56 protein-coding genes and 1 riboswitch (2 of these 57 cut by a window edge) are annotated in these 57,671 nt (G+C 43.2%); of the genes, 26 read left to right on the top strand and 30 right to left on the bottom strand.

The window, feature by feature from the left end; genetic code table 11:
• Positions 1 to 175: the 3' portion of a glycosyltransferase gene (locus tag L1D22_RS06390; protein WP_239829102.1), read on the top strand. It extends 899 nt beyond the left edge of the window; only the last 175 of its 1,074 coding nucleotides appear in the window; the start codon falls outside the window, past its left edge; it ends in the stop codon at positions 173 to 175.
• Positions 176 to 230: 55 nt separating this feature from the next.
• Here the strand turns inward: L1D22_RS06390 and L1D22_RS06395 are convergent, their stop codons facing one another.
• Positions 231 to 1,427, bottom strand: a complete 1,197-nt coding sequence (locus tag L1D22_RS06395) for a CDP-glycerol glycerophosphotransferase family protein (protein WP_239829103.1) — start codon at positions 1,425 to 1,427, stop codon at positions 231 to 233.
• Positions 1,428 to 1,789: 362 nt separating this feature from the next.
• On the opposite strand from L1D22_RS06395, the gene L1D22_RS06400 reads away from it, so the two are divergent.
• Complete coding sequence (locus tag L1D22_RS06400) at positions 1,790 to 3,658, top strand: nucleoside-diphosphate sugar epimerase/dehydratase (protein WP_239829104.1); 1,869 nt, start codon at positions 1,790 to 1,792, stop codon at positions 3,656 to 3,658.
• A gap of 121 nt (positions 3,659 to 3,779) precedes the next feature.
• On the opposite strand, the gene L1D22_RS06405 is transcribed toward L1D22_RS06400, so the two are convergent.
• Entirely contained in the window at positions 3,780 to 4,175 is a 396-nt protein-coding gene (locus tag L1D22_RS06405; RefSeq protein ID WP_017070570.1) for an adenylyltransferase/cytidyltransferase family protein, read from the bottom strand.
• A gap of 481 nt (positions 4,176 to 4,656) precedes the next feature.
• Between L1D22_RS06405 and L1D22_RS06410 the strand changes: the two genes are divergently transcribed.
• From L1D22_RS06410 to L1D22_RS06430, 5 genes are all read left to right on the top strand, one after another.
• Positions 4,657 to 5,091: a rhodanese-like domain-containing protein gene (locus L1D22_RS06410; protein ID WP_239829105.1), complete on the top strand. Its 435-nt coding sequence runs from the start codon at positions 4,657 to 4,659 to the stop codon at positions 5,089 to 5,091.
• A 99-nt stretch (positions 5,092 to 5,190) separates the two neighbouring features.
• Positions 5,191 to 5,658, top strand: a complete 468-nt coding sequence (gene secB, locus L1D22_RS06415; protein WP_009847959.1) for a protein-export chaperone SecB — start codon at positions 5,191 to 5,193, stop codon at positions 5,656 to 5,658.
• Between the two features lie 216 nt (positions 5,659 to 5,874).
• Positions 5,875 to 6,939 (top strand): NAD(P)H-dependent glycerol-3-phosphate dehydrogenase, encoded by a 1,065-nt coding sequence (gene gpsA, locus L1D22_RS06420; protein WP_239829106.1) that lies wholly within the window; start codon positions 5,875 to 5,877, stop codon positions 6,937 to 6,939.
• 47 nt (positions 6,940 to 6,986) lie between these two features.
• Positions 6,987 to 7,808, top strand: coding sequence for a serine O-acetyltransferase (cysE, locus tag L1D22_RS06425; protein WP_239829107.1), 822 nt, complete (start codon positions 6,987 to 6,989; stop codon positions 7,806 to 7,808).
• A gap of 95 nt (positions 7,809 to 7,903) precedes the next feature.
• Positions 7,904 to 9,055: a peptidoglycan DD-metalloendopeptidase family protein gene (locus tag L1D22_RS06430; RefSeq protein ID WP_239829108.1), complete on the top strand. Its 1,152-nt coding sequence runs from the start codon at positions 7,904 to 7,906 to the stop codon at positions 9,053 to 9,055.
• Positions 9,056 to 9,117: 62 nt separating this feature from the next.
• On the opposite strand, the gene L1D22_RS06435 is transcribed toward L1D22_RS06430, so the two are convergent.
• A complete protein-coding gene (locus L1D22_RS06435) occupies positions 9,118 to 9,756 on the bottom strand; it encodes a TetR/AcrR family transcriptional regulator (protein WP_239829109.1) in 639 nt (212 codons plus the stop codon).
• A 140-nt stretch (positions 9,757 to 9,896) separates the two neighbouring features.
• Positions 9,897 to 11,060: a nucleotide sugar dehydrogenase gene (locus tag L1D22_RS06440; RefSeq protein ID WP_239829110.1), complete on the bottom strand. Its 1,164-nt coding sequence runs from the start codon at positions 11,058 to 11,060 to the stop codon at positions 9,897 to 9,899.
• Between the two features lie 152 nt (positions 11,061 to 11,212).
• Here L1D22_RS06440 and rfaD point away from each other — a divergent pair, with 152 nt between their 5' ends.
• The 5 genes from rfaD to L1D22_RS06465 all read left to right on the top strand — a co-directional run bounded on the left by rfaD (position 11,213) and on the right by L1D22_RS06465 (position 16,306).
• Complete coding sequence (rfaD, locus tag L1D22_RS06445; protein ID WP_239829111.1) at positions 11,213 to 12,154, top strand: ADP-glyceromanno-heptose 6-epimerase; 942 nt, start codon at positions 11,213 to 11,215, stop codon at positions 12,152 to 12,154.
• A 134-nt stretch (positions 12,155 to 12,288) separates the two neighbouring features.
• Positions 12,289 to 13,245, top strand: a complete 957-nt coding sequence (gene lpxM, locus L1D22_RS06450) for a lauroyl-Kdo(2)-lipid IV(A) myristoyltransferase (RefSeq protein WP_239829112.1) — start codon at positions 12,289 to 12,291, stop codon at positions 13,243 to 13,245.
• A gap of 16 nt (positions 13,246 to 13,261) precedes the next feature.
• Positions 13,262 to 14,461, top strand: coding sequence for an O-antigen ligase family protein (locus tag L1D22_RS06455; protein ID WP_239829113.1), 1,200 nt, complete (start codon positions 13,262 to 13,264; stop codon positions 14,459 to 14,461).
• Positions 14,454 to 15,206: a glycosyltransferase family 25 protein gene (locus L1D22_RS06460; RefSeq protein WP_239829114.1), complete on the top strand. Its 753-nt coding sequence runs from the start codon at positions 14,454 to 14,456 to the stop codon at positions 15,204 to 15,206. Before L1D22_RS06455 ends, L1D22_RS06460 begins: the two co-directional genes overlap by 8 nt.
• The gene (locus L1D22_RS06465) at positions 15,203 to 16,306 is read left to right on the top strand and encodes an alpha-2,8-polysialyltransferase family protein (RefSeq protein ID WP_239829115.1); all 1,104 of its coding nucleotides are present in this window, start codon (positions 15,203 to 15,205) and stop codon (positions 16,304 to 16,306) included. The genes L1D22_RS06460 and L1D22_RS06465 overlap by 4 nt, the downstream gene beginning before the upstream one ends.
• On the opposite strand, the gene pseI is transcribed toward L1D22_RS06465, so the two are convergent.
• The 8 genes from pseI to L1D22_RS06505 all read right to left on the bottom strand — a co-directional run bounded on the left by pseI (position 16,307) and on the right by L1D22_RS06505 (position 24,747).
• Complete coding sequence (pseI, locus tag L1D22_RS06470) at positions 16,307 to 17,356, bottom strand: pseudaminic acid synthase (protein ID WP_239829116.1); 1,050 nt, start codon at positions 17,354 to 17,356, stop codon at positions 16,307 to 16,309.
• 10 nt (positions 17,357 to 17,366) lie between these two features.
• Complete coding sequence (gene pseG, locus L1D22_RS06475) at positions 17,367 to 18,866, bottom strand: UDP-2,4-diacetamido-2,4,6-trideoxy-beta-L-altropyranose hydrolase (RefSeq protein ID WP_239829117.1); 1,500 nt, start codon at positions 18,864 to 18,866, stop codon at positions 17,367 to 17,369.
• Between the two features lie 10 nt (positions 18,867 to 18,876).
• The gene (pseF, locus tag L1D22_RS06480; RefSeq protein WP_239829118.1) at positions 18,877 to 19,560 is read right to left on the bottom strand and encodes a pseudaminic acid cytidylyltransferase; all 684 of its coding nucleotides are present in this window, start codon (positions 19,558 to 19,560) and stop codon (positions 18,877 to 18,879) included.
• Positions 19,560 to 20,735, bottom strand: a complete 1,176-nt coding sequence (gene pseC, locus L1D22_RS06485) for a UDP-4-amino-4,6-dideoxy-N-acetyl-beta-L-altrosamine transaminase (RefSeq protein WP_239829119.1) — start codon at positions 20,733 to 20,735, stop codon at positions 19,560 to 19,562. Before pseC ends, pseF begins: the two co-directional genes overlap by 1 nt.
• Positions 20,732 to 21,745, bottom strand: a complete 1,014-nt coding sequence (gene pseB, locus L1D22_RS06490) for a UDP-N-acetylglucosamine 4,6-dehydratase (inverting) (RefSeq protein ID WP_239829120.1) — start codon at positions 21,743 to 21,745, stop codon at positions 20,732 to 20,734. The genes pseC and pseB overlap by 4 nt, the downstream gene beginning before the upstream one ends.
• Before the next feature lie 79 nt (positions 21,746 to 21,824).
• A complete protein-coding gene (locus tag L1D22_RS06495) occupies positions 21,825 to 22,904 on the bottom strand; it encodes a glycosyltransferase family 4 protein (RefSeq protein WP_239829121.1) in 1,080 nt (359 codons plus the stop codon).
• A 19-nt stretch (positions 22,905 to 22,923) separates the two neighbouring features.
• A complete protein-coding gene (locus L1D22_RS06500) occupies positions 22,924 to 23,706 on the bottom strand; it encodes a glycosyltransferase family 2 protein (RefSeq protein ID WP_239829122.1) in 783 nt (260 codons plus the stop codon).
• A 9-nt stretch (positions 23,707 to 23,715) separates the two neighbouring features.
• Positions 23,716 to 24,747 carry a UDP-N-acetylglucosamine 2-epimerase gene (locus tag L1D22_RS06505; protein WP_239829198.1) on the bottom strand — a complete coding sequence of 344 codons (1,032 nt, stop codon included), beginning with the start codon at positions 24,745 to 24,747 and terminating at the stop codon, positions 23,716 to 23,718.
• Positions 24,748 to 24,879: 132 nt separating this feature from the next.
• On the opposite strand from L1D22_RS06505, the gene waaA reads away from it, so the two are divergent.
• The gene (gene waaA, locus L1D22_RS06510; protein WP_239829123.1) at positions 24,880 to 26,142 is read left to right on the top strand and encodes a lipid IV(A) 3-deoxy-D-manno-octulosonic acid transferase; all 1,263 of its coding nucleotides are present in this window, start codon (positions 24,880 to 24,882) and stop codon (positions 26,140 to 26,142) included.
• 22 nt (positions 26,143 to 26,164) lie between these two features.
• On the opposite strand, the gene L1D22_RS06515 is transcribed toward waaA, so the two are convergent.
• Complete coding sequence (locus L1D22_RS06515; protein ID WP_239829124.1) at positions 26,165 to 26,878, bottom strand: 3-deoxy-D-manno-octulosonic acid kinase; 714 nt, start codon at positions 26,876 to 26,878, stop codon at positions 26,165 to 26,167.
• A gap of 96 nt (positions 26,879 to 26,974) precedes the next feature.
• On the opposite strand from L1D22_RS06515, the gene L1D22_RS06520 reads away from it, so the two are divergent.
• Positions 26,975 to 28,057, top strand: a complete 1,083-nt coding sequence (locus tag L1D22_RS06520) for a glycosyltransferase family 9 protein (protein WP_239829125.1) — start codon at positions 26,975 to 26,977, stop codon at positions 28,055 to 28,057.
• Between the two features lies 1 nt (position 28,058).
• A complete protein-coding gene (gene coaD, locus L1D22_RS06525) occupies positions 28,059 to 28,541 on the top strand; it encodes a pantetheine-phosphate adenylyltransferase (RefSeq protein ID WP_239829126.1) in 483 nt (160 codons plus the stop codon).
• Between the two features lie 66 nt (positions 28,542 to 28,607).
• On the opposite strand, the gene L1D22_RS06530 is transcribed toward coaD, so the two are convergent.
• The 6 genes from L1D22_RS06530 to radC form a co-directional block, all read right to left on the bottom strand.
• Complete coding sequence (locus L1D22_RS06530) at positions 28,608 to 29,612, bottom strand: NAD-dependent epimerase (RefSeq protein WP_239829127.1); 1,005 nt, start codon at positions 29,610 to 29,612, stop codon at positions 28,608 to 28,610.
• Positions 29,613 to 29,703: 91 nt separating this feature from the next.
• Positions 29,704 to 30,513 (bottom strand): bifunctional DNA-formamidopyrimidine glycosylase/DNA-(apurinic or apyrimidinic site) lyase, encoded by an 810-nt coding sequence (mutM, locus tag L1D22_RS06535; RefSeq protein ID WP_239829128.1) that lies wholly within the window; start codon positions 30,511 to 30,513, stop codon positions 29,704 to 29,706.
• Positions 30,514 to 30,516: 3 nt separating this feature from the next.
• The gene (locus L1D22_RS06540) at positions 30,517 to 31,053 is read right to left on the bottom strand and encodes a hypothetical protein (RefSeq protein ID WP_239829129.1); all 537 of its coding nucleotides are present in this window, start codon (positions 31,051 to 31,053) and stop codon (positions 30,517 to 30,519) included.
• Positions 31,054 to 31,256: 203 nt separating this feature from the next.
• Positions 31,257 to 31,424, bottom strand: coding sequence for a 50S ribosomal protein L33 (rpmG, locus tag L1D22_RS06545; protein WP_002535344.1), 168 nt, complete (start codon positions 31,422 to 31,424; stop codon positions 31,257 to 31,259).
• A 13-nt stretch (positions 31,425 to 31,437) separates the two neighbouring features.
• Positions 31,438 to 31,674 (bottom strand): 50S ribosomal protein L28, encoded by a 237-nt coding sequence (gene rpmB / locus L1D22_RS06550; protein ID WP_004728407.1) that lies wholly within the window; start codon positions 31,672 to 31,674, stop codon positions 31,438 to 31,440.
• A 291-nt stretch (positions 31,675 to 31,965) separates the two neighbouring features.
• Complete coding sequence (radC, locus tag L1D22_RS06555; protein ID WP_239829130.1) at positions 31,966 to 32,640, bottom strand: DNA repair protein RadC; 675 nt, start codon at positions 32,638 to 32,640, stop codon at positions 31,966 to 31,968.
• Between the two features lie 224 nt (positions 32,641 to 32,864).
• Here radC and coaBC point away from each other — a divergent pair, with 224 nt between their 5' ends.
• The 3 genes from coaBC (at position 32,865) to L1D22_RS06570 (ending at position 35,856) form a co-directional block, all read left to right on the top strand.
• A complete protein-coding gene (gene coaBC, locus L1D22_RS06560) occupies positions 32,865 to 34,106 on the top strand; it encodes a bifunctional phosphopantothenoylcysteine decarboxylase/phosphopantothenate--cysteine ligase CoaBC (protein WP_239829131.1) in 1,242 nt (413 codons plus the stop codon).
• 139 nt (positions 34,107 to 34,245) lie between these two features.
• A complete protein-coding gene (slmA, locus tag L1D22_RS06565; RefSeq protein WP_004741428.1) occupies positions 34,246 to 34,836 on the top strand; it encodes a nucleoid occlusion factor SlmA in 591 nt (196 codons plus the stop codon).
• Positions 34,837 to 34,875: 39 nt separating this feature from the next.
• The gene (locus L1D22_RS06570; RefSeq protein WP_239829132.1) at positions 34,876 to 35,856 is read left to right on the top strand and encodes a Kdo(2)-lipid IV(A) acyltransferase; all 981 of its coding nucleotides are present in this window, start codon (positions 34,876 to 34,878) and stop codon (positions 35,854 to 35,856) included.
• A 174-nt stretch (positions 35,857 to 36,030) separates the two neighbouring features.
• On the opposite strand, the gene pyrE is transcribed toward L1D22_RS06570, so the two are convergent.
• Both pyrE and rph read right to left on the bottom strand, forming a co-directional pair.
• Positions 36,031 to 36,672 carry an orotate phosphoribosyltransferase gene (gene pyrE / locus L1D22_RS06575; protein WP_026084102.1) on the bottom strand — a complete coding sequence of 214 codons (642 nt, stop codon included), beginning with the start codon at positions 36,670 to 36,672 and terminating at the stop codon, positions 36,031 to 36,033.
• 231 nt (positions 36,673 to 36,903) lie between these two features.
• Positions 36,904 to 37,620 carry a ribonuclease PH gene (gene rph, locus L1D22_RS06580; RefSeq protein WP_019826449.1) on the bottom strand — a complete coding sequence of 239 codons (717 nt, stop codon included), beginning with the start codon at positions 37,618 to 37,620 and terminating at the stop codon, positions 36,904 to 36,906.
• Positions 37,621 to 37,868: 248 nt separating this feature from the next.
• On the opposite strand from rph, the gene L1D22_RS06585 reads away from it, so the two are divergent.
• A complete protein-coding gene (locus L1D22_RS06585; RefSeq protein WP_050644489.1) occupies positions 37,869 to 38,735 on the top strand; it encodes a YicC/YloC family endoribonuclease in 867 nt (288 codons plus the stop codon).
• A gap of 329 nt (positions 38,736 to 39,064) precedes the next feature.
• On the opposite strand, the gene L1D22_RS06590 is transcribed toward L1D22_RS06585, so the two are convergent.
• The 3 genes from L1D22_RS06590 to L1D22_RS06600 all read right to left on the bottom strand — a co-directional run bounded on the left by L1D22_RS06590 (position 39,065) and on the right by L1D22_RS06600 (position 41,594).
• Complete coding sequence (locus L1D22_RS06590) at positions 39,065 to 39,277, bottom strand: cold-shock protein (RefSeq protein ID WP_004735656.1); 213 nt, start codon at positions 39,275 to 39,277, stop codon at positions 39,065 to 39,067.
• 312 nt (positions 39,278 to 39,589) lie between these two features.
• Positions 39,590 to 40,015: a phosphate-starvation-inducible PsiE family protein gene (locus L1D22_RS06595; protein ID WP_010433639.1), complete on the bottom strand. Its 426-nt coding sequence runs from the start codon at positions 40,013 to 40,015 to the stop codon at positions 39,590 to 39,592.
• Between the two features lie 208 nt (positions 40,016 to 40,223).
• Complete coding sequence (locus L1D22_RS06600; RefSeq protein WP_239829133.1) at positions 40,224 to 41,594, bottom strand: NCS2 family permease; 1,371 nt, start codon at positions 41,592 to 41,594, stop codon at positions 40,224 to 40,226.
• A 58-nt stretch (positions 41,595 to 41,652) separates the two neighbouring features.
• Positions 41,653 to 41,752, bottom strand: a riboswitch (purine riboswitch).
• Between the two features lie 324 nt (positions 41,753 to 42,076).
• Between L1D22_RS06600 and gmk the strand changes: the two genes are divergently transcribed.
• The 4 genes from gmk (at position 42,077) to recG (ending at position 47,531) form a co-directional block, all read left to right on the top strand.
• Positions 42,077 to 42,700, top strand: coding sequence for a guanylate kinase (gene gmk / locus L1D22_RS06605; RefSeq protein WP_060466931.1), 624 nt, complete (start codon positions 42,077 to 42,079; stop codon positions 42,698 to 42,700).
• A 116-nt stretch (positions 42,701 to 42,816) separates the two neighbouring features.
• Positions 42,817 to 43,089: a DNA-directed RNA polymerase subunit omega gene (gene rpoZ, locus L1D22_RS06610; RefSeq protein ID WP_060466930.1), complete on the top strand. Its 273-nt coding sequence runs from the start codon at positions 42,817 to 42,819 to the stop codon at positions 43,087 to 43,089.
• A gap of 59 nt (positions 43,090 to 43,148) precedes the next feature.
• Positions 43,149 to 45,275 carry a bifunctional GTP diphosphokinase/guanosine-3',5'-bis pyrophosphate 3'-pyrophosphohydrolase gene (spoT, locus tag L1D22_RS06615; protein WP_239829134.1) on the top strand — a complete coding sequence of 709 codons (2,127 nt, stop codon included), beginning with the start codon at positions 43,149 to 43,151 and terminating at the stop codon, positions 45,273 to 45,275.
• A gap of 177 nt (positions 45,276 to 45,452) precedes the next feature.
• Positions 45,453 to 47,531, top strand: a complete 2,079-nt coding sequence (recG, locus tag L1D22_RS06620; RefSeq protein WP_239829135.1) for an ATP-dependent DNA helicase RecG — start codon at positions 45,453 to 45,455, stop codon at positions 47,529 to 47,531.
• A gap of 74 nt (positions 47,532 to 47,605) precedes the next feature.
• Here the strand turns inward: recG and envZ are convergent, their stop codons facing one another.
• The 4 genes from envZ to L1D22_RS06640 form a co-directional block, all read right to left on the bottom strand.
• Positions 47,606 to 48,901 carry a two-component system sensor histidine kinase EnvZ gene (envZ, locus tag L1D22_RS06625; RefSeq protein WP_048661311.1) on the bottom strand — a complete coding sequence of 432 codons (1,296 nt, stop codon included), beginning with the start codon at positions 48,899 to 48,901 and terminating at the stop codon, positions 47,606 to 47,608.
• A 153-nt stretch (positions 48,902 to 49,054) separates the two neighbouring features.
• Positions 49,055 to 49,774 carry a two-component system response regulator OmpR gene (ompR, locus tag L1D22_RS06630; RefSeq protein ID WP_008218409.1) on the bottom strand — a complete coding sequence of 240 codons (720 nt, stop codon included), beginning with the start codon at positions 49,772 to 49,774 and terminating at the stop codon, positions 49,055 to 49,057.
• A gap of 136 nt (positions 49,775 to 49,910) precedes the next feature.
• Positions 49,911 to 51,296, bottom strand: coding sequence for a diguanylate cyclase (locus L1D22_RS06635; RefSeq protein WP_239829136.1), 1,386 nt, complete (start codon positions 51,294 to 51,296; stop codon positions 49,911 to 49,913).
• Positions 51,293 to 52,273, bottom strand: a complete 981-nt coding sequence (locus tag L1D22_RS06640) for an ABC transporter substrate-binding protein (protein WP_239829137.1) — start codon at positions 52,271 to 52,273, stop codon at positions 51,293 to 51,295. Before L1D22_RS06640 ends, L1D22_RS06635 begins: the two co-directional genes overlap by 4 nt.
• Before the next feature lie 250 nt (positions 52,274 to 52,523).
• On the opposite strand from L1D22_RS06640, the gene greB reads away from it, so the two are divergent.
• Together greB and L1D22_RS06650 are read left to right on the top strand one after the other, a co-directional pair.
• Positions 52,524 to 53,006, top strand: coding sequence for a transcription elongation factor GreB (greB, locus tag L1D22_RS06645; RefSeq protein ID WP_239829138.1), 483 nt, complete (start codon positions 52,524 to 52,526; stop codon positions 53,004 to 53,006).
• Between the two features lie 663 nt (positions 53,007 to 53,669).
• Complete coding sequence (locus tag L1D22_RS06650; RefSeq protein WP_239829139.1) at positions 53,670 to 56,000, top strand: Tex family protein; 2,331 nt, start codon at positions 53,670 to 53,672, stop codon at positions 55,998 to 56,000.
• Between the two features lie 123 nt (positions 56,001 to 56,123).
• Here L1D22_RS06650 and L1D22_RS06655 read toward each other — a convergent pair whose 3' ends face one another.
• Positions 56,124 to 56,597, bottom strand: a complete 474-nt coding sequence (locus L1D22_RS06655; protein ID WP_010433611.1) for a hypothetical protein — start codon at positions 56,595 to 56,597, stop codon at positions 56,124 to 56,126.
• 169 nt (positions 56,598 to 56,766) lie between these two features.
• Positions 56,767 to 57,543, bottom strand: coding sequence for a pimeloyl-ACP methyl ester esterase BioH (gene bioH, locus L1D22_RS06660; protein ID WP_239829140.1), 777 nt, complete (start codon positions 57,541 to 57,543; stop codon positions 56,767 to 56,769).
• Positions 57,544 to 57,635: 92 nt separating this feature from the next.
• Here bioH and L1D22_RS06665 point away from each other — a divergent pair, with 92 nt between their 5' ends.
• Positions 57,636 to 57,671, top strand: partial view of a ComF family protein gene (locus tag L1D22_RS06665; protein ID WP_239829141.1) — the beginning only. The gene runs 678 nt beyond the window's last position; 36 of the gene's 714 nt are visible here — the first part of the coding sequence; its start codon is at positions 57,636 to 57,638; its stop codon lies beyond the right edge, outside the window.

Below are 57,671 nucleotides of genomic sequence, written 5' to 3' on the forward strand. Positions count from 1 at the left end.
AAACAATAAGATTAGATACCATTTAATCAAAAACAATAAAATTAAAGAGCTCACGATATTCAATAGAGCTGTATCAAGAAAAAACGGATCTGTTATCAATATATTGAAGTTATGCATCGCTCTGAAGAGTTACACTATAGCTAAAAAACTTCTTAAAAAGAAAGTGATTTTATAAAACATAAAGCTGTAAACCAAAAAGGGTTTACAGCTTTATGTTAACTAACTTTATATCAGTTAATCATGGTGTTTAGAATTTTGTTAGAAGCGTTCCCTCTCTCAATAGTGCAAAACTCATTATAGAAATCTTCATTGTAAGTCAGCTTCCCACTCAGTCCTTTTTCAATTTCATCTTCTAATTCAGAATGCTCAATGACAATTGGACCAGGGCTTAGACTCATAATATCAAAATAAAACCCGCGCAATACATCTTTATATTTATCTAAGTCGTAAGTGTACAAAATCACTGGTTTTTTAAGATTAGTATAATCAAACATCGTAGAGGAATAGTCTGTAATCATGATATCGGATACTATATATAGCTCCTGAATATCAGGATAGTTAGATACGTCATATGCAAAATCTTCTACACCAGTAAGATCTAAGTTATCCGCTATTAAATAATGCATCCTTAGCAAGATAATAGCACTATCACCAAACTTCTCCTTCAACCTACAAAGATCAAGTTTAAGGTTAAACCCGTACTGCTTATTTGTTCTTTTCTGGTCATCACGCCAAGTTGGGCAATACAGAATGACTTTTTTATCACCTTCAATGTTAAGGGAGTTTTTTACTTTCAATACATCGCTTTCAGAATGATTTATCAGAATATCATTTCTTGGATAGCCACATTCAACAATTATATCTTTATCTACACCGAATGATGATTGAAAAACTTTTGTTGAAAATTTGTTAGCCGATACTAAGTAGTCCCAACGCTGCGCATTTTTATAAAAATTATGTTTGTAGTTAGCCGTCGCAAAGTAAGCAACGTCCATATCTAAACCAAGTTTTTTCAATGGTGTGCCATGCCATGTTTGCAAATACACTTGCTCTTCTCGCTTAGTAAACATAGCTGGAATTCTCGCGTTGAATATCCAATATTTTGATGTAGCCATATAGTATAAATGTTTAAAACTTTTGTTCCTAACCTTTATGGCTTTTCCAGGAATATCAATTCCATTATCATCTACTACCCAAACACACTCAATATCTGGGTGGTTTTTTATACATTCTAAATATAAGTATTTTGGGTTGTCACTATAATATTTACCGGAAAAGCTAGAAAAGACAGCTCTATTAATTTTCACTGGAAACTTTTGAAAATAATAATATGTTTTCTTGGCAATTAAACTCATAATTTTATGGCGAAAAATATAAAGAATAAAGAAAGTAGCCACTGAATTGATTAACAATAAAAATAAAGACATTTAGTTACAATAGCCTAAGATTTGATAAAAATATGAACAATTATATCTATCCTGTACAACCTTGTATACTCAAATGTCATAGCCTAACTACAGTCAATACTCCTGATAAGAGCTCATGCATCACAAAGAGAGAAGTTCCCTCCACTACTGCACTATTTAATAAACAAAATCATATAAATAAAAGTAGTACAAAAAGAAGAGCAAGCGAACAAAAAACATACAATCTAGGGGCAGTACTGTACTGTTCAACAAAGAACCGACAATTACAACTAGCTAACCTCGTTCAAGAACATTAAAATGCTCACCAATTCCCTCTTCACTTCTACTTGTAAACTAAGATTAGAAAGACATCAAGGTATCTAATGATTAAGCCAATACGACTTATCCTCAACACAAAGCGGAAAAACAAACGCTTAATCAGTATTAGTTACGATGTTTTTGCAATAACCTTCTCGCTTTACTTAGCGATAGCTCTAAGATTGGGTACCTACACATTCGAGTTGGGCCTAGATGAATGGGTAACCTTACTACTCACTCTCTCGATTACCATTTTTAGTTTTGCCAAACTTGGAATGTACCGAGCAGTTCTACGGTATATGATGTTTCCCGCTGTTGGTAATATATTCTTTGCCGTGTTTATTTCATCGCTAACCTTAGTAATGAGCGGGTTCTTCCTTCATACCTTTGTGCCTAGAAGTGTCCCTTTTATCTATGCTGGTCTAGCTATACTGACATTGGGTGGCCCAAGGATTATGATTCGTTCCGCCTATGATCAAATGATCAAGCGGAAAAAACCAAATGTTTTTATTTATGGAGCAGGAGCTACAGGTCGTGAACTTGTGTACGCTTTAATTCATGGCGATGAATACAACCCTGTAATCCTGTTAGATGATGACCCAAAGAAAAGAGGCAATATTTTATTTGGGTTAAAGGTCCATCACCCGAGTGAATTTGAACATCTTCAATCTCTTTATCAACCAGTCAAGCTGTTATTGGCTATCAACAATATCAATAAAGGTAAAAGGTTAAGGTTGGTTGAAAAACTATCTAACTGGCCTATCGCGATCCAGTCAGTTCCATCGGTAGAGGACATCGCTGCAGGTAAAGCAACCGCGACCGAAGTGAAAGACCTGGATGTTGCGGACTTGTTAGGACGCACACCTATAACCCCTGACAATAATTTATTAACTAAGAATATTATAGGCAAGAGTGTCATGGTCACTGGTGCTGGAGGCTCAATAGGCTCTGAACTGTGTCGCCAAATAATAGCTCAAAAACCGAAAACGCTGATCTTATTCGAGTTAAATGAATATAACCTTTATAAGATCGAACAAGAGCTAAATGCGACTAAGCATAATCTTAAAATCCAAACTCAAATTATTGCTGCGCTAGGCTCAGTTCAAAGACAAAATCGCCTTGAAAAGCTGATGACAAGCTATGACGTTGACACTTTATATCATGCCGCGGCCTACAAACACGTGCCTCTTGTCGAAGATAATGTCGTAGAGGGCATTCGAAATAATGTTTTTGGGACATTATCCTGTGCGCAAGCTGCTATAGAATGTGGAGTTAAAAATTTCACTCTCATTTCTACAGACAAAGCCGTAAGGCCAACAAATGTAATGGGAGCAAGTAAAAGAATGGCGGAACTCGTTCTTCAAGCTCTAGCAGACAAAGACACACAGACTACTTTTACTATGGTGAGGTTCGGCAATGTTTTAGGATCATCTGGGTCTGTTGTTCCATTATTCAAAAAACAAATTAAGGCAGGTGGTCCAGTAACGGTGACTCACCCTGATATTATTCGCTACTTCATGTTGATTCCTGAAGCGGCGCAGCTCGTCATTCAAGCTGGCGCAATGGGTAATAATGGCCAAGTGTTCGTGTTGGACATGGGAGAGCCAATTAAGATCCTAGACCTAGCAAAACGCATGGTGCACCTTATGGGAATGAAAGAAAATATTGGTTCAAGCTCGGATGAAGGCGATATTGAAATCAGGTTTACAGGCCTAAGACCTGGCGAGAAGCTGTATGAAGAGCTTTTGATCGGAGATAATGTCGAAGGGACCAGCCACGAAAAAATCATGACAGCTCAAGAGAGTAAACTGAGCTGGCCTGAAATGCAAGTTCTGTTAAGCGAACTAGATGAATGTTGCCATAATTTTAATGTGGAATGTATAAAAAGAATACTATTAGATGCTCCAACAGGGTACAAATTAACAAAACAATAAGAGCTTTTTCTTAAATTCATGAATATAGAAACGATCAATAATCAACCAGTTCACATGTGACGTTTCTACCTTGTTTTAATTTAAAAACAAAGCCCTAGATGTAATTCTAGCCAAATTAATATTAAATTGCTTTTGTTATTTCTATAATTTCAGTTGTCGATATCGAAGGGGTTCGAGGGAAGTAAACAACTTCACAAATATCAGAAAACTCATCAAAACGACCTTTCCAGTCATCTCCCATAGCTAGTATATCTGCTCGGTAAAATTCAATATATTCGCGCTTTTTCTCTAATGAATGCTCAAAAAACACCTCATCGACAAACGAAAGTGATTGGACGATTTTCATTCTATCTTCTTGAGTGTAAATTGGGTTTCTCTGTTTTTTACTAAAATTAAGTTGATCAGTTGATATACCAACTATCAATGTGTCACCTAAAGATGCACAACGTTCTAATATATTGACATGCCCTACATGAAAAATATCGTATGTACCAAATGTGATTACACGTTTACTCATTTTTTATTCCTATCTTTTAAAAAACCGTCGGGAAGGTTTTCCTTCTTATTATAGATGCTTAAAGTATATCAGGATTACAACCCAAACAGGAGAAGGCCTGTTAATCATTGTAGAGACCCACTTTGCAAGCGCTACTTTGGGCCCCTATCCTTCTAAAATACAACTCCGAGCATTTTATAGTAACTGTTTTCCATGCTCAAACATTAGCGAATGCAAGCTTCAGCTAAGTAATACCGCAAGAACCCGATATTAATTACAATAAACACTTTCCTTAAGGGACAGCATGACTATGCTTGCTGCTTAGGATGACAACATGACTACGCACTTCAAATCTGAAAATGAAACTGTCTCATTGTCTATGTGCTCAACAAGCCTATTGCAATATGAATGTTGGCTACTGACAACTATGTACACCAAACCCCAAAACTCGCTATACTCCTGCCTAGAGTTTTTCGCCCAATAACGAATAAGAGTTCAAGACATGCAAGAGTTAGTTCCATTTGTTCAAGAGAATATGATTTTAGCCATCGTATGGATCGGCTTGGTTGTTGCCATCATTGCGAACGTAATCAAAACATCAAATGCAGCGTACAAAGAGATCACGGCAGCGCAAACCACACACATGATTAACCGCGAAAACGGCGTTGTGGTTGATATTCGTACTAAAGATGAGTTCAAAAAGGGTCATATTACTGACGCACTTCACATTTTACCGTCAGACATCAAATCAAATAACTTAGGTAGCCTTGAAAGCCGCAAAGCTGACCCAATCATCGTAGTATGTAAGACAGGTCAAACCGCTCAAGAAAGCGCGAACTTGCTGGTTAAAGCAGGTTTCGAAAACGTAAGCGTGCTGAAAAGTGGCCTAGTGGCTTGGAGCGAAGCTAACCTTCCTTTGGTTAAAGGTAAGAAATAGGTTAAAGGCAAGAAGCGGCTGACCGATAAACTAACTTTCAGGCTTTGTTCGATAAATAGAATGAACAGAGTCTAATTTAAAATTTTTAAGGACAAGAAAATGGCTGAAGCAGCACAACAAGACGCACAACAAAACTTCGCAATCCAACGTATCTTCCTAAAAGACGTCTCTTTCGAAGCGCCAAACTCTCCAGATATGTTTCAAAAAGAGTGGAACCCAGATGTAAAACTGGACCTAGACACTCAAAGCCGTGAGCTTGGTGAAGGCGTTTACGAAGTTATCCTACGCCTAACGGTTACTGTTAAGAATGCAGAAGACACAGCGTTCCTTTGTGAAGTTCAGCAAGGCGGTATTTTCTCGGCAAGCGAAATGGAAGCTGGCCAACTGGCACATTGCCTAGGTGCATTCTGCCCGAACATCCTGTTCCCATACGCGCGTGAAACGATTTCTAGTCTAGTGGTTAAAGGTACATTCCCACAACTGAACCTAGCTCCAGTAAACTTTGATGCTTTGTTCATGAACTACCTACAAAACCAAGCTCAACAAGCTGAAGGCGAACAGGCTTAAGTCTCAAAGTAGAACTTAACTCTAACGATTCAAGCGCTAGTTAGCTTTTAAATGCACATCGCAACTTCTGCGATGTGCATTTTTTCTTTACACTGTAGTAAGTTCAAAAACCTTCTAATTTAGTAGAAAGCTATTTCTTTTTAGTAGAACTCTTTCTTCTTAATAGAGAGTTTCTCCATAACTCTCCGATTTCCCTCATTATTTTTAGGTGGAAGCATGACAGAAACAACTCGCCCGACTCATACGACAGACGCTTGCGGTAAAGACAGCGCTTACGGCAAAGAAATCGCCATGACGGTCATTGGCGCAGGTTCTTACGGAACCTCTTTAGCAATATCTCTAGCGCGTAACGGTGCAAACGTTGTTCTTTGGGGACATGACCCTGTTCATATGGCTCGTCTTGAATCTGAGCGTGCTAATAATGAGTTTCTACCAAATATAAAATTCCCAGAAAGCCTAATCATCGAGTCCGATCTTAAGAAAGCAGTAACAGCAAGTCGTGACCTTCTCGTTGTTGTGCCTAGCCACGTGTTTGGTATTGTTCTAAATAGCCTGAAACCACACTTAACGACAAACTCTCGTATTTGCTGGGCTACGAAAGGATTGGAACCAGAAACTGGCCGCCTACTTAAAGATGTTGCACACGATGTGCTTGGTGATGGTTACTCACTAGCCGTTCTATCTGGCCCTACTTTTGCGAAAGAGCTTGCGATGGGCATGCCGACAGCAATTTCAGTTGCCTCGCCAGACGAAAACTTCTTAAAAGAGCTACAAGAAAAGATTCACTGTGGCAAAACATTCCGCGTGTACGCAAACTCAGATTTCATTGGTATGCAGCTTGGCGGCGCAGTTAAAAACGTTATCGCGATTGGTGCAGGCATGTCTGATGGTATTGGCTTTGGTGCCAATGCTCGTACCGCACTGATCACGCGTGGTTTAGCTGAGATGAGTCGCTTAGGCGCTGCGCTTGGTGCACAGCCAGAAACTTTCATGGGCATGGCTGGATTAGGCGATTTAGTACTGACATGTACCGATAACCAATCACGTAACCGTCGCTTTGGTTTGGCGCTAGGCTCAGGTAAAGACGTAGACACAGCGCAAGAAGAAATCGGCCAAGTGGTCGAAGGTTATCGAAACACCAAAGAAGTTTGGTTATTATCAGAACGCATGGGCGTTGAGATGCCAATTGTTGAACAAATTTATCAAGTGCTGTATCAAGGGAAAGATGCCCACTTAGCGGCGCAAGACCTACTTGCTCGAGACAAGAAGTCAGAGCGATAACATCGCTTATTAAGTCGTGGAATGAAATAGATAAAATGGATGGAAAAATGAAACACTGTGAACAGCAAAAGGTTTGGCAATGCATTGTGAAGGAAGCTCGACAGCAGTCAGAGCAAGAGCCTATGCTTGCGAGTTTTTACCATGCCACTATTATCAACCACGAAAGCTTGGGCGCTGCACTCAGTTATATTCTGGCAAACAAGTTAAAGACCGCTTCAATGCCTGCAATGGCAGTACGTGAAGTGGTTGAACAAGCATTTAAGCAGGATCAATCGATTATTGATGCTGCCGCTTGTGATATTTGTGCAACAGTGACTCGAGACCCGGCGGTAGAGATGTATTCAATGCCTCTACTTTATCTTAAAGGCTACCATGCTCTGCAAGGTTACCGAGTCGCTAACTGGTTATGGAAGCAAGGGCGTATTGCGCTTGCCACTTACCTACAAAACCAAATCTCAGTCGCTTGCCAAGTAGATATCCACCCGGCCGCACGCATCGGCAAAGCGATCATGCTCGACCACGCGACAGGCATTGTGATTGGTGAAACCGCTGTAGTCGAAAATGATGTGTCGATTCTTCAGGACGTGACCCTTGGTGGTACGGGTAAAGAAGGCGGCGATCGTCACCCTAAAATCCGCGAAGGCGTAATGATTGGTGCCGGCGCTAAAATACTCGGCAACATTGAAGTGGGTGAAGGCGCTAAGATTGGTTCTTGCTCTGTGGTTCTACAGGCTGTTCCACCTCATACAACAGTCGCTGGAGTTCCTGCAAAAATTGTAGGTAAACCTAAGACTGACAAGCCATCTTTAGACATGGACCAGGGATTCAATGGTCGCTCACAAAGCTTTATCCACGGTGATGGGATTTAAGAGCAGGTTCGGGATCCGACGAATAACCGATAGCCGAGATGCGAAAGACTCACAGCAAAAGACTCGCAGCAGATGCTGATTATTAATAAGAGCAAATGACGATAATGATGAAACCCGTTAAATCAATGAGCACTGTTCTTTTGATATCTGCCAGCCTTGGTGTTGCTCTTTTGTCTTCATCATCATTTGCTGCATCTCAAGGTGAACTAAAAGGCGTGTCTAGCGAAATCTCTCGTCAACAGAAAAACCTATCCTCACAGCAGAAAAAGCTCGATAGCCTACAAGCAAGCCTCAAGAAACAAGAGCTCTCCATCGCTTCGCTTGAAAAAGCGATTCTAGATAGTAAAAGACAGCTGAATACCGCTAATGCTAATATTGCGAACTTAGACACTAAGATTAAAGCGCTTACTGCTCAGAAAAAAGTCCAGACAGACAAGTTAGAACAACTGATTCAGACTTACTACATGACAAGTCGAGCCAAAGCATCTTCTCACATCCTCAACACGGGTGTCGAAGAAGATCGTATCAGCCACTATTACCAACACCTTGCCAAAGCGCGATCTGCAACAATTAATACGATTGAACAGACGCAACTTGAATTAGAAGAAAGCCACAAGCAACGTCAACTCGAGCAAGAACAAATCGCAACATTGTTAAAACAGCAAACCACCAAGCGTGACAAGTTGTCTCAGACTCAAACACAACGCAAAAAAACCGTTGGCAGTATTAAGAAGAATATTTCTGGCGACAAAAATTACTTGGCTGAACTTCAGCGAAATGAAACTCGCCTGAAAGCTGAAATAGCAAAAGCAGAAAAAGCGGCTCGAGAACGACGTAATGCAGTCCCGATGGATGGCCTAGCAAAACGTAAAGGTAAGCTACCTTGGCCGATCAAAGATAAAGTTCTACATAACTACGGTTCACGTCAAACGGGGCAAATTAAATGGAAAGGCATGGTGATCAACGCCAAGTACGGTCAGCAGGTTAAATCCGTTTACTCAGGTACGGTGGTATTTGCCGAGTATCTGCGAGGCTATGGTTTAGTGGTTCTTCTCGACCACGGTAAAGGTGATATGACGCTCTATGGCTTTAACCAAGCACTTTTAAAGAAAGAAGGTGACAAAGTTAAAGCGGGTGAAGCCATCGCGCTTGCGGGTAACACCGGCGGTCAAACTCGCCCATCATTGTACTTTGAGATTCGCAGAAACAGCCAAGCTCAGAACCCTAAGAGTTGGTTGGTTCGATAAAGAGCAGATGCGGGATGCGAGTATCTTTCTTCGAATCCCGTATATCGTTTACTCGTCTCTTTCTATTTAGAGTTCAACGCCCTCACACCATCTTCCAATAATGTCAGCTGCTCAAAACCTTGATCTGTCGCAATCGGTTTAACGGTGGCGATCATCTGCAACATTCCTTTATGAACAACTTGCTCTGTTATTTGCGCTTTTGGAGACATCGCAGACTGGTACGCTAACCAACCCGATGCGATCAAGTGAAGAGAAGTCACCATCGACTTCATCTCTGAATCTGTCGCTTTCAGCAAGTTTAACTCAACAAAAGCTCTCATGATGTCGACAAGGTTGGTTTGCAGCCTTTCTTGCACAGCCATGTAATCAAGATGAAGCTGCTCATCACGAGACAAGATTTCAGGAAGGTTTGCATAGAAGAAGCGGTACTTCCACATCAGAGTGAATATCGAATCTAAATAATGTTTTAATAGCGTGAGGCTTTCTTTCTGACCTTGGATCGGCGTGAACCTTTCAAGTAATTCGGTAGAATAAAGGGTAAAGATATCACGGACAATTTCCTGCTTGTTACGAAAGTGGTAGTAGAGGTTACCAGGACTAATCTCGATATGCTCAGCAATATGATTGGTCGTAATACTACGCTCACCATGCTCGTTAAAAAGCTCTAGAGCAGCGTAAACAATCTTGTCACGTGTTTTCATTAGTTATTAGTATCCCTATCCGTTTAGTGGTTCAGTATATCGCCACTAAACGGATAGATCGAGCTGTTAACATCTGGTCGAATTAGCAAACGCTAAAATTCACCTTCAACCGTCACACCTTTGATCAATCACAGCTGTCATTAATCGCTGCCAAACAGGTCTCGTGTGTACACCTTATCTGCTACGTCTGCGATTTCTTCTACCATTCTGTTAGATACAATCACATCCGATACGGCTTTGAACTCTTCTAGGTCAGAATAGACTTTAGAGTTAAAGAAATGCTCTTCTTCCAATACCGGTTCATACACGACGACTTCGATGCCTTTGGCTTTTAAACGCTTCATGATCCCTTGGATGGAAGAAGCACGGAAATTGTCAGAGCCCGCCTTCATGATCAAACGATAAATACCGACAATTTTAGGCGAGCGCTTAATAATTGAATCCGCAATGAAGTCTTTTCGGGTACGGTTAGCGTCAACAATCGCACCCACAATGTTGTTTGGTACATCTTGATAGTTTGCTAATAGTTGCTTGGTGTCTTTTGGTAAGCAGTAACCACCGTAACCAAATGAAGGGTTGTTGTAATGATTGCCAATTCGAGGGTCTAAGCCCACACCTTCAATGATCTGACGAGAATCCAAACCATGCGCTTCCGCGTAAGAATCAAGCTCATTGAAATAAGAAACTCGCATCGCTAGGTAGGTATTTGAGAACAGTTTTACTGCTTCTGCTTCTGTTGAGTTAGTAAACAAAACATCGATGCTCTCTTTTTCTGCGCCTTCAACCAGCAGATTCGCAAACACTTTAGCGCGTTCAGAACACTCACCAACGATAATTCGCGATGGGTGTAGGTTATCGTAAAGGGCTTTGCCTTCGCGCAAAAACTCAGGGGAAAACATGACGTTTTCACAGTTCAGTTCTTGCTTAACGCGCTCAGTATAACCAACAGGGACCGTTGATTTGATCACCATGACAGCATTTGGATTGATATCCATGACGTCTTTAATGACCGATTCTACAGAGCTGGTATCAAAATAATTATTTTTTGGATCATAATCGGTTGGAGTAGCAATAATGACAAATTCAGCGTTTTTGTAAGCTGCTTTATCTGTTGTCGCCCTGAAATTCAGCACCTTATTTGATAGAAAGTGCTCAATCTCATTATCTACAATCGGTGACTGCTTATTATTCAGCATTGTCACTTTTTCATCGATGATATCTACCGCGACTACTTCATGATGTTGTGCTAACAGCATTGCGTTTGATAGACCCACATACCCAGTACCGGCTACTGCAATCTTCATGATAATACCTATAGTTTTGAGTAATTAACTCAACATAATTTATAACTTAGCTTGCCGTATCATACTCTGGTTGGGGAATTATTCCACTAGCCCGCTTTATCCATTCCTTGCTATACTCGTGACAGTTTTGTATTCAAAAGAGTTAGAAAATTATGATTATCGTAACGGGTGGTGCTGGCATGATTGGCAGCAATATTGTTAAGGCGCTTAATGAAGCGGGCCACAACGATATTCTAGTCGTCGACAACTTAAAAGATGGTAAGAAATTTAAGAACCTTGTAGACCTAGACATCACGGATTACATGGATCGTGATGATTTTCTAACTCAGGTTATGGCTGGTGATGATTTCGGTCATATTGAAGCCATCTTCCATGAAGGGGCATGCTCTGCTACCACGGAGTGGGATGGCAAATACATGATGCTCAACAACTATGAATACTCAAAAGAGCTACTTCATTACTGTGTTGAGCGTGAAATTCCTTTCTTGTATGCCTCTTCAGCTGCGACTTATGGTGAAACCGATACTTTCATTGAAGAGCAAGAATACGAAGGTGCATTGAATGTCTACGGCTACTCAAAGCAACAATTTGATAACTACGTTCGTCGCCTAACGGCTGATGCAGCAGCGCATAACGAAACGCTTCCACAAATCGTAGGGTTTCGTTACTTCAATGTTTATGGTCCACGCGAGCAACACAAAGGCAGCATGGCCTCTGTCGCTTTCCACCTAAACAACCAAATGAATGCCGGTGAAAACCCGAAATTGTTCGCAGGTAGCGAAACCTTCAAGCGTGATTTTGTATATGTGGGTGATGTAGCAGCAGTAAACCTCTGGTTCCTAGAAAACGGTGTTTCAGGCATCTTCAACCTAGGTACAGGTAACGCAGAGTCTTTTGAAGAAGTCGCCAAAGCGGTAATTAGGCATCACGGTAAAGGCGAAATCGAAACAATTCCTTTCCCTGAACATTTAAAAGGTGCTTACCAAGAGTTTACTCAAGCTGACTTAACCAAGCTTCGCAATACAGGTTGCGATATTGAGTTTAAAGCAGTAGCCGATGGCGTTGCTGAGTACATGAAGATCGTAAACGCTTAACGGTATATTTCAGATTAGGACCAATAATACACCCTACTTTTAGCGTGTATTATTGGGAATGTCTAACGAATATAATCATTCCCAGAGTGACCGATATTAAGTGAACTCTCTGATTTAAATAATGTAGTGAATGAATGACCACACAACGCAATGATTTTGATCCAAAAGCTTACAACCCTGAGTTTGAATGGGGTTTTCTAGCACCTAAATACTGGGGAACTTGGATTGCTGTTTTGTTATCGTCTTTAGTCTGCTTCTTGCCTAATAGCATTCGTTTAGCACTCGCTAAGTTTATGGCTAAGCAAGCTGTAAAAATTAAGAATAAGGCTAACCGCCGAGCTCGTGTAAACCTTGAGATGTGTTTCCCTGAGCAATCTATCGAAGAGCGCGAAGACACTCTCTATCAGTCATACGTTACTTCCATCTCATTTTTGATGGGATTTGCTTCACTGACACTCAAGAGTAAAACTTGGCTAGAGAATAACACTTCGATTAACGGCCTGAGCAACCTAACCGATATTACAGACAGTGGCGAGAATGTTATCTTGTTAGTACCACACACGTGGGCTATCGACATCCCAGCAGTATTACTCGCATCACGTGACCTTCCAGTATCTGCGATGGCAAAAGCCCAGAAAAACAAACTCAGTGACTGGTTGATGCACAGACAGCGAGTGCAATACGGCGGTCGTGTTTATGATCGCAGTGGTGGTATAAAACCTTTCATCAAATCCGTTAGAGATGGTTACCTAGGTTATTACCTTCCGGATGAAGATCTTGGTCGCGAGCACAGCGTCTTCGTTGATTTTTTTGCTACACAAAAAGCAACTATTTCAGGGCTTGGTCGATTATCTAAACTGAGCAAAGCTAAAATTGTTCCTCTGTTTGCTCAATACGATAGCAATACTGGTCAATACACGTTGGATTTTTACCCTGCCCTTCCATTCCCGACAGGAAGCGAAGAAGACGACGCACGTATGATGAATCAATGCATTGAAAATTACGTGAGCAAGAACCCTGAACAATATATGTGGATCTTAAGGCTGCTTAAGACTCGTCCTGATAGTAATACAAATCCTTATAATAGTTAGCATTAAATTCAACAGTATGAATATTATTAACAGAAAGCAGATTTATACAGCACTCTTACTATTACCTTACTTTTTTGCTGTTACAGGCATGTTAGTTTTAGATAGTGGTGATAAGAAAATGATCCCACTATTTTTGATTAGTATCATCGTCAGTATATTAGTATTTAAAAAAGAAACTATATTAAATAACATACAGAACCCGTTTGTGTGGTTAATTGGCATTTCATGTATATATACAGTATTTAGTTACTATTATCATGGAGCAAGCTCTAGAGAACTGAGGTCACTGATTGGCGTTACTCTTTTTCTTATAGCTTTCCCATATCAAATGCTTACTCAAAAAGTAATTCAATGGGTAGTTTTGATCGGTAGTTTTGTTGTATGTATCAATAGCATCTATTTTAATTTTTACATGGGAGTATCTCGCGATGCTGGCTATATAAATCCCATACCATACGCAACAGCATGTGCTCTTCTATCCGTAGTGGCATTTTCTTTGTTAATCGAAGCCTCAAAAACAAAAGAAAAAGCGATGCTTTCAACAGCATTCTTACTATCTTTACCTCCTATAATTTCCAGCGAAACTAGAGGAGTTTGGTTAGCCTTAACAATAAGTCTTTTTATTATTTGCCTCATCAAATGTGTACAAAAGGCTCCAACAAAAAAACAATTAATCTCTATACTTTTCATCACTACATTATCATTTGCTTTTGGTTCTTACTTATTTAAAGAAAGAATCACAGAAAGATATGAACGAACTGTCTATGAGATACAACAAATTCAATCGGGCAATTATAAAACTTCTATTGGTCAAAGATTGCAACTATGGCAACTAGCTCCTCAATTAATTGAAAAAAGACCAATACTCGGTTATGGGAGTGAGACGCCACAGTTATTAAAAGAAAAGCGGGAAAAAAAAGAAATATCTAAGACTACTTATCGACTTGCTTCACATCATTACCATAATCAATTCATTAATAAGATGGTTAAAGCTGGTATTATTGGTCTAATACTCACACTGGGGTTTCTAATCTACCCATTAATGACATTGAAGCATCTAAACTCAACTGATAAGTATCTAGCAATTGGTTTGGTTTGCCTATTTTTCGTAGCTGGATTAACCGATGTTCCTTTTAATCACCCTCAACCACTAATGTTATATCTATTATTTCTAGTCCCTATTTGCTCAAGATGTAAGAGAGTTGCCAATGACTAAAATCTTCGTGATAAATTTAGAATCTTCCATCGAGAGAAAAGAGAACATTAGTCGTCAACTAGATGAACTATCTCTTCCTTTTGAATTATTTTCTGCCGTGGACGGCAGAACATCTCCTCCTCATCCGCTACTTAAACACTATAATGATGACCTGAGCCAAACATACCGGGCAAAAACACTTAATGCTGGTCAACTAGGTTGTTACGCAAGTCATTTCTTACTCTGGGAAAAGTGTGTAGAACTCAACCAACCAATAATCGTAATCGAAGATGATGCTCTTATATTTAAAGAGGCACTCCTTAACTTCGTACAAGATATTAATGACATACCTGAAACTGTAGAGTGTGTGAGACTGTTCAAAAATAAGCGACGTAAATATGACTCTTACGAAGCGTTCAAAGCTAAATCGACGAGTATTCATAAGTTCACTAAAGGGCATATGAGTACAACAGCCTACTTCTTGAGGCCTTCAGCCGCTAAAAAACTTCTTCTCCACTCAAAAGAATGGTACATGGCTGTAGATATTTACATGGATCGGTTCTGGCAAAACGAAGTCGAGTGCTACGGCACTGCGGTACCCTGCTTAACGAATGACCCTAAGTTTGATTCTGAAATAGGTTATGCTAAACGAACTACGAATAGAAGTATATTCAAAAAGTGCAAACGTGAGTGGTTCAATTTAAACGAAACCATCCAACGTCACCTACATAACATAAAATTCAAACTGAGTAGAAGTAAATCATGAACTCAACACATAAAGATATTTATGTCTGCTCGACGGTAAGGCACTTATTACTTAGCTTATATAAAGCACAAGATGAGATTAATCCGTCGACCATAATTTATTTCTATGATTATCAAGATGTAGATCCTAAAGACATAGACACAGATCAACTTCCTACAAAAATAGAGTTAGTGTTAATGAATAGGGAATCGTTAGTTAATCATATAAAGAAGATTGGATACATTGGTAAATATATTTTATTTTGCTCTCTTCGTGGTTGGTCAATACCAGAACCATTAAAAAAAATATTGGTGTCTTCAATATATGAAAGCAATAACAACGTAGACTTAAAGGTCGGGATAAATAAACTATTCTTATTCAATGACAATAATAAGATGTCTAGGTTATTTCGCCTTCTAGTTAAATCTTACTCAATGATAGAAGATGGAATGGGGAATTACGTTAAGCACCAGATTGATGACAAGCCCAAGCAATTATTTCGTTTGCTATCAAATCAACCGCCTAAGCATTACGTATTTGGTGAAAGAAAGCAATGTGACCACATTTATGTGGTACACCCAGAAAAGTTACCAAAATCAGTACAACACAAAGGAAGAAGACTTGTTTTATCAAAAGATAAAGCAAAAATATCAAAAATTCAACAATGTTTTAAATTTGACAGTACTAATAATTTCGACAATAAAACATTGATCATCGCCACACAACCCATATTTAACAAATTAAAAGGTAAGCTTAAAGACAATGGGTTCTTTTATGACATTTATAATAGATTAATATTAGAGAGTAGACGTAAAGGTTTCACTCCAATTTTAAAATTGCACCCAAAGGAAAGCGAGTCAGATTATTTTTCTTTCAAAGAGCAAGGTGTGACATTTTTATCTAATAAATTACCTTTGGAACTTTATCTACTATCTAGTACAGATAAGGTTAACATAATATCAATTAACTCTTCAGCCGGCATGGGGATGGAAGAGTATTGTAAAACGTATAAATTAATTCCAGACAGAAAAATTCATAACTTTGCAAATATACTAGTTGAATTAGAAAAAAAACAAGATAGCCTTCAAGATTTAATATCTCTACAGCTATCTAACATCTAACTATATAAATAAATTCAAGGATAAAGGAGTTCCTGAATTTATCTTAGTTAGAGCTTTTTTTCCTAGAACTTCTTCATAGTATTTTGGTGGCAAACCAAAACCAGGTCTGATACTCCGAATGTTTTCAGGAGTCAACAATTCACCTGCTGCTATGTCTTTTACCACATATAAAGAGCGACGGAATTTCACGTTTCCTTTTTCAGCTTCCGTTCTTTCGTAATTGACTTGCCCCATTGCTTGCCATGCTGTTTTTGTATCTTTACAAAGCGCAGTAAGCTCATGAGGTTCGAGAGAAAAACTATCATCCGCTCCACCACCATTACGATCCATAGTCACGTGTTTTTCGATCAAACACGCCCCTAATGTTACAGAAGCCACAGCCGTTGCATTGTCAATAGTGTGATCAGAAAGACCCGATAAAACTTCAAATCGTTCCGCGATGTCAGCAATCGTCTTAAGATTATATTGGTCAGCTGGCGCAGGATAACCACTAACGCAATGCAGTACTACCAACTCTTGGCACCCGTTATCTTTCGCAGTTTTAATGGCTTCAGCAATCTCTTCTTCATTCGCCATACCGGTTGAGATAATCATTGGCTTACCAGTCTGAGCAACGCGTTTAATCAGCGGTAAGTCAACTACTTCAAACGATGCGATCTTATAGGCAGGAGCATCTAGCTCTTCAAGTAAATCCACAGCCGTAAAGTCGAAAGGCGAGCTGAATATAGTGATACCTAAATCTTTTGCTTTTTCAAACAAAGGCTTATGCCATCTCCAAGGCATATGAGCACCTTTATAAAGCTCATACAAGGTTTGACCATCCCATAAACCACCATGGATCTGAAACTCTTCAGAATCACAGTCCATTGTAATGGTTTCATGAGTGTAGGTTTGAAGCTTGATCGCATCCGCTCCAGCCTTCTTCGCCTCTTCCATAATCTGGAAAGCGCGATTAATGTCACCATTATGATTTGCTGATAATTCAGCAATAATATAAGGAGCGTAGTCAGGGCCTATGTTTCGACCGTCAATTGAAATATATGGTTTCATCAGAATCTCATTAAATTGGGTTACGAATAAACGTCTCAGAATTTTGCTGTATGTAGTTCGCTTTTTTGAACAGCTTCTGAGAAGCTTTATTACATTCTAATACAGTTGCATGTAATGTCAGATCTGGATGGATAACATCAGCCATTTTTAATGCAGCAGTTGCGACTCCTAAACCGTAAGCTTCAGGAGCAACAAAGATTGATACTAGATAATTCTTAGATTCAGTTTTATCTAATCGCAATACACCTAATTTTTTTCCTGTTGTCTTATCTTCAACAAGGTAAAAAAAGTCAGTGGTTTTGGCTAGCTTTCGCTTCATCCAGCTTTGGTGACCTTCCCATGTAGGAATATCAGTATTCAATGCAAATTCACGGGTCTTAGGGTGGCACTGCCAATCATAAACTGTTTTGATATCCTCATGAGTTGCAAATACAAGCTGTAAATTCGAATGATCATTTGGTTCAATAAGCTGCTGAATTTCTAGGACTAACCTTCTGGTGCCTAGACCATCACACAATTTTAGATTCGACATAAATAGCTCATGCCATTGACTCATTGCCTGTTGATAGGTAACTAATAGCTGAGATTCAATATTTTCCAAAGACACTTTCATAATGGCTTTATGCATAAGTAATTGAGCGCAAATCGTTTTTTGGTTAGCGGCTAATGGTATTAATATGCTAGGTAGGCCAAGACAAGCTCGCTCCCAACTTGTCGTTCCTGGAGCTCCAATCGCTATATCATGTTTAAGCATTAAATCAGCCATATCGGCTTCAAAATCTTGATGCTGAACATTAGTGTGTAAGTCGCACCATGACTTAACCTGCTGATAATGTGGTGCTCTAGGGCTTAGCAACACCGTAAAATCAGCACAGACTTTACCAACAAGACTTTTCAATGAGTTTAAAGTTGCATTGGGGTTGTCTATTCCCCCCATAGATATGAGAACTTTAGGTCTAGTTTCAGGGAGTACCCGCATGTAAGCGAGCTCTCTCAATGAAGCAAACTTTGGGGCTAATATCGCATACTCACTTCCCACTAAAGCTCGAGCAGAACCTGAGTATTCAACAGGCTTACGTCCAAGGGTTTGATCGACAATTAAATCAGCATCATGCTCTCGAACCAAGTCATCAATAGCGACTAAAAAGCAGCTCATTGATTGCCTAACAAGCTGTTGCCACTTGTTGCTAATAGCATAATGATCCGTTACCACTAAATCAGCACTGCCTACCATTTGGATAAAGTCTAGCGCATCCTCAAAACTTGGTCTTTGCAGCCAAGCCTCATAATCGGCATCATGCTTAGGCTCCTTAAGTTCCTTAGGCGGATTTAACTTTATTACCTGAAAGCCACGCTCTTCAATGTATGAGATCATGTCGCCTGGCTGTGGCAAACATGCAAAAAAGATTGTATGACCGAGGCTTTTCAATGCATCTGCAAGTACTAAACAGCGCATGATATGACCACTACCAACCCAAACTGAAGCATCCGCTCTAAAGATAACTCTCATAAAAACCTAATTATTTTAAAACTGAGTATAATGCCTCAGCCAAATCCCAATCTTCATTAGTGTCAATATCTTGAACTCTACTTCTAGGTAACAAAACGACACTAGAATGATGCGAGAATATTGCTTTTTTCTCTAAGAAAGAATCGGTCTTTCCCCAATAGAACTGACCAGCATCATGATAGGCTTCTTCTAGATCTTGAGAGCGGACTTGTTCATTTTCAGGAGAAAACATTGACACCTCTCCTCCTGATGAAATTTTGATCGCTCTTTGAATCGGAAATGGAAAAGTCGCGACACTAAAAACAAACTCAAATAAGCCTTTATTTAACTTATCAAAACCTTGTTTAAGATATTCCGGTTTTACAAAGGGAGCAGTCGCGTATAAACAACAAACCGCATCTACAGTCCAACCATTATCAATGCACCAAGTAATGGCGTGGTGCATCACATCCATTGTCGTTGCATAATCATCAGAGATGTTAGCAGGGCGTAAAAATGGTACTTCAGCACCATATTTCTTGGCTACCTCAGCTATCTCCGCATCATCAGTAGAGACAATAACCTTATCAAAACAATCCGAAACAAGTGCAGCTTCGATTGAGTAAGCGATCATAGGCTTGCCATGAAAGTGCTTTATATTTTTACGAGGAATACGCTTGCTGCCACCACGAGCAGGAATAATAGCAACGTTCATTATTTACCTGTCAAAATTTCGGTTACTACACGAACAACGGTATTTTGTTGTTCTTCCGTCATACCGTGGAACATTGGCAGTGAGATTGCTTCCTGATAATAGCGTTCTGACTCAGGGAAATCCCCTTCAGTAAAGCCCATAGCTTGGTAATATGGCTGAGTATGAACAGGAATGTAATGCAAATTAACACCGATACCATTTTCACGCAGTGCATCAAAAACTTGTTTATGAGTTAATGATACCTCATCCAACTTCAAACGAATTACGAATAAATGTAGACCTGAGTACGTGTTTTCGAGTTGATAAGGAAGTACTAAAGGTAATTCAGATAACATTTGATTATAACGCTTAGACAACATATGCCGCGCTGCAACAAATTCATCAAGACGCTGCATTTGCGTGACACCCAATGCCGCTTGAAGTTCTGTCATGCGGTAGTTGAAACCTAAATCAACCTGTTGGTAGTACCAACCGCCATGAGAAACTTCCGTCATCATTTCAGAGTCACGAGTGATGCCATGACTACGTAATAGAGCCATTTTATCAGCCAGTTCTTTCTGATTGGTTAACGCCGCCCCACCTTCCGCTGTTGTCACAATTTTCACTGGGTGAAAACTGAAAACAGTAATATCAGAATATTCACCGTTACCAACGGGTTTGTCGTGATATTTACCACCAATAGCATGAGACGCATCTTCAATGACTTTAAAGCGGTACTCTTTCGCTAATTTAGCAATAGATTCCATATCACAAGGCTGACCACACAAATGAACAGGAACGACAACTTTTGGTAATTTTCCATTAGCTTTAGCTGCGATAAGCTTTTGCTCTAGCTTTTTAGGGCACATGTTGTAAGTTGCTGAATCAATATCAACGAAATCAACTTTAGCACCACAGTAAAGACCACAGTTTGCAGATGCGACAAAAGTCACTGGCGTTGTCCACAACCAGTCACCTTCGCCCAAATCTAAAGCGAGGCAAGCGATATGCAGAGCGGAGGTTGCACTATTCACTGCTAACGCATACTGAGCACCAGTATGTTCTGTTAAGGCTTTTTCAAACGCAGGAACTTGTGGGCCCTGAGTTAAAAAGTCAGATTTAAGGACATCAATGACTTTATCAATGTCTTGCTGATTGATATCTTGCTTACCGTATGGAATCACTGTTCTACTCACACTGTAAATTTAGGATCAACATGTTCTTTAATTAGGTCACGTAGACCTTCAATCGTTTCCCACTCTGTATTAGTGCCTGAATTGTATTTAAAACCAAAAGGCACTTTTTCAGCCTTATGGTGATTCATGTACTCATCTTCTGTGTATGTGAAAGAGACAGAAGGAAGGATCGCGTAATAACGACCTAAATCAATTGTATTGAGAGAATCAGTATCAGTAATCATTTCTTCATGAAGTTTTTCACCAGGGCGGATACCAACTACTTTTGTTTCGATTCCTGGAGCAATCGCTTCTGCGATATCTAAGATTTTATATGATGGGATTTTTGGTACGAATATCTCACCACCGAGATGGTTCTCTAGAGCGTACATCACCATATTCACGCCATCTTGAAGAGAAATATTAAAACGTGTCATCTCTTCGTGTGTAATTGGCAGCACACCTTCTTCTTTTTTCTGCATAAAGAATGGAATAACCGAACCACGAGAGCCCATCACATTGCCGTAACGTACGACACTGAAACGAATGTCTTTAGATCCTTTAATATTGTTCGCAGCGGCAAAAAGCTTATCTGAAGCGAGTTTTGTAGCGCCATATAAATTAATTGGTGCACATGCTTTATCAGTCGAGAGGGCAACGACATCTTTTACACCACACGCAAGAGCCGCACTAATCACATTCTCTGCGCCATCAATATTGGTGCGAATACATTCCGTTGGGTTGTACTCAGCAGTATCAACTTGTTTGATCGCAGCGGCGTGGATAATAACATCAACATCTTCACACGCTTGAATCATACGGTTACGATCACGAACATCGCCGATAAAGAAGCGTAATTGTGGAAAATCCTTGTGAGGATATTGCTGCTTGATTTCAAACTGCTTCAGTTCATCACGAGAAAAGATAATGATCTTCTTTACGTCTTGGTATCGTTCAAGAATTGTTTTGATAAATTGCTTACCAAACGACCCTGTGCCACCTGTAATTAATACTGTCTTGTTATTTAGCATACTGAACTACTCTAATATATTTCTATTTCTCTAAGTTTTAAACTTAGGTGCTTGAATTCCAAATTGATATCTAGCTACTTTAACTGGCTAGCAACTTCTCAAAAAATTCCAGGTGCTTCTTCACTGTCACTCGGGAACTAAAGCTTTCATCTAGGCGCTTCTTAGCCGCTTCACTCATGGCTGTGCACTTGGCCTTGTCTTGTGCGAGCTTGTCCATAGCCTCACCCAGCGCTTTTGCGTCTCCCGTAGGGACGATATAGCCAGTCTCGCCATCGACAACGAGTTCAGGAGCGCCCCCAGTAGTTGTCACTACTGAGGTTGTGCCATTTGCCATCGCTTCGACAATCGTGCGTGGTAGCCCTTCTCCGCTGATCGATGGCTGAACTTGAAAGTCAGCCATACACATAATTGAAGGGATATCGGTCCGGTGACCTATGTAATGAATTCGCTCACTCATAGGGCTAGCTTTCATCTCATCAAAGTGAGGCTCATAACCACTACCAGCTAAAATCAGGTGGAAGTTGGGGGCCGAAATGTATTTGGTCGCTTCAAGCAAAACGGAAATACCTTTACTTGGCCTTACGTGCGCTGCAGTAATCGCAACAACATCCTCTTCACTCAAACCAAATTCAGAACGCTCAGTTGGTGGTACCTTGTACCAATCCAATTCATGCCCTTTGTATATGGTAACAACGTTATCTTTGTTCTTCCAAACACGCTTCACTACATCCTGTCGCACTGCTTCAGACACACACACAATACCGTCTACACGAGGATGGAGCTGAGTTAGGTAAGCGCTTGGGTCATGTCGATACAGCCCACCAGTTGTACCTCGATAAACGACCAACTTAACGTCAAAACCAATACACGCAAACGCTGCATTGGGGATTGTCTTAGAGTTAAAAGCATAGCAGATGTCGTAATTATGCGTTCTTAACTCATGACGGATCTTTTTAATTGTATCAAAACAAATTTTACGCTTTGGGTAACCATCGACTACTCGGATACCGTGCTCTTCTAGCTTAGATACGTGCTCAGATTCTCCCTGAGTCATAATCGTCACTTGATGCCCTTGACGAGCTAGCTCGATAAAAATCGCAGCTTCTGGACGCAAACTGTTCCATGCATGTAAGTAAGAAGCACAAACTAAAATCTTCATCTATCGGTTCCTATTTGGCTTAATCTGTTGAACGGTCTTCTGAGCGATTTTCAAGAATCCACAAACCGACATATTTATTGAAATTCACTTGAGCGTAAGTCATCGCCATAATGAAGCCGACACTGCCATCCATAAAGCCACGGCGGATAATATAGACTAAGAAGAACGTCCATATAGCTCGTAGTAGAGCGAGGAATAAGCCGTATGATTTCTTACCTTTACGATGGTATTTTTGAGAACCAAGCCAAGCATATTGCGCCGCTTTATCTAAACCATGACCATAATCACGATGCGTGTAATGAAGAAGAAAACCCTTCAATATCCCTGTAGAACCTTGCTCTGGAACGACCGTCTCATGAACTTCATCAAGCGTATAACGAGAACCTTCTCTCTTAAACAGTCTTAATACTGCACGCGCACTGCGGCCATGTTTTAGAGTCGTGCCATAAAGCGTCACTCCCCAAGGCAGTTTGTACGCAGTGTGTTTGATTTGATCTTGTTTTAATAGTTCAACAAGAGCGTCGCTCATCTCTTTATCGAGAGCTTCGTCAGCATCAATTGATAGCACCCAATCACATGTCGCTTTATCTAGCGCTCGCTGTTTTTGCTTACCAAAGCCAGGCCAATCTGTGATTGTCACGTTATCTGTATATTTTTGGCATATTTCAACGGTTGCATCTGTTGAGCCACTGTCTAAAACAATCAGTTCATCGGCAATATCAACAACAGATTTAAGGCAAGTTTCAATTCGGTCTTCTTCATTCTTGGTAATAACAATGACAGACAGGGTATGTTTTCTCATTATTCAGCCCTAGAATTTCCAATAGTTTAATGATTTACGGATTTTAAAGTTACGAATCCAATTTTTTGGCTTGTTATCTTGCCAGCCGCTTTCTAGCACATCAGTAATAGCACTCAGAACTCTCGCTGAGGATTGCCCATCTAAATATGGTGTTATTGACGGTCCGTAATGAGCGATAGCGTTATCTCTTTCTTCATCAGGTCGCATTGCTTGCTTAATTGCTGACTCTAATTGCTCGGCTTGAGTAATGTTAATAAAGCTTGCTTGAGGGTCTCGATTATTTACCGTGACAACAGGCTTATTGAGCAACAAGAATTCCTGAAATATCGATGAGTTGTCACACACCATAACATCAGCACGATGTTGCATTTCAATCACTCGATCATTATCGAAAAAGAGAAGGTTATCCCCTTCCAGTGCTTGATATTTCGCTCTCGTCTCTTGATTCATTTTCGGATGAAGAGTCACTAACCATTGCCACTGACTCAGTTGACTGAGGCGCTTAAGCTCTTCATAAACCAACTCTGCACACGATAAGCTTGGCGAAAAAGTGGAAGCGAACAGAATTTGAGGTCTCTCATGACGGTTCTCACTAGCTTGATAATTAAACAAGCTATCGAGCTTCAGCCACCCGGTCTCTTTAACTTGAAAATAGCCGCGCTGCTTAGCTAGCGGCTCAAGCGAGCTTGTTCTTTCATGGCCTTCGGTGCAATACAAATCAAATAGACCACGTTCAGGGTATAAGTTCCCTCGTTTACTCTCATTCAAACCATGAAATACTTGCACCTTCAACCCAGGGATAAACGCAGGAACGCGATCCCCCGGCACTAAAACAGCCGAAGGATTATAGGCAATAGCTTCTGTCAAAGAGACGCTCTTCTCTTGCTCTAATAAAAGATGTTCGGAAGCGTCTTCACCAACGAGCAACCACTTAACCTCATGGCCAAGTTGCTTCGCGTAGTTATAAAATGGACGAAGGATAGCAAATGAATAGTTTTGCTCGACATAGAGCAAGAAACGATAGGATTGATCGGTTTGCATAAGCGATGAGATAGAGTTCACCATTTCCGTTTGAAAGCGCAACTAAGCATTTAATTATAACGCTCTTTACTTTCGAGATTGAAGAAAATACTCTTCTGATTACTGATTTTACCCTCTGGTGTCACTGTTCTTATGCTTATACGACTTATATACACTCTTATATTGTCATTGGCCTCTCCACTGTTCCTCTATGGGCTTTATAAGAGCAAACCTGGAAAGCCAAGTTTCGGTAAGCGCTGGAAAGAACATTTCGGTATGACGCCGCAAATTCAAGGTAAGAATCCTATCTGGATTCACGCAGTATCGGTGGGTGAATCGATTGCCGCCGTACCGATCATCAAGCAACTGAAGCAGCGAGACCCAAATCAAGCCATCATTGTTACCACGACAACCAGCACGGGTGCTGAGCAGATAGACAAGCTTGGTGATTTAGTCGAGCACCGCTACATGCCGATTGATTTCTCTTGGTGTTTACGAGGCTTCCTTAAATCAGTAAAACCAAAACAGATGTTGATTATGGAAACAGAACTGTGGCCAAACACGCTGCATTGCGTCGCGAACGCTGGGATTCCTATTTCAGTACTCAACGCTCGCCTATCTGAACGCTCGTGCCAGCGCTACGCCAAATTCCAACCCGTGTTTAACCTTCTAGCGAAAAACCTTTCTCAAGTGCTCTGCCAATACCCTAGTGATGCGGAACGTTTTGTAAGGTTGGGATTAGATAAAACATCTGTGCATGTAACGGGCTCAATCAAGTTTGATATTGAAGTTTCAGCTGAACAAGTATCAAAAGGCAAAGCGTTACGTGAACAAATTGGCTTTGAACGCTGTGTGTGGATAGCAGCCAGCACTCATCAAGGCGAAGATGAAATTGTCTTAGACGCTCATAAACAGCTCCTTAAAGACAATCCGAATACCTTGCTGATGATTGTGCCTCGTCATCCTGAGCGATTTAATCAAGTGTCTGAGCTAGCTCAAGATCACGGCTTCAAGACTATCACTCGAACGAGTCAGCAAGCCATCACCTCTAATATTGAAGTTTATATTGCGGATACGATGGGAGAAATGTTGGTATTACTCGGCGGATCTGATGTGTGCTTTATGGGAGGAAGCCTTGTGGGCGATAAAGTGGGTGGCCACAATCTTCTAGAGCCTGCGGCACTGCAGTTACCTTTACTCAATGGTCCTAGCTACTTTAACTTCAGCGAGATCACAGACAAACTGCTGGAAGCCAATGCCGTGGTTATTTGTCAAGATAGCAGTGACATTGCAAGCCAACTCAGAGAGCTGTTCACCCAACCTGACTTGCGTAAAAAAAGAGGCTTAGCGGCTTATCAAGTGGTTGAGCAGAACCGAGGGGCGTTGGATAAAACCTTGGCATACATTCTTAATTAATGGCCTTCTTAGCTAACAGCAACTAACCTTGGTAGCCTTGCAATAACGGTTCCCAATCCTGCTCTTGCCATTGAATCTGGCGCTTGTTGACTTCTTTTAAGAACGAGCGCTTTAAGCGATTCAAGTTGCCCTCTTTCCAGTCATCACCCGCTTGATGACCACACTTGTCAAAGTCAATAATCCACACCTTTTGCGAATCATCAAGCAGGATATTATGAATGTTGAGATCAGTGTGATTCACCCCGGCATCATGCATCTTGCGTACCTCTTGGCCAATTCGACGATAAACATCCGCATCTATCGGGCCATTCATCAAGACATCAACCAGATCTTTGGCATTGGGAATTCGTTCAGACATTAAGTCCGCTCGATAAAGTAGTCCGCTTTTAATGGCTCTAGCAGCAATGGGCTTCGGTACATTCACACCTGCATTTGCCAATGCCTTGAGAACATTAAGCTCCATCGCACAGCGCGTGCTTTCCCAATCAGAGAAACGATATTGGTCTTCGACTAGCTTCCCAAACAATCCGCCACGGCGATAATGGCGCAATGCGGCCTGTATTCCATCAAGCTGAATGAACCATGTGGTACCGCGTCCTTGAGCACTCCCTGAAATAGCCTCACGTTGCTGCCAATATTCAACCTCAAAGATCTGAACCATCTCATCCTCCGGCACCTGAGCCAAAAGTTGAGAGTCATACCAAATTGTTTGGTTCTTGGTGTTAATCGTTTCCATCTATGAGGCCTTTAGGTCGCTTTTCGTCATTGCTATTTTACAACTAATGCGAGTATCTGCATAATTCTGATGTTATTCACTTTTTTCGGGCACTTTATGTCACTGTTCTCAACTGCACCTCAATCTCTTTGCATACTTCGTCTATCCGCGATTGGCGATGTTTGTCATGCTATTTCTGTGGTTCAAGCCATCCAGAAGCAGTGGCCTGAAACGAAAATCACTTGGATAACGGGCAAAATAGAAGCCATGCTGATCGGTGATCTACCCGGTATTGAGGTGATTGTTTTCGATAAGAAACAAGGCTTCAAAGGAATGCGTGAATTATGGCGTCAGCTATCTGATCGTAAATTTGATGCACTTCTGCATATGCAAGCCGCACTCAGAGCCAGCGTACTATCTTGGGGGATAAAGGCGAAGTGCAAAGTGGGATTTGGCAAAAACCGTACTCGTGAAATGCAGTCACTCTTTACCAACCACCATCTACCTATTTCAGATAAGTTTCATGTGTTGGATAACTTTGCCGAATTTGCTCGCTACATTGGTGTCCCCTTCGATAAGCCTCAATGGGATATCCCTTTGACACCTGAAGATGAACAACTCGCAATTAGCACCATGGCAGACAAGCCGACCTTGGTTATCTCCCCAGCTGCAAGCAAAGATTCACGCAATTGGTTAACTGAGCGATATGCCGCTATTGCTGATTATGCTGTCGAACAAGGCATGCAAGTGGTGTTATGCGGCTCTCCTGCTCCACGAGAAGTAAACCTGGGTAACGACATCGAAGTGCTATGCCAATCTCCAGTTATTAACTTAATCGGTCAAACCAACCTAAAGCAACTCACCGCTGTACTCAAGCATGCGACCGTGGTAATCGCACCAGATACCGGCCCAGCACATCTGGCGACGACACAATCAACACCAGTCATCGGGTTATACGCACACAGTGATCCTCGAAGAACAGGACCCTACAATGACCTTGATATCGTAGTCAGTGTTTATCAACAACACGTAGAGGCGCAACAAGGGAAACCGGTTAAAGACCTTCCATGGGGAACTCGAGCAAAAGGCGATGACCTGATGAAAGACATCACACTCGATATGGTCAAGCAGCAACTCGATAAGGCCTTAAACTCTAGTAAAGCACCGAATGCGAACACTACATTAAGCAAGGACAGCTAAAATGAGCACACACGTTATTTATCCAGGAACTTTTGATCCGGTGACCAATGGCCACCTCGATATTATCGTCCGTGCCGCGAGCATGTTTGACCATATCACTGTTGGAGTAGCCGCGAGCCCAAGTAAAAAAACCATGTTTGAATTAGACGAACGAGTAGAATTGTTACGTGATGCAGTGTCTCACTTACCTAACGTGTCTGTTGAAGGGTTTTCGGGGTTACTGGTCGATTTTGCTAAACAGCAGCAAGCGAATGTGTTGGTGCGCGGTTTGAGAACAACCATGGATTTTGAATATGAGTTTGGTCTTACTAGCATGTACCGCAAACTTCTGCCGGGGCTTGAGAGTGTATTTCTAACCCCTTCAGAGGAGTATGCATTTCTCTCTTCGACAATAGTTCGAGAAGTGGCCATCCACGGTGGGGACATTAGCCAGTTTGTGCCACAAAAGGTGGCAGCCGAGATAAAGCTGAAGACTGTCAAGTAATTCTCTTTACCTACACCGAAAAAATAGCGCTCATTGAGCGCTATTTTTTGTAACTGCAATTGGGGTTTACAATGAGTAGTAAGCCTTATACCAATCCGCGAATGCTTTTGCGCCTTCTTGGATCTTCACTTGAGGTTTGTAGCCAACAGCTTCAAACAGATCTTCCGTATCAGCATAAGTCGCGTACACATCACCAGGTTGTATTGGCATGAAGTTTTTCTTCGCTTCAATACCTAAAGCAGTTTCTAATGCTTCAACGTAATCCATTAATTTCACTGGGCTACCATGGCCGATGTTGAACACACGGTATGGTGCAGAGCTAGTTGCTGGCGAGCCTTGTTCTACAGTCCAATCTGGCTGTTTTGCTGGAATTCGATCTTGCACGCGAATAATACCTTCTACAATATCATCGATGTAAGTGAAGTCACGCATCATGTCGCCGTTGTTGTAAATATCGATCTCTTTGCCCGCCACGATTAAGTTCGCAAACTTAAACATCGCCATATCAGGACGACTCCAAGGACCATAAACAGTAAAGAAGCGTAGACCAGTTGTCGGTACATCGTATAGATGAGAATAGGTATGCGCCATTAGCTCATTCGACTTCTTAGTCGCTGCATACAGAGAAATAGGGTGATCAACACTGTCTGCCGTATGAAATGGCATTTTCTGGTTCAAGCCATATACCGAGCTTGAAGAAGCATAAACTAGGTGTTCAACTTTGTTATGGCGACAGCCTTCCAAAATCGCTAAGTGACCAACAAGGTTGCTATCAGCATACGCCATTGGGTTATCAATTGAGTAGCGAACGCCAGCTTGCGCCGCTAAATGAATGACACGGTCAAACTTTTGTTCAGCAAACAGCGTTGCCATGCCTTCTCTATCAGCAAGATCTAGCTCGATAAAGGTAAGGTTTTCATGTTCGATACGTTTAAGGCGGTCATGTTTCAGAGAGACTTCGTAGTAGTCATTTAGGTTATCAATACCAATAACCTCATGTCCTGCCGCACATAGTCGCTCTGACACTGCAGAGCCAATAAAACCAGCAACGCCAGTTACTAAATATTTCATTCTACTATTCTCAATTCATATAATTAATGTAATTGTAGCGACTAGCACTTATATCTACTAGCAGTAAAAAGTGAACGCGCGTTCAGTTTTTTTATACTTGGCACTCTTCGCAAAAAAACGTATTTCTTTGCCCTATTTTCAATTCTTGAATCAGAGCTTCACAGCTTGGGCACTTTTCACCCGCTTTCCCATACACTTGCAACTCTTGGGCGAAATACCCCGGCTTGCCATCTGCTTGGGCGAAGTCTTTGAGTGTGGTGCCACCTTGCTTGATAGCCGTCGCAAGGACTTGCTTGATCTCATCGGTTAATAAGATCCATTCGGCTTTGGTAACCTTATTTGCTGATCGTAACGGGTGGATTTTTGCAGAGAACAAGGCTTCATTAGCGTAGATATTCCCGACACCCACAACAACTTTGTTATCCATGATGAACTGTTTGACCGCAACTTTGCGCTTTTCTGCCTTTTCAGCGATGTAGACAGCGTTGAAGTCGTCAGTTAGCGGCTCTGGACCAGAACCAAGTAACACAGAGTGGGTTTCATCAGGTGCCGACCATAACCACGCTCCAAAGCGACGTGGGTCGTTATAACGCAGTACTTTGCCATTAGTCAGCTTGAGATCCACGTGATCGTGTTTGGCTGCTGGAAAGTCAGCGTCTAATACGCGCAGTGAGCCAGACATACCAAGGTGAACAATGGCAGTACCAGTATCGGTCTCAATCAATAGGTATTTAGCACGACGCGAGATCGAGCGAATCACCTGCCCTTCTAACAACTTAAGCTCTTGCGGGATATCCCAACGCAGCTTGGGCGTACGAAAGGTAAGAGTCTTGATGGTCTCGCCGACTAAATGAGGCGAGATCCCCATACGGCTTACTTCGACTTCGGGTAATTCAGGCATAGTTTAGTCGTCCGATTTTGAGGAGTTGTTCGAGCTAAAGCTTGGAAACAAGTAGCTCTCTTCAATAGACACCGCCAACCACTGTTCATTCCAGTTTTTTAACAACCAAAAATCAGGCAGTTGATAATAGGTAATACGTTGTGGCTCTTCTTGGTCGTGATACCACACTTCAACAGTGTGTGGTGTATTGAGCTGAGGAGAAAGGTCGGTATAGGTTTGTGAATCGACCTCAGTACCTACAAGCTGTTGCCAGCGCTGTGACAGCTCTTGTGCACTCGCAGCTTGTTTTAGCACGGGATCTTTCATTTGATAAACCCACTGACCATCTTCTTGTACGATTGACCACTTAGCAAAGTGCAACGCTTGAAGTTCTGATTCAGGATTTAATAGATAAGGGTAGGGACTGCTTACATTAAGCTCTGATTCGGGCTCAGGTTCAATGAGATAAGCTTTGATCAATGTTGGAAGGTTTAACACGCCAATAAAAGCGATCACGCTCAACATGAGTATGTTGTTCCACCTACGTCCACGGTATCTCATCTGATTCTGCTCATCTAACCTATTGAGCAATCAGTATATCGTGAAAGTGGCAATACTTTCCATGCTGCGCGGTTTCTATCGATTAGGCGCTGTATCAAGTAAGAACAATTGAGTTACTCAAAATTTAGATATAAAAAAACCCAGCGATTAAGCTGGGTTTTTCAATTCTTTCTTCTACTGAAGAAGAGCAAAAAAAGCATCAATTACTTGATTTTCGCTTCTTTGTACATAACGTGTTGGCGAACTACTGGATCAAACTTTTTGATCTCAAATTTGCCTGGCATGTTACGCTTGTTCTTATCAGTTGTGTAGAAGTGACCAGTACCTGCAGAAGATACTAGACGAATTTTCTCACGAATGCCTTTAGCCATTGCTTAATTCCTCTTAAACGTTTTCGCCACGTGCACGGATATCAACAAGAACAGCATCGATGCCTTTCTTATCAATGATACGCATGCCTTTAGCAGTTAGACGTAGTTTAACAAAACGTTTTTCGCTCTCTACCCAGAAACGATGAGTTTGTAGGTTCGGCAGAAAACGGCGCTTAGTAGCATTGCGTGCGTGTGAACGGTTGTTACCCGTTACTGGACGCTTACCAGTTACTTGGCATACTCGGGACATGAATGTCTTCTCCAATCGTTTCAGCTCGATATCAACCTTGGTGGCCGAACCTCTCTATCAATTAAAATAGAAGGTAAAAACCGTTATGGAAAATCCATACAAGGCTATCAAAGGTCGCGCATTATACTAACTTGACACGCATTGCTCAAGACCCGAACAGATCCTTTTTACGGATTTCGTGATCTTTTTTTGTGCAGCGCAGCTTGCTTGAGTAATCAGAGCTGATTTTAGGTCTAAAAATGTGGGCGGAATAATAGCAGATTTAACGTAACTAACAACCTAAAATGTGATTCAAATCCATCCACGCTCTGCAAAAGAGATAACTTCGCCATCTCCAACAACAAAATGGTCGAGAATTCGGATGTCCACCAGCGCTAATGCATCGGTTAAACGGCGCGTGATTCGCCTGTCCGCTTGGCTAGGCTCTGCGACACCCGAAGGATGGTTATGCGCTAAAATTAATGCCGCCGCATTATGATGAAGTGCGCGTTTTACTACTTCTCTCGGGTAAACCGACGCTGCATCGATGGTACCTTCAAACATGACTTCGTCTTTTATTACCCTATTCTGGTTATCTAGGAACAATATATAGAAAGCTTCTCGCTGGCGATCGCGCAAAATGCTCGAAAGATAAAGCTTTGTATGACTCGGGCTAGTGAGGGCATCACCTCTAGATAAAGTCTCCGCGAGATAGCGCTGCGTCATCTCTAACACAGCTTGTAGCTGAGCGTACTTGGCCTGCCCCATCCCTTTATGAGCACAAAACTCTTCCTGTGTTGCTGAAAAGAGATGACGGAGCGAACCGAAGTCCTTGATCAACTTGTCAGCGAGTTCTAAAACGTTCATTCCTTGTGTACCCGTTCTAAGAAATATTGCGAGCAGTTCCGCATCAGTCAAAGAATCAGGCCCTCGACTCAATAACTTTTCTCTCGGCATCGATTCAGTAGGCATTTTGTCTATTGGCATATAAAAGCTAATCACTAGTCATGAATACGACCCCTCAGCTTAATGAGCTTGCACTCGGAGATCCTTTGATGGAGATAAAAGGCGGCGAGTCACTAGCAAAATCGTGTAATTGATAAGTTTGATAACACCAACTTGATGAGCGTCAACTCTGTTCGAGTTCTGCTTCTAGGCACTCATCCTTTGTTCTGATATCGTAAGTCGCAGAAAAATTAAGGAACAGAATCATGCAAACACAGGTTAATCCACTGAGTAACGCTGACCAACAAGGCCTAGCAGGGAAAAAAATTCTTCTTGGTATTAGTGGTGGTATCGCTGCTTATAAATGTGCCGAGCTGACTCGCCGCCTAATTGAGCGTGGGGCGCAGGTACAGGTCGTCATGACCAATGCAGCCAAGGAGTTCATCACTCCCCTTACCATGCAAGCCGTCTCGGGAAGGCCAGTGTCTGATAGTTTGCTTGATCCTGCGGCTGAAGCTTCGATGGGACACATCGAGCTAGCAAAGTGGGCTGATTTAGTATTATTAACACCTGCAACCGCTGACCTTATTGCACGCATGACAGCAGGGATGGGTAACGACTTGCTAACTACTTTGGTTTTAGCAACCGATGCGCCAGTTGCGGTATCTCCGGCCATGAACCAACAAATGTACAGCCACCCTGCCACTCAAGAGAACATCGCAACGCTAAAACGCCGTGGTTGTGAGATTTGGGGGCCAGCTGCAGGCGAACAAGCGTGTGGTGATGTGGGTATGGGGCGCATGTTAGAGCCAATGCAACTGGTCCATCGTTGTGAAGACTTCTTCCAACCTAAGCCGCTTGCTGGCCGTTCTGTGCTTATTACTGCAGGCCCGACTCGTGAAGCGATAGACCCTGTACGTTACATTACGAATCACAGCTCAGGAAAAATGGGCTATGCATTAGCTGAAGCAGCCGCGAAGCAAGGCGCCACAGTGACTCTAATCAGTGGCCCTGTGTCATTAGCAACGCCAAACAAGGTCAATCGAATTGATGTAAACAGCGCACAACAGATGTTTGATGCCGTGAGTGCCAATGCGGCTCAGCACGATATTTTCATCAGCTGCGCGGCGGTTGCCGATTATCGCCCTGAGACCATCGCAGACCAGAAGCTTAAAAAGGTCGATGGTAAAGACGACATGACCATTCAAATGGTTAAGAACCCAGACATTGTCGCTTCTGTTGCTTTAATGACGGAAGGCCGTCCATTTACCGTAGGCTTCGCTGCAGAAACTCAAGATGTTGAGAAATACGCCCGCGGCAAACTAGAAAGAAAGAACCTCGACATGATTTGCGCCAACGATGTGTCTGTCGAAGGTCAAGGCTTCAATAGCAGTAGTAACGAACTGCACCTTTATTGGAAAGGCGGTGATAAATCTCTACCACTGGATAGCAAAGACACCCTTGGTTTCCAGATCCTCGATCAGATCCAACAACTTATTGTCGAATAAATACACGATTTAGCTCTGACAATCTGCTGACACCTCTCGATTCTGTTGACCTAGGTCTTACAAAACTAGGAAACAGAATTGAATGGTGTTTATAATCCTTCTTCACTCAATCCTCATCTTTAGGAAAGGAAGTAAATAGATGGCTGGTACTCGAAAATCAAACCGTCGTGAAGAAATCCTGCAAGCTCTCGCACAAATGTTGGAATCGACCGAAGGTGCTTCTCGTATCACAACGGTAAAGTTGGCCAAGCAAGTGGGTGTTTCTGAAGCTGCGTTATACCGCCACTTCCCAAGCAAAGCCCGCATGTTTGAAGGCCTGATCGAGTTCATTGAAGAAGCGTTGATGTCTCGAATCAACCGTATTCTGGATGAAGAGAAAGACACGCTAGAGCGCATACGCCTAGTGTTACAACTGATCTTAGTTTTCTCAGAACGTAACCCAGGCCTGACTCGAATTTTGTCTGGTCATGCTCTAATGTTTGAAAATGAACGCCTACGCGACCGCATCAATCAACTTTTCGAGCGCATTGAGACGCAACTTCGTCAAATCCTGCGTGAAAGAAAGCTTCGTGAAGGGAAATCATTCCCAGTTGATGAGAAAATCTTAGCCGCTCAACTGCTAGGCCAGGTTGAAGGCAGCTTGAATCGATTTGTTCGCTCAGACTTCAAATATCAACCAACAGAAAACTTTGATGCTTATTGGGCACTACTCAGCGCTCAGATTAAGTAGCAATCAAATTTAGTAGCAATCAAATCTTAAGTGATGGTTATGACGACGAAAACTTCTCCGACAAGCAGCACTGCACAACACGTTATTACTAAGCCGCCTTTTACTCTGGCGTTACTCCACCCTAAATACTGGGGAGTATGGTTCGGTTTTGGGTTATTGGCGCTTATCGTTAACGTTCTCCCTTACCGACTACTATTAATATTAGGTCGATCGTTGGGAACTCTCGGGGCTCGTTATGGCAAGAAACGAGTGGCTGTGGCGACACGCAATTTAGAATTAGCATTTCCCGATAAGCCAGCGGATGAAGTCGCTGCAATGGTGAGTGAGAACTTTAAGAACACCGGTATGGCACTGATCGAAACTGGGATTACTTGGTTTTGGCCTACGTGGCGTTTCAAGCGAATCCTAGTAGATAAAGATACCCAAACACTGCGTACGCACAAAGCCAACGGTAAAGGTGTTTTGTTGTGTTGTGTGCATGCCTTGAACCTAGAGATCACTGCGCGAGCAATGGCAGTTCTCGGTATTTCAGGTTTAGGCGTTTATCGCCCGCACAACAATCCAGCTTATGAGTTCATTCAATACAGAGGTCGTACTCAGAACGGCAATCGCCTGATTCACCGTAAAGACGTGAAGCGTATGATTCGAATCCTGCGTCAGGGTGAGATCCTTTTTTACCTACCGGATCATGATTACGGTCGTAACAAAGCAGTGTTTGTGCCTTTCTTCGCGGTAGAAGATGCGTGTACCACCACAGGCACCAGTATTCTGGCTTACACCAGCCGATGCGCGATTGTTCCTGGCTCTGGTTTTAGAAATGCCGACGGCAAGTATGAAATCATGGCTGACGAGTCGATCGAAGATCACTATCCGCAAAAAGATGAGAAAGCCGCCGCTGCCTACATGAACCGCTATCTTGAGAAGATTATCTTACGCGCTCCAGAGCAATGGATGTGGCTGCACAAGCGCTTCAAGACTATGGAAGATCCAGAAGTTGAACGCGGCATTCGTTACAAATAGAGTAGCCGTTATAAATAGAATAGCCGCTACAAATAGAGCGCCTATCTTTAGATAAGAAAACCGTTCGCTTCAATAGAAAAGTAAAAGGCCCGAAAGAATTATATCTCTCGGGCCTTTTTGATTTTTCGACTCTAAACTTAGAACGCTAAACCGTTAGGTTCGACATTTCAGAAATTAAATTCCGTATTGAGCGCGGTACGCTTTTACTGCGTCTAGATGTGCTGCATCTGTGCCTTTCTCTTCAAGGAAAGTCACAAGGTCTGTCAGGCTAACGATAGAGATAATTGCACAACCGAAGTCGCGTTCAACTTCTTGGATTGCAGATAGCTCGCCTTTGCCTTTCTCTTGACGGTCGATAGCAACAAGCACGCCCGCTAGATCAGCACCGTTCGCTTGGATAATTTCCATCGACTCACGAATTGCTGTGCCTGCAGTGATCACGTCGTCCACTAACATGATACGACCTTCAAGTGCACTACCCACTAGGTTGCCACCTTCACCGTGGTCTTTCGCTTCTTTACGGTTAAAGCAGTAAGGCGTGTCCACATCGTGGTGATCGGCCAGTGCTACCGCTGTTGTCGTCGCGATTGGGATACCTTTGTATGCTGGGCCAAATAGTACATCAAACTCAATACCTGAATCAGCTAATGCTGCTGCGTAGAAGCGACCTAAACGCGCTAGGTCACGACCTGTATTAAACAATCCAGCATTGAAGAAGTAAGGGCTCTTACGGCCAGACTTTAAAGTAAACTCACCAAACTTAAGTACTTCTTTCTCTAGTGCAAATTCAATAAATTCACGTTGATATGCTTTCATGCTCATCCTCTAAATTAATTTACTTTCCAATTCCTAGCTTCCGATCACTTCGAAAGCTAACGATGCTGTATTTTCTAAATAGACAGCTCTACAACAAAGCAGCAAAGTTTTTCAGCCCTATGAGCATAGGGAACCTATGTGATTAGGGTGAAAAATTGCAGCTAACACAGGTGTAGAGTTATATATGACGAAAATAAAAAAATAGCCCCCAATGTGGGAGCTATCTAAAAACTATTCTGCTAACGCCGACTTCTGCGCTTCGACGATATCGGCAATGCCCTTATTTGCCAGGGCTAAAAGCTGCATCAGCTCTTCGTGGCTGAACGGTTCGCCTTCTGCGGTGCCTTGAATCTCAATCATCTTACCGTCTTCCGTCATTACAACGTTCATGTCGGTATCGGCTGCTGAGTCTTCAACGTACTCAAGGTCACACAGTGCTTGTGCACCAACGATACCCACTGAAACTGCCGCTACGTGGCCTTTCATTGGGTTCTTTTTCAGTTTGCCGCTTGCTAGTAGGCTGTTGATAGCATCAGCCATTGCTACGCTTGCACCTGAGATAGAAGCAGTGCGTGTACCGCCGTCTGCTTGGATAACATCACAATCGACAGTGATCATGATTTCACCCATTACTTTCAGGTCAACAACAGCACGTAGGCTACGCGCGATCAGACGTTGGATTTCCATCGTACGACCGCCTTGCTTACCGCTCGCCGCTTCACGACGGTTACGAGTGTGCGTTGCACGTGGCAACATGCCATATTCAGCGGTTACCCAACCCTTCCCTTGGCCTTTTAACCAACGCGGTACGTTTTCTTCTACCGTCGCATTACATAGAACTTTAGTGTTGCCGAACTCAACTAATACAGAACCCTCAGCATAAGCTGTGTAGTTACGAGTAATTTTAATTGGACGAATTTGATCTACAGCGCGGTCATTTGGACGCATTGGTATCTACCTTATTAACAGTCTGAAGTGATTTACTATCGAAAGAGTGCATCACCTAAGAAAGGGGTGAGACAGTTTTGATTGGGGCAAGATTATATAGCAGTTTATCTTTCAAATCTATTTGCCGTTCAAAGCTATTTATCATGAAAGGCTATTTATAGTGAAAATCAATCGACTTCGGGTGCAACTCGTATCGTGATACTATGCGTGCGCGTTATTTTCAGAATGATAAAAGACAGGAAAATTCGATGATTTATAGTATGACCGCGTACGCACGCAAAGAAGTAAAAGGCGATTGGGGCAGCGCAGTATGGGAAATCCGTAGTGTAAACCAACGCTACCTAGAAACTTACTTCCGTATGCCTGAACAGTTCCGTGGTTTAGAGCCAATCCTACGTGAGCGTTTTCGTAAGCGTCTAGCGCGCGGCAAGGTTGAATGTAACCTACGCTTCGAAGCAAACCCAGCCGCTAAAGGTGAGCTAAGCATCAACGAAGGTTTGGCACAGCAAGTAATTAATGCGGCTAACCAAGTAATGACCATGACAGGCGAAGAGAGCCGTTTGAACCCATTCCAAGTGATGAACTGGCCTGGTGTGATGGAAACGCCAGAGCAAGACATGGATGCCATCAACAAAGACCTGCTAGACGCATTCAACGATGCGATTGCAGAATTCATTGATGCTCGTGCTCGTGAAGGTGAAAATATGAAGGCGCTAATCGTACAGCGCTTAGATGCGATCACTGAAGAAGTAGTGAAAGTTCGCGCACGCATGCCTGAAATCCTAGAGTGGCAACGTGAACGTCTTCTTACCAAGTTTGAAGATGCGAAAATTGAACTTGAAGGTTCTCGCGTTGAGCAAGAGCTTATCCTACTGGCTCAGAAGTCAGACGTAGCCGAAGAGCTAGACCGTCTAGACTCTCACGTGAAAGAAGCGAATGCAGTATTGAAGAAAGGTGGCGCTTGTGGCCGTAAGCTAGACTTTATGATGCAAGAGTTCAACCGTGAATCAAACACGCTAGCATCTAAGTCTATCAGCACAGACATCACAGCATCGGGCGTAGAGCTTAAGGTTCTTATCGAACAGATGCGTGAGCAAATTCAAAACATTGAATAACAGTTTGTCAGTAATACGCTGTGAATAGCCATTAGCTGAATCAGTGTTGATTAACTAACAGTGTTAATTAGATCAAGATAAGCTCCTAATTTTAGGGGCTTTTTTTATGGATACAGTAATGACAATCAGGATGACTAAGTGAGCAGATTATTACGTAGGAGATTTGTTTGGAGCAAGAGATAGAGATAGATATAGATAAGATAGAGAAACGGATGTAACAAAAGATTTTAGAATATTTTGAGGGGGGTATTACAGGTGGAACTAGAGGGGAAAGATGTAAGGGAGAAAGTGACGCAAGTTGCTAATGCAACCTGCGCCGACTTAAAATCTTATAGAGCTACAACGTTTGCAGCTTGAAGACCTTTTTGGCCTTGCTCTACTTCGAAAGACACTTGTTGGCCTTCTTTAAGAGTTTTGAAACCTTCAGAAGCGATAGCACGGAAGTGAACGAATACGTCAGCGCCGCCGTTGTCTTGAGTTAGGAAACCGAAACCTTTCTCTTCGTTAAACCATTTTACTACGCCGTTTGTTTTGTTAGACATGATGTGTCCCTTATATAAAAATAAAAAATTAATCGCCAAAAAGTGCGATGCGCTGAAAGCTTGAATTATTTAATGTATCTATGAAGCTAAGGGAAACACTGAGAATAACAATGAAGCAATACTAAGGGTTTTACTTTACAACTGGATGTTTCATTTAATAACTCTGAAAACAGAGCGAGGCCATTCTTGGTGATCTAGGCCCGGTTGTAAAGCTTTATTTGAAAATAGTTGATGTTTTTTTGTTCGGTTGGCTTTAATTCAAGCCCAGCTAGGTCGCCGGGCTTGATTTGTAAAACTTTGATCTCAAAAAATTTACTCGTCCGGCTGCTTAGTTCTTAGATCGACATATGGCCAGTAATGGTGACCAACTCGAATCAACAGAGTTGCTGCAGCTAAGATAAATGCCGCTAAAGATAACCAAACAATCAGTACCGCATCCAACTCTTTCATACCTAAGGTGATGTAACGTGCTATCGCCATCATCGCGATATAGATAGGATATCGCACGGGGATCTTACCGTTCATCACGAACTGCTGAACCATGGCTAGCACTTCTAAGTAGATAAACATCAGCAGAATGTCGGTCAGTTGTACTCGACGTTCAGCAAAGACATGCATGAACTCTTCCATCATGGCAAACAGTGTCGCCAGTGTGATCGCCACTAATAGAACGGCTTCAAGAATGTGGAAAACCTTAAGGAAAGGCTTACTAAAAGACTTAGGTAAGTGAGAAGACATAGTCACTCTTCAAAAATAATTAATCCAACCTCTACAATAGCATGCATCAATATAAGTCGCGTACTCTCAAAGCATCGACTTTAGGATAACGCCACCAGCTACACGTCTAGAGACGGCAGATACAAAAATGGCCTACATTCAATGCAGAGCCATTTATTGGTCTTTTACTTAACGCCTGTTCTTAACAAACGCTACCTACCGAGCTGCCTTATAGCAGAATCAGGTAAGTTAAGAACACCACACACAGTCCGTAGATAAGTGGGTGCACTTCTTTGCGCTTGCCCGCTACAACCATAGTAAATGCGTAGCTGATAAAGCCCATCGCCATACCATTCGCTGGTGAGAAGCTGAGTACTGTGAACATGATGGTGAAGAAGGCTGCAATGCGTGACTCTTTCTTTTCCCAGTTGATTTGACCAAGACGACCTACCATGTAGATGCCGACTACTACCATCGCAGGCGCAACCATAGCTGCCGAAAAGATAGAGAAGATTGGGTAGAGGAATAGCGAGATAAGGAACAAGCCAGCAACCATCACTGCCGCTAAACCCGTCTTCGCACCTTGAGAAGAAGCGATACCAGACTCAGAGAACGCGGTAATCGATGTCGTACCAAGAATAGAACCTATTACTGTACCACCCGCATCCGCTACTAACGCCGATTTAGCGTTTGGCACCTTGCCGTCTTTATCGATGATCCCCGCATCGCGGCCAACACCAACAATCGTGCTCAAGCCATCAAAGAAATCGACAATCAAGAAGATAAGTACGATGAACAGTAGGTCGAACATTTTCTCAGGTGTGAAAGCAGAGAAATCAAAAATAGCACCGAAGCTGCCCGCCATGCTCGGTGGCATCGCAACTAACTGCTCTGGGATTGGCGCGTTTGATGTACCCATAAACACGTCAACAAGAATGGTCAACACGATAGCCGAAACAAACGAGATAAAGGTCGCCAACTTAATATCACGAACCATACAGCCAAGTGCAATAAAGATACTCACGTAAGCGATGATCACTTTTGGATCGGAAATGTCACCTAAGCCAACCAAGACGAATGGGTTAGAAACGATGATGCCAGCATTCTTAAGGCCTAAGAAAGCAATGAACAAACCGAGAGAAACCGTAATCGCCAACTTCAAATCTTCAGGAATCGACTCAATCATCGACTTACGAATATTGGTTAACGAAAACGCGAGGTACAAGATACCAGACAGGAAAATGCCGAACAGCGCCTCATTCCAAAGCACGGCAACTGAACCACTTAATAGCAAACCTTTGAAGAAGCCGTTCATGCTCATACCCGGTGCAAGCATGACTGGGTAATTGCCCCAAATGCCCATGATGAGCGTTGCGATAGCCGCAGCCAATGCCGTTGCAGTAAATACCGCCCCTTTGTCCATACCTGGGATCCCCCCCAAAATGGCCGGGTTAACCGCAAGAATGTAGCTCATCGCCAAGAAAGTAATAAAACCCGCGTACAGTTCAGTGCCAATCGTGGTTTTTCTTTCAGTGATTTTAAACATCGAATCAAGCGAGCCAGAGGTGTTCTGGGCTTTCAGGGTGGAATCGGTACTCACAACAAAACCTTTGCAATAAATTAAGAATTTGGTGATTCAAATGCTGTGAGAATAGAGAGGTCTCTACACTAAAAACTGTAGTCACCAAGATAGGCTCGGTAGTAGAAACATCTAGTCCATATCACTAGATATATACAGCATTTAATCGTTTGCGCGGATTGTAAGGATTGAGATTAAAACATCAACATTTTTTGCCTAGATCACATAAAAAAATGAGCGTCGAGGGTCATTACATTTATACCAAACTCAGTCAAAGGATCATTCACTAATAAATAACGATCAAGCCAGTTGTTCTCAATCATCTAAATATGCTACTCTTCGCCTCCATTTTTCTGACCTAATTTTCACCAGTTGCCTCTATTGGTTTCACTCGCTATTCCTTTATAGATGCAACCATCGGTACAACAATTAAGGTCAGTGCTATCTTTTATAGTGTCGGTTTATCGCCTGCACTTAATCCAACCAACAGTGGAAATATACAGATGGGCAAAGGTACTCTTTACATCGTATCTGCACCTAGTGGCGCAGGTAAGTCGAGCTTGATCTCAGCAATGCTAGAAACCAATCCAACCTACGCAATGAAGGTATCTGTTTCACACACCACTCGCGGTATGCGCCCTGGTGAGGAAAATGGTGTTCACTACCACTTTGTAGAAAAACATCATTTTGAAGACCTTATTAATAAAGGTGAGTTCCTAGAGTACGCTGAAGTATTCGGCAACTACTACGGTACTTCACGCGTTTGGATTGAAGAAAACCTAGACCGCGGTATCGATGTATTTTTAGATATCGACTGGCAAGGCGCTCGTCAGATCCGTAAACAAATGCCTCAAGCGAAGAGTGTTTTCATTCTTCCACCATCAAATGGTGAACTTGAGCGTCGTTTGAATGTTCGCGGTCAAGACAGCAACGACGTTATTGCGAAACGCATGAGCGAAGCAAAATCAGAAATTTCTCACTATGCAGAATACGATTATGTGATCGTGAATGATGACTTTGATGCAGCCCTAATGGACTTCAGAGCTATCATTCGTGCGGAACGTTTAAAACAAGATAAGCAAGCAGCAAAATACAGCGGCATGCTTACAGCACTACTGGCGGAATAATCTATAACTGGATTTTCCACTGAGATAAGTATACGGTAAGCTAGTAAGTATCTAGTTAAACTTGTATACTTTCTCGTCATTAAAAATTTATTAGTTAATTACTATTTGGAGTCCTCATGGCACGCGTAACTGTTCAAGACGCTGTTGAAAAAGTTGGCAACCGTTTCGACCTAGTTCTTATTGCGGCTCGCCGCGCACGTCAAATGCAAACTGGCGGTAAAGATTCACTAGTGCCTGAAGAAAACGATAAGCCAACGGTTATCGCTCTGCGCGAAATCGAAGAAAGTCTTATCACTAAAGACGTACTAGATGCTCGTGAACGTCAAGAGCAACAAGAGCAAGAAGCGGCTGAACTTGCAGCAGTAAGCAGCATCACTCACACTCGTTAGCTCATATTCGCTGATAGAATCAACGTCATTCGAACTAATTAACCTTCCGGGCCTTTAATTTGTATCTATTCGATAGCCTCAAAGACGTTGCCCAAGAATACCTAACAGAGCCTCAAATTGAGGCTCTGCGTCAATCTTATGTGGTAGCGAGAGACGCCCATGAAGGGCAAACCCGCTCAAGCGGTGAACCATACATTATCCACCCTGTAGCGGTTTCAAGAATCCTGGCAGAAATGCATCTGGATATCGAAACCCTACAAGCTGCTCTACTTCATGATGTGATTGAAGACTGTGATGTCACGAAAGAAGATCTAGAGGAAAAATTTGGCAATACCGTTGCTGAATTGGTTGATGGTGTATCTAAGCTGGATAAGCTTAAATTTCGTGATCGCAAAGAAGCGCAAGCAGAGAACTTCCGTAAGATGGTTCTCGCCATGGTGCAAGACATCCGCGTTATCTTGATCAAATTAGCTGACCGTACTCACAACATGCGCACGCTTGGGGCACTTCGTCCTGACAAAAAGCGTCGTATTGCTCGTGAAACCCTAGAGATCTATTCTCCGCTAGCTCACCGTCTTGGTATTCATAACATCAAGACCGAACTAGAAGAGCTGGGCTTCGAAGCCCTCTACCCTAACCGTTATCGCGTACTGAAAAACGTAGTGAAAGCTGCGCGTGGTAACCGTAAGGAAATGATCCAACGTATCCATAGCGAAATCGAAGGCCGCCTTGAAGAAGTCGGTTTGCCTGCTCGCGTACTTGGTCGTGAAAAGAACCTGTTCTCCATCTACAACAAGATGAAAACCAAAGAGCAGCGCTTCCACACCATTATGGACATCTACGCTTTCCGCGTAGTGGTTGATACCCCAGATACTTGCTATCGCGTTCTTGGTCAGGCTCACAGCCTGTACAAGCCTCGTCCTGGCCGCATGAAAGATTACATCGCGGTACCAAAAGCCAACGGCTACCAATCTCTGCACACATCAATGATCGGCCCTCACGGGGTGCCAGTTGAAGTTCAGATCCGTACTGAAGATATGGATCAAATGGCAGACAAAGGTGTCGCGGCACACTGGTCTTACAAAGGCAATGGCTCACGCAGCAGTAATGGCACAACCGCACAGGTTAAAGCACAACGTTGGATGCAGAGCTTACTTGAGCTGCAACAAAGCGCGGGTAACTCATTCGAATTCATTGAAAACGTTAAGTCTGATCTGTTCCCAGATGAGATCTTCGTGTTCACGCCGAAGGGTCGCATTGTCGAACTTCCTGCTGGCGCAACAGCGGTCGATTTTGCTTACGCGGTGCATACCGATGTCGGCAACATGTGTGTAGGTGCTCGTGTAGACATGAACCCTTACCCACTCAGCAAATCGCTGAAGAACGGTCAAACGATTGAGATCATCAGTGCTCCGGGCGCACGTCCAAATGCAGCATGGCTCAACTACGTGGTGACATCACGTGCGCGTACTAAGATCCGTCAGGTTCTAAAAACGATGCGCCGCGAAGAGTCGATTACGCTAGGTCGTCGTTTACTTAATCACGCACTTGGTGAGCGATCTATTGCTGATATCGGCCAAGAGAATATCGACCACGTATTGTCTGATCTTCGCCTAGACAATGTTGAAGACTTACTGGCATCGATTGGTCTTGGTGAGCTGATGAGTATCGTTATTGCTCGCCGTCTACTGGGTGATGCTGACGAACTGACTGAAGTGGAAAACAACAGCGACACACCAAGAAAGAAATTGCCTATCCGTGGTGCTGAGGGTCTACTACTGACGTTCGCTAACTGTTGTCACCCAATTCCAGATGATCACATCATTGCCCATGTATCGCCAGGTCGTGGCCTTGTGGTTCACCGTGAAACGTGTCCAAACGTTCGTGGTTACCAGAAAGAACCAGACAAATACATGGCGGTTGAATGGTCTGACGATTACGACCAAGAGTTCACTGCTGAACTTCAGGTTGATCTGCAGAACCACCAAGGTGCACTGGCTGAGTTAACTAACGTTATCTCAAAAACAGGCTCTAACATTCACGGTATTTCAACTGAAGAACGTGATGGACGCCTGTACACAGTGACTATCTTGCTGACCACCAAAGATCGCGTTCACCTTGCAAGTATTATGAAAAAGCTACGTGTGATGCCACACGCGCTGAAAGTAAGACGTCGTAAGAACTAACGTTTAAACTTGATAATAGTTTTGCCAAGAATTTAAATCCCCTTAATGCTTTATCGCTTAAGGGGATTTTTATAACCGTAATCCTAGTATTTACCGCGCTCCCTCCCATTCCTGCCTGTACAAAAATCCAGTAAAATGCTTGAATAGATCATCTCTCTTACGTTTATGAGCCTTGTTATGTCACAGCTTTTATCTGCTATCCCTCTCAACTCTTTATCTGGAGTCGGCGCTAAAGTCGCAGAGAAACTGGAAAAGGTTGGGCTTAACAACGTACAAGATCTGCTTTTTCACCTCCCTTTGCGCTATGAAGATAGAACACGTATCTACCCTATCGTAAAACTGCACGCGGGCTTATGGGCTGCAGTGCAAGGCAAGGTCATGCATGTCGATACCATTTTCGGTAAACGTAAGATGTTGGCGGTAAAGATCAGCGATGGTAACGGCACTATTACCCTACGCTTTTTCAACTTCACCGCAGGTATGAAGAACAACTTTGCTGAAGGCAAACAAGTGCATGCCTACGGTGAGATCAAGCGCGGTAACATGGGGCTGGAGATTGTCCATCCCGACTACAAATTCTTTGCGCCTAGGCAACAGCCAGATGTTGAAGCCAATCTGACTCCAGTGTATCCAACCACGGAGGGGCTAAGACAAATCACGCTGCGTAACCTCACCGACCAAGCATTAGAACTGATCGACAAAGCCGCGGTGAATGAGCTGCTACCATCAGGTTTATACGATCACCAAATTACCCTCGCACAAGCACTGCATACCATTCACAGGCCACCTCCGGGCATTGACCTAGAGCTGTTTGATGAAGGTAAACACCCTGCGCAGCTACGTCTGATTATGGAAGAGCTACTAGCTCAGAACTTATCGATGCTGTCGGTTCGTAGCAAAGGACAGCAAGACAAAGCAATGCCATTTCCTCCAGTGAATACGCTTAAAGATAAGCTACTGGCTCAGCTGCCGTTTTCACCGACCAATGCTCAAGCTCGAGTGACCAAAGAGATCGAAGCTGATTTGGAAAAGCCTCACCCTATGATGCGCTTAGTGCAAGGCGATGTAGGTTCAGGTAAAACCTTGGTTGCTGCATTGGCGGCGGTTCGAGCGTTAGAACATGGTCAACAAGTCGCCTTGATGGCCCCAACTGAACTGTTAGCCGAACAGCACGCGATCAATTTCGCCAACTGGTTTGAAGCGATGGGCATTCAAGTCGGTTGGCTTGCAGGTAAACTCAAAGGTAAGGCTCGTGAGACTGAACTGGCGCGCATTGCCAGTGGCGAAGCGCAGATGGTGGTGGGTACTCATGCCCTATTCCAAGAGCATGTCGAGTTCAAAAAACTTGGTCTCGTGATCATTGACGAGCAGCACCGATTTGGTGTCCACCAGCGACTAGAACTGCGCGAGAAAGGCGCAAAGCAAGGTTACTACCCTCACCAGTTGGTGATGACAGCAACGCCAATCCCTCGAACGCTAGCGATGACGGCCTATGCCGACCTTGAAACCTCAATCATTGATGAATTACCACCGGGTCGAACACCAATTCAAACCGTAGCAATTCCAGATACCAAACGGGATGACATTGTTGAGCGCGTGCGTAATGCATGTCTTAACGAGGGCAAGCAAGCCTATTGGGTGTGCACTCTGATTGATGAATCAGAAGTATTAGAAGCGCAAGCCGCCGCAGACACAGCAGAAGAGCTGCAACGCAAACTGCCTGATGTAAAAATTGGCTTGGTACACGGCCGAATGAAGCCTGCCGAGAAACAAGCAGTAATGCAGGAGTTCAAAGAGAACAAACTGCACCTGTTAGTTGCAACAACCGTGATTGAAGTCGGTGTGGATGTGCCGAATTCGAGCTTAATGATCATCGAGAACCCAGAGCGTCTTGGCCTAGCGCAACTGCACCAACTGCGTGGCCGTGTTGGCCGTGGATCGGTCGCAAGTCACTGTGTATTGCTGTATCACTCTCCACTGTCTAAAACCGCTCAGAAGCGCTTAGGTGTGCTGCGTGAAAGTAACGATGGCTTTGTCATTGCACAGCGAGATTTAGAAATTCGAGGGCCCGGTGAGCTGCTTGGCACTAAGCAGACGGGCTTGGCAGACTTTAAGATTGCTGACCTGGTACGAGACCAACGTTTGATCCCTGAAGTGCAGCGTATTGCGCGTCATATTCACGATAGCTACCCAGATAACGCCAAGGCGATCATCAACCGCTGGCTAGGCGAGCGCGATGTCTATTCTAAGGCATAATTAGCCATTATATTTCCGCTTAAAACGTAAAAAGGCTTCCTCAAGGAAGCCTTTTTAGTGCGTATAGCCCAAGCCTAAGGTTTCACAGGGAAACTGATCTGCGCTTTTAAGCCACCTTCACTGCGGTTATTGACCACTACCGCACCTTGATGCTGGCTAACAATACGTTTCACAATTGCCAAGCCCAAGCCCGTACCTTCGCTGCCTCGAGCCGTGTCACCACGTGTGAAGGGTTCAAACAATTTACCGATCTGGTCTTGTGGAATACCCGGACCATTATCTTCTACCGTTACCCAAGCTAACTTGTTATCCGCCGTCATGCCGGTCGATACCTTGACCCAGCCATTACCATAGCGCAGCGCGTTCACCACCAAGTTACTCACTGCACGCTTCATTGCGATCGGGTTGCCCAACGCAGGTTTCATGGTTTCTGGAATATCGGTTTCAATCTGGACCTCATAGCCACCTTCAGAGCTAGAGACTTCTCGCGCAATATCATCGACAAACACCGCTTGGAATGAGTCTCTGTCAACAGGCTTTAGGTAATCCATGAACTGACTGATGATCTCGTTACACTCTTCGGTATCACTGATGATGCCTTCCGCCAAATAGCTGTCTTCTGGCGACATCATCTCTGTCGCCAAGCGAATACGCGTTAACGGAGTACGCAAATCATGACTGATTCCTGCCATCAACAAAGCGCGGTCTTCTTCCAATTCTTGAATGCCTTTCGACATTTGATTGAAAGCTCGTGTTACTGAGCGAATTTCTTGCGCACCTTGAACCGGCAATGGCGGTGGAATATCGCCGCGCCCGACACCTTGCGCGGCTTTCTCTAGCGCTATCAACGGCCGGTTTTGTAAGCGGATAAACAACCAACCACCTACGACAATCAACAACGCCATGATCAGACTGTTACGAAATAGTGGTGCAAAATCTTCTTCTTGCAACTCAGAAAGAGGAATACGAATCAGAGAGTTGGGCAGCTGCGCAATGTCCATCCACAACACATAGCTCTCTTTACCTAGAATCAATCGTACTTCGGTTTCAGAGCCTAGCTCTTTGGTCATCTCCTCGCTCATCAAGTCAATCGCAACCGCGTGGTAATACTCACCCGCCGCTTCACTGTTTTTCGCGTGAACGGTTACCCCGAGTTGTTCAAGTACACGCTGACGCAATGGCGCATCAATCTCGATATCACTGCCTTGGTCTAATACTAGGTTTAACTCATGCGCCAGAATCTTATTAAACTGCTGCAAACTCGGCATCAATGCATAGTTAAACACTGCGTAATAAGAAAAAATTTGGCTAGCAACCAATAGCGTTAAGAAAAGCACTATCGACTGAGTAAAGGAGCTACGTATGCGCATAGGGTACCCAAGATGTAGAAAGATAAAGAAGATGTTATATGACTATAACCCTAAACCATTGTGCTGAATACAAAACGGGCCATCGCATATTAATGAGATGACCCGTAAGATTCACAGAATCGGTAAAGCAGTTATAGAGCTTATAAAGCTGGACTACACAGCTTTGCCATCTGGAACGAACACATAACCCAAGCCCCACACCGTTTGGATGTAGCGAGGTTTGCTTGGATCTTCTTCCACTAGACGACGCAGACGTGAAATCTGAACATCGATAGAACGTTCCATTGCTGAATACTCACGACCACGAGCCATGTTCATCAGCTTATCGCGAGACATTGGCTCACGCGCGTTAGTCACTAGCGACTTAAGTACTGCAAATTCGCCTGAAGTAAGAGGCATCGGCTCTTCACCGCGGAACATTTCACGCGTACCTAGGTTCAGGCGGAACTCACCAAACTCAACCACAGACTCTTCTGTGCTCGGTGCACCCGGTGCTTCAATCACTTGGCGACGCAATACCGCTTTAATGCGAGCCAGCAATTCACGTGGGTTAAATGGTTTCGGTAGGTAATCATCGGCACCCACTTCCAAACCCACAATACGATCCACTTCGTCACCCTTTGCCGTCAGCATCAGGATAGGTAGCGAGTTGTTTGCGTTTCTTAGACGACGACAGATCGAAAGACCATCTTCGCCCGGCAACATTAAGTCCAATACCATCAAGTGAAAGTTTTCACGGGTTAACAGGCGGTCCATCTGCTCACTGTTTGCCACGCTACGCACTTGAAAGCCTTGCTCTGACAGATAGCGCTCTAACAAAGCACGTAAACGAGCATCGTCATCGACCACTAAAATTTTGTAGTTTTCTTGCATGTAATGGTTCCACCTATTAAAGCTCAAACCTAAAGTTAAGCATTCTTGGTAAATTGTATAAGGCATTAAAAATGTAACATTATTGGAGAAAAAGTCGCCTAAATAATTGTTAACGTATGTTGCCTTTCTATATATTCTAATTCGAAGTACGGTGATCTAGAACGGCTTCACCCTTGATGCAAACGGTCTTTTTTATGCTTTTACTGGCTAAGTTCGGCACATCAGCCACAACAAATGAACTCTGCCCTAGCGTTTTTGCAACGTACATTGCTTTATCTGCTGCATGAATCAATTCTGCGTGGGTACAACCATGATCTGGAAAGCAGGAAATTCCGATGCTTGCACCAACATGATGCTTAGCGCCATTAATGAAGATACTTTGCTGTATAGCATCGATTAACTGCATCGCCTTATTTTTCGCCGCCTCTTTATCATTCAGTAAATCTAAACACACGACAAATTCATCGCCACCATATCGACTCACAAGATCGGAGCTTCGAGTATTCTCACGTAACCTCTCCGTTACCGCGACTAAAACCAAATCCCCAACATGATGCCCATAAATATCATTAATCTCTTTGAATTTATCTAGATCAATAAACAATACAGCAATAAAAAGTCCAGTTCTTTTAGATTTAGAAATCGCTGTTTCTAGGCCAGTCTCAAGAGAGCGGCGGTTCATCGCCCCTGTCAGTGAATCATGCTCTGATAAGTACTCTAACTCCATTTTTTGACGCTGAAGTTCCAATGTTTGTCTGTTTACTTCTGTTTCCAGAGCCGATTTTGTCACGACATTTTGCTCTAGCTCTTTGCTCATCGTGTTAAATGCACAACCTAACGAACTAAACTCAGACGCCAGAGCGTTGCATTCAATACGGTGTGCAAAATTTCGAGATTGAATATGTAAAATACCGTGGGATAGAGCCGTAGAGCCCGCCTTAAAAGACCTCAATAAACAATAAGATACTGTGCTTATTGCAACAGAAAATAAAGAACACAAGAAGATCAACTCTATCATTGTATCTTCAATTCTTTTGTTGGCTTGCAATAATTCGCTTTTTTGCTGACTCGCTAAATGCTCATGAATGTTCTGAATGAACATGTTATACCGAGTATTAAGCAGAGAACTTCTTTGAACAAGGTATCTTTCTTCGAAATAGATTTGTTTAGCAAGAGCCTGAAACCTCTTGTCCTGCGCCATTAATTCTGCAAGTTGGCTTATTAGTGATTTAACTTTTTTTACTTTAGACGCGGGGAGTTGCGAATGCTCTAGCCCTTGAGTAATTCGAACCTGCTGGGCAGCTAAGTTCTGGAAACTTTTATCGTCTCTGTACTCTAGGTAAAGCCACAACAGTCCCTGCAGGGCGTTGGTATCTCGTTGCAAATCAATTATGCTTTTTTGATATTTTGTCGTAGCGACATGGTGATGGTAAAGATCATTAAGCGACCATGCTGTCGCAAAGGCCATCACGACACTAACGCTAAATAGGGCGTACATTTTAAATGTCAAAGAACGAATCATTTAACCCTTCCTTTGTCTTGAAGAGACGTATATGCCGTGTTATCCACCAACAATCGGACGTCCAAGGGCTCTACTTCATCTATTGAGCGCTCAGAAGCCCATCTAGCCTGAAGTCGAAGGTTAGAGAGCAAGGTGTAATCGTTAGTTAATTCAAAGATATAATCTTCCCATGCCCATTCTACCTCTCGAGGAAAAACATTTAGCTCCTTTGAAATCAGAGCAATGCTTTCATTCGGGTTTTGATCAATCCATTGAATGGCCTGATAAATAGAATATAAAATTGCCTCCTCTTGTTCATTCTTCTCCGTTCGATGTGAATGGGTTATTAAGTTAAAAGACAACTGATAGATACCCTTTAACCCCAAATCTTTAACCTGAGTAGCCGACAGCACCGAAGATTTATAACCATAAGGTTCCCACACAGAAATCGCGTCAACTTGATAAGAAAGTAAGGCCGGGACCATCTCTTCAATGTCCAGAAACACTCTTTGAACATTGAGAGCTTGCAACCCATTGGAAATTAAAAGTAAGTCAAAATACAGCTCACTAGCACTGGATTTGACAATGCCCACTTTTTTTCCGGACAAATCAGACATACTCGTTATATTGAGCGGTTCAAGAGTCCGTAATTTAAGATCATTGCTTGAGGTTACAAAGCTCGCCAGTACCGATACATTGTTATGCTCATACTGATTAAATAAAGCAACAGTATTGGAAGTAGTTGCATAACTCACTATGCCATTCTGAAGTAAGTTAGCGCAATTAACCCCTCCCTTACAGGGTACAAGTTCGACATCGATATTATTATTGGCAAAAAATTTCTGATTTTTTGCCACAAATAAAGGTGTGGTTAATGGCGTTAAAGAGACAGCAATTTTAACTTTAGGTGACTTGGTCTGAACCGTCATACCTGTTGATTCATGCTTCCAACACCCACCAATAAGTAACGTTATCAGTGTCATAACTACCCATTTCATATAAATCTCTCCCTCAGTGACAATGATGCTCACTTAAAACACAAACTAAAAATAGGTGACCCATCAAATAAAGATAGACTAAAAATCTTCAAAATATATCTTTAAGGTACTGTTATAAATGATTTTAATCTTATAATTAGTAAGGTTACCTAGTGTCCATTATTTGGTTGAGAAACGATTGGAACAAAACGTCAGATCACGTACAGTTTCTCATTGTTAGGAGAGTTAAAATGATTGAGAGTCTACTACATTGAAAACCAAACTTATCACCCGAGAAGGCTATAACAAGCTCAAAGCAGAACATGATCACCTATGGCACGAGAAGCGTCCAGAGATCACCAAGATAGTCACATGGGCTGCAAGCCTTGGAGATCGTTCAGAAAACGCCGATTACACCTTCAATAAGCGTTTGCTTCGTCAGATTGATCGCCGAGTGCGTTTCTTAAGAAAGTTCCTTCCTGATGTCACGATCGTTGATTACTCGCCGCAACAAGAAGGTAAGGTATTTTTCGGTGCTTGGGTCGAAATTGAGAATGATGAGGGGGAAATTAAGAAGTTTCGCATTGTCGGGCCTGAAGAGATCTATGGCGATGCTAAAGGCTATATCTCTATCGACTCACCAATGGCTAGAGCTCTGCTGAAGAAAGAAGTGGATGATGAGTTTACGGTAAAAACACCGGAAGGCGACAAAGAGTGGTTCATTAACTCAATTCGCTACGCAGACAACGAATAACCAAACTTAATAAACACTTAGTGATGAGCTGAGTGTTCAGCAAACCCAAACTCCAGATAAAAGAAAACCCCGCAAGGCTTTCGCCTAGCGGGGTTAAGTCTCTATCGCAGCAATCCGGCTACTGTTTATCTCTTCGAGATAAGGTGCTCCCTGCATCTTTCCTTGATAGTGGCTAAATCCTTTAACCAATTTCCTTTTTGTTCATCGCCATCCTAGCGGTGTCCATTCTAGCCTGTCATCCTGACTGGCGAATCTCATCCAGAGATTATCACTTCCTTGCTGACCACTCATCCTAAGTAATCAAATCTTCATCCTGAAGATACCTAGTCCATTAGGCTTTTTCCTGTTCCTGCCAACTCCCTGTCGACAAGTTAAATATTACGGTAATTGAGCGAGTTTCCTAGATAGTCCCAAAAAACATTTCAGGTAGGAAATACGCCCACAAACACTCAACACAATAAAATCAGCACCTTAGGTTTGTTTTAAGACGATTTCATCGGTTTAAAGTGACTTAGTCGCACATCACTTGTAAGAGATCTCGCACAAAGCAGATATCACAAACGGCAATTCGACTTCTGACAGGATAATTACACAGCCAAAGCTAGAAAAAGCGTACGCTCACCCCCATGTATTTATCACGATATTAAATAAGAGATTCATCGGATGAGCCAAGCTATCTGTCGACTGATCGCTGAAGAACTGAATGTCCGTTCTGAGCAAGTCACTGCCGCAGTAAACCTAATTGACGACGGTAACACCGTTCCCTTTATTGCCCGCTACCGTAAAGAGGTCACGGGTGGCTTAGACGATACCCAACTACGTAACCTTGATAGTCGCCTTTCTTACCTTCGCGAACTTGATGATCGTCGCCAAACGATTCTTAAGTCGATTCAAGACCAAGGTAAACTCACGCCAGAACTCGAGCGTGATATCACTCAGGCTGACAGCAAGACTCGCCTAGAAGATTTATACCTGCCTTACAAACCAAAGCGCCGCACCAAAGGTCAGATCGCAATTGAAGCGGGCCTAGAGCCTCTTGCCGATACGCTATGGAATGAACCACAGCACGATCCTGAAACCGAAGCAGCCAACTTCATCAGCAACGACAAAGGCATTGCCGACACCAAAGCAGCACTCGATGGCGCACGTGCGATCATCATGGAGCGCATTGCAGAAGACGCAAACCTGCTTGAGAAGATTCGCCAACACCTAAACCGCAATGCAGAGCTTTGCTCTCGTGTTGTGACTGGTAAAGAGAACGAAGGTGAGAAGTTCAAAGACTACTTCGAGCATAACGAAGCTCTGAGCAAAGTACCGTCTCACCGTGCACTTGCCATGCTACGTGGCCGTAATGAAGGCTTCCTAACACTGGCGATGAATGCAGATCCTGAGCAAGAAGAAGGTGTACGTGGTTCTTACTGCGAGAACATCATCTCTGATCACTATGGCATTACTCTAAGCAGCGCACCTGCGGATGCATGGCGTAAGCAAGTGATTAGCTGGGCATGGCGCATCAAGGTTTCTATGCACATGGAAACCGAATTGATGGGTGCGATGAAAGAGCGTGCAGAGATCGAAGCGATTGAAGTGTTCGCAACTAACCTTAAAGACCTGCTGATGGCAGCGCCGGCTGGACCTCGTGCAACCTTGGGCTTGGATCCAGGTTTACGTACTGGTTCAAAAATCGCGGTGGTGGATTCAACCGGTAAAGTTCTGGCGACAGAGACTATTTACCCTCACCCACCACAAAAGCAATACGACAAGTCAGCACACGTTGTTGAGCAGATGGTTCGTAAATACAATGTTGATTTAATTGCGATTGGTAACGGTACGGCTTCACGCGAAACCGATAGCTTTGTGGCCGTGGTGATTAAGCGCGGCAACCTAAAAGCGCAAAAAATTATTGTTAGCGAAGCAGGTGCATCGGTGTATTCCGCGTCTGAGTTAGCAGCAAAAGAGTTCCCGGACATGGACGTATCGATCCGTGGTGCAGTGTCTATCGCTCGTCGTCTGCAAGATCCACTGGCGGAACTGGTGAAGATTGACCCTAAATCGATCGGTGTGGGCCAATACCAACACGACGTTAGCCAAACCATGCTTGCTAAGCGCCTAGATGCGATTGTCGAAGACTGTGTAAACGCGGTTGGTGTTGATGTGAATACCGCTTCTGCTGCGCTTCTAACTCGTGTTGCTGGTCTTTCTAACACCATCGCTCAGAACATCGTAGATTACCGCGATGAAAATGGTCGCTTTGAAGCGCGTACTACGCTGAAAAAAGTTGCTCGTTTAGGGCCAAAAGCCTTTGAACAGTGTGCTGGCTTCCTACGTATTATGGATGGTAAGAACCCGTTAGATGCATCATCGGTTCACCCAGAAGCTTACCCATTGGTGAAAGCCATCGCCGAGAAAAACCACAAAGACATCAAATCTCTGGTAGGTAACACCGACTTCTTACGTGGTTTACACGCGATTGATTACACCAACGAAAGCTTTGGTGTACCCACAGTAACCGACATTATTAAAGAGCTGGATAAACCGGGTCGAGATCCTCGTCCTGAGTTCAAGACTGCGACCTTCGCTGATGGCGTGAATAGCATGTCTGACTTAGAACCTGGCATGATCTTAGAAGGTGTGGTGTCAAACGTGGCAAACTTTGGTGCCTTCGTGGATATTGGCGTACACCAAGACGGCTTGGTGCACATTTCAGCACTGACCGATCGTTTTGTTTCTGATCCGCGTGAAGTGGTAAAAGCCGGTGACATCGTGAAAGTGAAGGTAATGGAAGTTGATGTTCAACGTAAACGTATTGCGCTAAGCATGCGCATGAAAGATGAGCCTGGACAAGACAACCGTGCACAGCGCTCAAGCGCGCCTCGCACGCAAAACCGCCCGAACCAAAATTCACAAGGCGGACAACGCCGTCGCGAAGAGCCGCAACAAAACGCTGCGATGGGTGGTGCGTTCGCTGCTGCTTTTGCAAAAGCGAAAAAGTAATCCGTTAGCTCATCGAAAAGCTGATTCGCCTAAAACAAAAAACCTGCATCCCTTAGGGTATGCAGGTTTTTATTATATGTTCAAAAAAGACATCGAAGTTTGGCAGGGTCATAAGTTTTCGACTTACAACACAACCAGCATCTCTGATGGAGCATGAGGCGCAACAGCATGACCATAATGATATTTTATGACCTTACGTCGTTTCTCCATCTGTCCCTCTTGAATCGCCGCATCTAAAACATGCTTTGGCAGGCGAAAACGCATGGTATAGCCCTTTCCTTGATCAGCACTGTATGTTCTCAGTGCCAATAAGCTGAATAACCTCTCAAAAGGATCTTGTGGCTCTTCTTGGCTAATCGAATTGGCCTCTGACTCGTTCTCCATTTCATAACCAGGATGGTCTGAAGGATCCCAAGCCGACTGCTGCCTTCGCTTATCGTCCGATTTTACCTTTCGCTCTGCATTGGTTTTCGCCAATGCTACGGCAGGAGCGACAGGTTCTCGAACTCTATTATCACGCGCAACTTGCTCTGTTTGCACATTAACGGATGGAGCGATCAGTGGCACACTCACTGCAGTTGCAGGTGACACAATCATCGCGAACTCTCCTCAAGAATCGCCCATCGTTATTGCCATAACACTGTTGTGCCGAGAACGCACAACAGGCATAGCCCAACTCATCGCAATCAGCTCAGGAGAGAGTTAGGTCTGAGCACCATGCAACAGTTAGATTATATATCGACCAAGGTAACTATAAATTTAGCAATTATTTTTGTGCGAAGCTGACCAGCTCACTGCAAAAGGCATCCGCTTCGGTCATAAACGGGGCATGCGAAGACTGCGTGAAGATGTACTGCTCAGTATGAGGCAAGGCTGTACCCAAATCTTTGGCGACCTTGATTGGCACCAATCCATCTAATCGACCATACAGACGCAGCATAGGCACTGAGATCTCCGGTAGCTGTTCACGTAGGTCAACATCTGACAGCATCTTTAAACCAGCCAATAACGAATCAGGATTGGGCAGCGGGCGAGACAACACCGCTTGCTTGAGCAGTTTTACATCTTGCCTTGCTGAAGGGCTACCCATGGCTTGCAATGCCATAAAGCGTTCGATGGTGGTTTGGAAATCTTCCACCAGCTGTTCGGTGAAAGCGGTTAATACGTTGGGCTGAATACCTCGCCATAATACTGGTTCTTTTGCGGCAGCAAATTTCGGCGAACTCGCAACCGTCACCAGTTTACTCACATAATCTGAATGATGGATCGCCATGTGCGTCGCGACTAAGCCACCGAGTGACCAACCGACCCAAATCGCCTGCTTTGGCGCTTCGACCAACAGTTGCTGAGCTATCTCTTCAAGATCTTGAGCGTGGCAGTGAGAACTGTGTCCGTAACCAGGTAAATCGACAACGTGCACTCGGAAGTAGGCCTCTAATGCATTAACGGTTTGCTGCCATACCGCACCGTTCATTCCCCAACCATGAACCAATACCAAATCGGGACCTTGCCCTGAAACATGCCAATACAACGCGTCACTCATTCTCAATATTCCCTACTTTTTCCATCAGCGATAAACTCCGCTTTTCAGTATGGTGAACAAAGGAACACCACAACCCAAAAGCATCGCGAGCTATGTTATCCGATTGGCTACAAAAACACACACCACGT

Origin of the sequence: Vibrio sp. Isolate34, from assembly GCF_022397915.1 — a bacterium.
Lineage (GTDB): Bacteria > Pseudomonadota > Gammaproteobacteria > Enterobacterales > Vibrionaceae > Vibrio.

Bases quoted from the DNA above. Each gene is read 5' to 3' on its own strand.
- L1D22_RS06395 (WP_239829103.1), bottom strand. From the start codon at position 1,427: ATGTCTTTATTTTTATTGTTAATCAATTCAGTGGCTACTTTCTTTATT.
- L1D22_RS06400 (WP_239829104.1), top strand. From the start codon at position 1,790: ATGATTAAGCCAATACGACTTATCCTCAACACAAAGCGGAAAAACAAA.
- L1D22_RS06405 (WP_017070570.1), bottom strand. From the start codon at position 4,175: ATGAGTAAACGTGTAATCACATTTGGTACATACGATATTTTTCATGTA.
- L1D22_RS06410 (WP_239829105.1), top strand. From the start codon at position 4,657: ATGCAAGAGTTAGTTCCATTTGTTCAAGAGAATATGATTTTAGCCATC.
- secB (WP_009847959.1), top strand. From the start codon at position 5,191: ATGGCTGAAGCAGCACAACAAGACGCACAACAAAACTTCGCAATCCAA.
- gpsA (WP_239829106.1), top strand. From the start codon at position 5,875: ATGACAGAAACAACTCGCCCGACTCATACGACAGACGCTTGCGGTAAA.
- cysE (WP_239829107.1), top strand. From the start codon at position 6,987: ATGAAACACTGTGAACAGCAAAAGGTTTGGCAATGCATTGTGAAGGAA.
- L1D22_RS06430 (WP_239829108.1), top strand. From the start codon at position 7,904: ATGACGATAATGATGAAACCCGTTAAATCAATGAGCACTGTTCTTTTG.
- L1D22_RS06435 (WP_239829109.1), bottom strand. From the start codon at position 9,756: ATGAAAACACGTGACAAGATTGTTTACGCTGCTCTAGAGCTTTTTAAC.
- L1D22_RS06440 (WP_239829110.1), bottom strand. From the start codon at position 11,060: ATGAAGATTGCAGTAGCCGGTACTGGGTATGTGGGTCTATCAAACGCA.
- rfaD (WP_239829111.1), top strand. From the start codon at position 11,213: ATGATTATCGTAACGGGTGGTGCTGGCATGATTGGCAGCAATATTGTT.
- lpxM (WP_239829112.1), top strand. From the start codon at position 12,289: ATGACCACACAACGCAATGATTTTGATCCAAAAGCTTACAACCCTGAG.
- L1D22_RS06455 (WP_239829113.1), top strand. From the start codon at position 13,262: ATGAATATTATTAACAGAAAGCAGATTTATACAGCACTCTTACTATTA.
- L1D22_RS06460 (WP_239829114.1), top strand. From the start codon at position 14,454: ATGACTAAAATCTTCGTGATAAATTTAGAATCTTCCATCGAGAGAAAA.
- L1D22_RS06465 (WP_239829115.1), top strand. From the start codon at position 15,203: ATGAACTCAACACATAAAGATATTTATGTCTGCTCGACGGTAAGGCAC.
- pseI (WP_239829116.1), bottom strand. From the start codon at position 17,356: ATGAAACCATATATTTCAATTGACGGTCGAAACATAGGCCCTGACTAC.
- pseG (WP_239829117.1), bottom strand. From the start codon at position 18,866: ATGAGAGTTATCTTTAGAGCGGATGCTTCAGTTTGGGTTGGTAGTGGT.
- pseF (WP_239829118.1), bottom strand. From the start codon at position 19,560: ATGAACGTTGCTATTATTCCTGCTCGTGGTGGCAGCAAGCGTATTCCT.
- pseB (WP_239829120.1), bottom strand. From the start codon at position 21,745: ATGCTAAATAACAAGACAGTATTAATTACAGGTGGCACAGGGTCGTTT.
- L1D22_RS06495 (WP_239829121.1), bottom strand. From the start codon at position 22,904: ATGAAGATTTTAGTTTGTGCTTCTTACTTACATGCATGGAACAGTTTG.
- L1D22_RS06500 (WP_239829122.1), bottom strand. From the start codon at position 23,706: ATGAGAAAACATACCCTGTCTGTCATTGTTATTACCAAGAATGAAGAA.
- L1D22_RS06505 (WP_239829198.1), bottom strand. From the start codon at position 24,747: ATGCAAACCGATCAATCCTATCGTTTCTTGCTCTATGTCGAGCAAAAC.
- waaA (WP_239829123.1), top strand. From the start codon at position 24,880: ATGCTTATACGACTTATATACACTCTTATATTGTCATTGGCCTCTCCA.
- L1D22_RS06515 (WP_239829124.1), bottom strand. From the start codon at position 26,878: ATGGAAACGATTAACACCAAGAACCAAACAATTTGGTATGACTCTCAA.
- L1D22_RS06520 (WP_239829125.1), top strand. From the start codon at position 26,975: ATGTCACTGTTCTCAACTGCACCTCAATCTCTTTGCATACTTCGTCTA.
- coaD (WP_239829126.1), top strand. From the start codon at position 28,059: ATGAGCACACACGTTATTTATCCAGGAACTTTTGATCCGGTGACCAAT.
- L1D22_RS06530 (WP_239829127.1), bottom strand. From the start codon at position 29,612: ATGAAATATTTAGTAACTGGCGTTGCTGGTTTTATTGGCTCTGCAGTG.
- mutM (WP_239829128.1), bottom strand. From the start codon at position 30,513: ATGCCTGAATTACCCGAAGTCGAAGTAAGCCGTATGGGGATCTCGCCT.
- L1D22_RS06540 (WP_239829129.1), bottom strand. From the start codon at position 31,053: ATGAGATACCGTGGACGTAGGTGGAACAACATACTCATGTTGAGCGTG.
- rpmG (WP_002535344.1), bottom strand. From the start codon at position 31,424: ATGGCTAAAGGCATTCGTGAGAAAATTCGTCTAGTATCTTCTGCAGGT.
- rpmB (WP_004728407.1), bottom strand. From the start codon at position 31,674: ATGTCCCGAGTATGCCAAGTAACTGGTAAGCGTCCAGTAACGGGTAAC.
- radC (WP_239829130.1), bottom strand. From the start codon at position 32,640: ATGCCAATAGACAAAATGCCTACTGAATCGATGCCGAGAGAAAAGTTA.
- coaBC (WP_239829131.1), top strand. From the start codon at position 32,865: ATGCAAACACAGGTTAATCCACTGAGTAACGCTGACCAACAAGGCCTA.
- slmA (WP_004741428.1), top strand. From the start codon at position 34,246: ATGGCTGGTACTCGAAAATCAAACCGTCGTGAAGAAATCCTGCAAGCT.
- L1D22_RS06570 (WP_239829132.1), top strand. From the start codon at position 34,876: ATGACGACGAAAACTTCTCCGACAAGCAGCACTGCACAACACGTTATT.
- pyrE (WP_026084102.1), bottom strand. From the start codon at position 36,672: ATGAAAGCATATCAACGTGAATTTATTGAATTTGCACTAGAGAAAGAA.
- rph (WP_019826449.1), bottom strand. From the start codon at position 37,620: ATGCGTCCAAATGACCGCGCTGTAGATCAAATTCGTCCAATTAAAATT.
- L1D22_RS06585 (WP_050644489.1), top strand. From the start codon at position 37,869: ATGATTTATAGTATGACCGCGTACGCACGCAAAGAAGTAAAAGGCGAT.
- L1D22_RS06590 (WP_004735656.1), bottom strand. From the start codon at position 39,277: ATGTCTAACAAAACAAACGGCGTAGTAAAATGGTTTAACGAAGAGAAA.
- L1D22_RS06595 (WP_010433639.1), bottom strand. From the start codon at position 40,015: ATGTCTTCTCACTTACCTAAGTCTTTTAGTAAGCCTTTCCTTAAGGTT.
- gmk (WP_060466931.1), top strand. From the start codon at position 42,077: ATGGGCAAAGGTACTCTTTACATCGTATCTGCACCTAGTGGCGCAGGT.
- rpoZ (WP_060466930.1), top strand. From the start codon at position 42,817: ATGGCACGCGTAACTGTTCAAGACGCTGTTGAAAAAGTTGGCAACCGT.
- recG (WP_239829135.1), top strand. From the start codon at position 45,453: ATGTCACAGCTTTTATCTGCTATCCCTCTCAACTCTTTATCTGGAGTC.
- envZ (WP_048661311.1), bottom strand. From the start codon at position 48,901: ATGCGCATACGTAGCTCCTTTACTCAGTCGATAGTGCTTTTCTTAACG.
- ompR (WP_008218409.1), bottom strand. From the start codon at position 49,774: ATGCAAGAAAACTACAAAATTTTAGTGGTCGATGACGATGCTCGTTTA.
- L1D22_RS06635 (WP_239829136.1), bottom strand. From the start codon at position 51,296: ATGATTCGTTCTTTGACATTTAAAATGTACGCCCTATTTAGCGTTAGT.
- L1D22_RS06640 (WP_239829137.1), bottom strand. From the start codon at position 52,273: ATGAAATGGGTAGTTATGACACTGATAACGTTACTTATTGGTGGGTGT.
- L1D22_RS06650 (WP_239829139.1), top strand. From the start codon at position 53,670: ATGAGCCAAGCTATCTGTCGACTGATCGCTGAAGAACTGAATGTCCGT.
- L1D22_RS06655 (WP_010433611.1), bottom strand. From the start codon at position 56,597: ATGATTGTGTCACCTGCAACTGCAGTGAGTGTGCCACTGATCGCTCCA.
- bioH (WP_239829140.1), bottom strand. From the start codon at position 57,543: ATGAGTGACGCGTTGTATTGGCATGTTTCAGGGCAAGGTCCCGATTTG.